This window comes from Mucilaginibacter aureus, from assembly GCF_053514885.1.
In genome coordinates, this window is record NZ_CP170601.1 from 3,399,876 (window position 1) to 3,457,546 (window position 57,671).

53 protein-coding genes (1 of these 53 only partly in view) are annotated in these 57,671 nt (G+C 43.1%); 35 read left to right on the forward strand and 18 right to left on the reverse strand.

Features of this window, described 5'->3' with window-relative positions; genetic code table 11:
• Positions 1 to 6 precede the first annotated feature (6 nt).
• Together ACFGVR_RS14590 and ACFGVR_RS14595 are read left to right on the forward strand one after the other, a co-directional pair.
• The gene (locus ACFGVR_RS14590) at positions 7 to 1,614 is read left to right on the forward strand and encodes a L,D-transpeptidase family protein (RefSeq protein WP_448698047.1); all 1,608 of its coding nucleotides are present in this window, start codon (positions 7 to 9) and stop codon (positions 1,612 to 1,614) included.
• A 149-nt stretch (positions 1,615 to 1,763) separates the two neighbouring features.
• A complete protein-coding gene (locus tag ACFGVR_RS14595) occupies positions 1,764 to 1,961 on the forward strand; it encodes a hypothetical protein (protein WP_448698048.1) in 198 nt (65 codons plus the stop codon).
• 433 nt (positions 1,962 to 2,394) lie between these two features.
• On the opposite strand, the gene ACFGVR_RS14600 is transcribed toward ACFGVR_RS14595, so the two are convergent.
• Positions 2,395 to 2,922 (reverse strand): phage tail protein, encoded by a 528-nt coding sequence (locus ACFGVR_RS14600; RefSeq protein ID WP_448698049.1) that lies wholly within the window; start codon positions 2,920 to 2,922, stop codon positions 2,395 to 2,397.
• A gap of 315 nt (positions 2,923 to 3,237) precedes the next feature.
• Between ACFGVR_RS14600 and ACFGVR_RS14605 the strand changes: the two genes are divergently transcribed.
• Positions 3,238 to 3,813, forward strand: a complete 576-nt coding sequence (locus tag ACFGVR_RS14605; protein WP_448698050.1) for a dihydrofolate reductase family protein — start codon at positions 3,238 to 3,240, stop codon at positions 3,811 to 3,813.
• A 141-nt stretch (positions 3,814 to 3,954) separates the two neighbouring features.
• On the opposite strand, the gene ACFGVR_RS14610 is transcribed toward ACFGVR_RS14605, so the two are convergent.
• Together ACFGVR_RS14610 and ACFGVR_RS14615 are read right to left on the reverse strand one after the other, a co-directional pair.
• Positions 3,955 to 4,707 (reverse strand): ABC transporter ATP-binding protein, encoded by a 753-nt coding sequence (locus tag ACFGVR_RS14610; RefSeq protein WP_448698051.1) that lies wholly within the window; start codon positions 4,705 to 4,707, stop codon positions 3,955 to 3,957.
• Positions 4,704 to 5,435, reverse strand: a complete 732-nt coding sequence (locus ACFGVR_RS14615) for an MlaE family ABC transporter permease (RefSeq protein ID WP_448698052.1) — start codon at positions 5,433 to 5,435, stop codon at positions 4,704 to 4,706. Before ACFGVR_RS14615 ends, ACFGVR_RS14610 begins: the two co-directional genes overlap by 4 nt.
• Positions 5,436 to 5,540: 105 nt before the next feature.
• Between ACFGVR_RS14615 and ACFGVR_RS14620 the strand changes: the two genes are divergently transcribed.
• From ACFGVR_RS14620 to ACFGVR_RS14655, 8 genes are all read left to right on the forward strand, one after another.
• Positions 5,541 to 6,245 (forward strand): SDR family oxidoreductase, encoded by a 705-nt coding sequence (locus tag ACFGVR_RS14620; RefSeq protein WP_448698053.1) that lies wholly within the window; start codon positions 5,541 to 5,543, stop codon positions 6,243 to 6,245.
• A 33-nt stretch (positions 6,246 to 6,278) separates the two neighbouring features.
• Positions 6,279 to 6,800: a PspC domain-containing protein gene (locus ACFGVR_RS14625; RefSeq protein ID WP_448698054.1), complete on the forward strand. Its 522-nt coding sequence runs from the start codon at positions 6,279 to 6,281 to the stop codon at positions 6,798 to 6,800.
• Positions 6,801 to 6,803: 3 nt separating this feature from the next.
• Entirely contained in the window at positions 6,804 to 7,799 is a 996-nt protein-coding gene (locus ACFGVR_RS14630) for a LiaI-LiaF-like domain-containing protein (protein WP_448698055.1), read from the forward strand.
• 55 nt (positions 7,800 to 7,854) lie between these two features.
• Positions 7,855 to 8,463: an RDD family protein gene (locus ACFGVR_RS14635; RefSeq protein WP_448698056.1), complete on the forward strand. Its 609-nt coding sequence runs from the start codon at positions 7,855 to 7,857 to the stop codon at positions 8,461 to 8,463.
• A 129-nt stretch (positions 8,464 to 8,592) separates the two neighbouring features.
• Positions 8,593 to 9,540, forward strand: a complete 948-nt coding sequence (locus ACFGVR_RS14640; RefSeq protein WP_448698057.1) for a GLPGLI family protein — start codon at positions 8,593 to 8,595, stop codon at positions 9,538 to 9,540.
• Between the two features lie 10 nt (positions 9,541 to 9,550).
• Positions 9,551 to 12,211 carry a TonB-dependent receptor gene (locus ACFGVR_RS14645; RefSeq protein WP_448698058.1) on the forward strand — a complete coding sequence of 887 codons (2,661 nt, stop codon included), beginning with the start codon at positions 9,551 to 9,553 and terminating at the stop codon, positions 12,209 to 12,211.
• 51 nt (positions 12,212 to 12,262) lie between these two features.
• On the forward strand, positions 12,263 to 12,559 hold the full coding sequence (locus ACFGVR_RS14650; RefSeq protein WP_448698059.1) for a hypothetical protein: 297 nt from the start codon (positions 12,263 to 12,265) through the stop codon (positions 12,557 to 12,559).
• A 63-nt stretch (positions 12,560 to 12,622) separates the two neighbouring features.
• Positions 12,623 to 13,312: an RDD family protein gene (locus ACFGVR_RS14655; RefSeq protein ID WP_448698060.1), complete on the forward strand. Its 690-nt coding sequence runs from the start codon at positions 12,623 to 12,625 to the stop codon at positions 13,310 to 13,312.
• A 63-nt stretch (positions 13,313 to 13,375) separates the two neighbouring features.
• Here ACFGVR_RS14655 and ACFGVR_RS14660 read toward each other — a convergent pair whose 3' ends face one another.
• The 3 genes from ACFGVR_RS14660 to ACFGVR_RS14670 all read right to left on the reverse strand — a co-directional run bounded on the left by ACFGVR_RS14660 (position 13,376) and on the right by ACFGVR_RS14670 (position 16,759).
• Positions 13,376 to 15,229, reverse strand: coding sequence for an outer membrane beta-barrel protein (locus ACFGVR_RS14660; protein WP_448698061.1), 1,854 nt, complete (start codon positions 15,227 to 15,229; stop codon positions 13,376 to 13,378).
• Positions 15,226 to 15,807: an RNA polymerase sigma factor gene (locus ACFGVR_RS14665; protein ID WP_448698062.1), complete on the reverse strand. Its 582-nt coding sequence runs from the start codon at positions 15,805 to 15,807 to the stop codon at positions 15,226 to 15,228. The genes ACFGVR_RS14660 and ACFGVR_RS14665 overlap by 4 nt, the downstream gene beginning before the upstream one ends.
• A 172-nt stretch (positions 15,808 to 15,979) precedes the next feature.
• Positions 15,980 to 16,759, reverse strand: coding sequence for a hypothetical protein (locus ACFGVR_RS14670; RefSeq protein ID WP_448698063.1), 780 nt, complete (start codon positions 16,757 to 16,759; stop codon positions 15,980 to 15,982).
• A gap of 247 nt (positions 16,760 to 17,006) precedes the next feature.
• Between ACFGVR_RS14670 and ACFGVR_RS14675 the strand changes: the two genes are divergently transcribed.
• From ACFGVR_RS14675 to ispG, 3 genes are all read left to right on the forward strand, one after another.
• Entirely contained in the window at positions 17,007 to 18,497 is a 1,491-nt protein-coding gene (locus tag ACFGVR_RS14675) for an alpha-L-fucosidase (protein WP_448698064.1), read from the forward strand.
• Positions 18,498 to 18,526: 29 nt separating this feature from the next.
• Positions 18,527 to 19,276: a heparin lyase I family protein gene (locus ACFGVR_RS14680; RefSeq protein ID WP_448698065.1), complete on the forward strand. Its 750-nt coding sequence runs from the start codon at positions 18,527 to 18,529 to the stop codon at positions 19,274 to 19,276.
• 82 nt (positions 19,277 to 19,358) lie between these two features.
• Entirely contained in the window at positions 19,359 to 21,392 is a 2,034-nt protein-coding gene (gene ispG, locus ACFGVR_RS14685; protein ID WP_448698066.1) for a (E)-4-hydroxy-3-methylbut-2-enyl-diphosphate synthase, read from the forward strand.
• An 81-nt stretch (positions 21,393 to 21,473) separates the two neighbouring features.
• Here ispG and ACFGVR_RS14690 read toward each other — a convergent pair whose 3' ends face one another.
• Entirely contained in the window at positions 21,474 to 21,773 is a 300-nt protein-coding gene (locus ACFGVR_RS14690) for a hypothetical protein (RefSeq protein ID WP_448698067.1), read from the reverse strand.
• Positions 21,774 to 22,023: 250 nt separating this feature from the next.
• Here ACFGVR_RS14690 and ACFGVR_RS14695 point away from each other — a divergent pair, with 250 nt between their 5' ends.
• Both ACFGVR_RS14695 and ACFGVR_RS14700 read left to right on the forward strand, forming a co-directional pair.
• Entirely contained in the window at positions 22,024 to 23,130 is a 1,107-nt protein-coding gene (locus ACFGVR_RS14695; protein WP_448698068.1) for a sensor histidine kinase, read from the forward strand.
• Positions 23,127 to 23,855 (forward strand): LytR/AlgR family response regulator transcription factor, encoded by a 729-nt coding sequence (locus tag ACFGVR_RS14700; protein ID WP_448698069.1) that lies wholly within the window; start codon positions 23,127 to 23,129, stop codon positions 23,853 to 23,855. The genes ACFGVR_RS14695 and ACFGVR_RS14700 overlap by 4 nt, the downstream gene beginning before the upstream one ends.
• Here the strand turns inward: ACFGVR_RS14700 and ACFGVR_RS14705 are convergent.
• From ACFGVR_RS14705 to ACFGVR_RS14715, 3 genes are read right to left on the reverse strand one after another with little or no spacing between them, the layout of a single operon-like run.
• Positions 23,830 to 24,003, reverse strand: a complete 174-nt coding sequence (locus ACFGVR_RS14705; RefSeq protein ID WP_448698070.1) for a hypothetical protein — start codon at positions 24,001 to 24,003, stop codon at positions 23,830 to 23,832. The two genes, ACFGVR_RS14700 and ACFGVR_RS14705, sit on opposite strands and share 26 nt — an antisense overlap.
• 5 nt (positions 24,004 to 24,008) lie before the next feature.
• Positions 24,009 to 24,341, reverse strand: a complete 333-nt coding sequence (locus tag ACFGVR_RS14710) for a hypothetical protein (RefSeq protein ID WP_448698071.1) — start codon at positions 24,339 to 24,341, stop codon at positions 24,009 to 24,011.
• Positions 24,342 to 24,371: 30 nt separating this feature from the next.
• The gene (locus ACFGVR_RS14715) at positions 24,372 to 25,205 is read right to left on the reverse strand and encodes an alpha/beta hydrolase (RefSeq protein ID WP_448698072.1); all 834 of its coding nucleotides are present in this window, start codon (positions 25,203 to 25,205) and stop codon (positions 24,372 to 24,374) included.
• Positions 25,206 to 25,313: 108 nt separating this feature from the next.
• Here ACFGVR_RS14715 and ACFGVR_RS14720 point away from each other — a divergent pair, with 108 nt between their 5' ends.
• On the forward strand, positions 25,314 to 26,534 hold the full coding sequence (locus ACFGVR_RS14720; protein ID WP_448698073.1) for an MFS transporter: 1,221 nt from the start codon (positions 25,314 to 25,316) through the stop codon (positions 26,532 to 26,534).
• 32 nt (positions 26,535 to 26,566) lie between these two features.
• Here the strand turns inward: ACFGVR_RS14720 and ACFGVR_RS14725 are convergent, their stop codons facing one another.
• The gene (locus tag ACFGVR_RS14725; protein ID WP_448698074.1) at positions 26,567 to 26,935 is read right to left on the reverse strand and encodes a DoxX family protein; all 369 of its coding nucleotides are present in this window, start codon (positions 26,933 to 26,935) and stop codon (positions 26,567 to 26,569) included.
• Between the two features lie 191 nt (positions 26,936 to 27,126).
• Here ACFGVR_RS14725 and hemA point away from each other — a divergent pair, with 191 nt between their 5' ends.
• On the forward strand, positions 27,127 to 28,356 hold the full coding sequence (hemA, locus tag ACFGVR_RS14730) for a glutamyl-tRNA reductase (protein WP_448698075.1): 1,230 nt from the start codon (positions 27,127 to 27,129) through the stop codon (positions 28,354 to 28,356).
• Positions 28,357 to 28,432: 76 nt separating this feature from the next.
• On the forward strand, positions 28,433 to 28,927 hold the full coding sequence (locus tag ACFGVR_RS14735; protein WP_448698076.1) for a hypothetical protein: 495 nt from the start codon (positions 28,433 to 28,435) through the stop codon (positions 28,925 to 28,927).
• Here the strand turns inward: ACFGVR_RS14735 and ACFGVR_RS14740 are convergent.
• Positions 28,924 to 29,535: a hypothetical protein gene (locus ACFGVR_RS14740; RefSeq protein ID WP_448698077.1), complete on the reverse strand. Its 612-nt coding sequence runs from the start codon at positions 29,533 to 29,535 to the stop codon at positions 28,924 to 28,926. The genes ACFGVR_RS14735 and ACFGVR_RS14740 overlap by 4 nt on opposite strands.
• Before the next feature lie 158 nt (positions 29,536 to 29,693).
• On the opposite strand from ACFGVR_RS14740, the gene hemC reads away from it, so the two are divergent.
• The 9 genes from hemC to mgtE all read left to right on the forward strand — a co-directional run bounded on the left by hemC (position 29,694) and on the right by mgtE (position 39,430).
• Positions 29,694 to 31,301: a hydroxymethylbilane synthase gene (gene hemC / locus ACFGVR_RS14745; protein ID WP_448698078.1), complete on the forward strand. Its 1,608-nt coding sequence runs from the start codon at positions 29,694 to 29,696 to the stop codon at positions 31,299 to 31,301.
• Between the two features lie 94 nt (positions 31,302 to 31,395).
• Positions 31,396 to 32,367, forward strand: coding sequence for a porphobilinogen synthase (hemB, locus tag ACFGVR_RS14750; protein ID WP_448698079.1), 972 nt, complete (start codon positions 31,396 to 31,398; stop codon positions 32,365 to 32,367).
• Between the two features lie 117 nt (positions 32,368 to 32,484).
• Positions 32,485 to 33,855 (forward strand): glutamate-1-semialdehyde 2,1-aminomutase, encoded by a 1,371-nt coding sequence (hemL, locus tag ACFGVR_RS14755; RefSeq protein ID WP_448698080.1) that lies wholly within the window; start codon positions 32,485 to 32,487, stop codon positions 33,853 to 33,855.
• A gap of 80 nt (positions 33,856 to 33,935) precedes the next feature.
• Complete coding sequence (locus tag ACFGVR_RS14760; RefSeq protein WP_448698081.1) at positions 33,936 to 34,805, forward strand: sensor histidine kinase; 870 nt, start codon at positions 33,936 to 33,938, stop codon at positions 34,803 to 34,805.
• Between the two features lie 27 nt (positions 34,806 to 34,832).
• Complete coding sequence (locus tag ACFGVR_RS14765; RefSeq protein ID WP_448698082.1) at positions 34,833 to 35,540, forward strand: response regulator transcription factor; 708 nt, start codon at positions 34,833 to 34,835, stop codon at positions 35,538 to 35,540.
• A 3-nt stretch (positions 35,541 to 35,543) separates the two neighbouring features.
• The gene (locus ACFGVR_RS14770) at positions 35,544 to 36,074 is read left to right on the forward strand and encodes a tetratricopeptide repeat protein (protein WP_448698083.1); all 531 of its coding nucleotides are present in this window, start codon (positions 35,544 to 35,546) and stop codon (positions 36,072 to 36,074) included.
• A gap of 20 nt (positions 36,075 to 36,094) precedes the next feature.
• Positions 36,095 to 37,120 (forward strand): uroporphyrinogen decarboxylase, encoded by a 1,026-nt coding sequence (gene hemE, locus ACFGVR_RS14775; protein ID WP_448698084.1) that lies wholly within the window; start codon positions 36,095 to 36,097, stop codon positions 37,118 to 37,120.
• A gap of 114 nt (positions 37,121 to 37,234) precedes the next feature.
• Positions 37,235 to 37,774: a protoporphyrinogen oxidase HemJ gene (gene hemJ / locus ACFGVR_RS14780; RefSeq protein WP_448698085.1), complete on the forward strand. Its 540-nt coding sequence runs from the start codon at positions 37,235 to 37,237 to the stop codon at positions 37,772 to 37,774.
• Positions 37,775 to 38,059: 285 nt separating this feature from the next.
• Entirely contained in the window at positions 38,060 to 39,430 is a 1,371-nt protein-coding gene (gene mgtE / locus ACFGVR_RS14785) for a magnesium transporter (protein WP_448698086.1), read from the forward strand.
• Between the two features lie 51 nt (positions 39,431 to 39,481).
• On the opposite strand, the gene ACFGVR_RS14790 is transcribed toward mgtE, so the two are convergent.
• Entirely contained in the window at positions 39,482 to 40,909 is a 1,428-nt protein-coding gene (locus ACFGVR_RS14790; protein ID WP_448698087.1) for an MBL fold metallo-hydrolase, read from the reverse strand.
• Between the two features lie 7 nt (positions 40,910 to 40,916).
• On the reverse strand, positions 40,917 to 42,902 hold the full coding sequence (locus tag ACFGVR_RS14795; protein WP_448698088.1) for a hypothetical protein: 1,986 nt from the start codon (positions 42,900 to 42,902) through the stop codon (positions 40,917 to 40,919).
• Positions 42,903 to 43,200: 298 nt separating this feature from the next.
• Here ACFGVR_RS14795 and ACFGVR_RS14800 point away from each other — a divergent pair, with 298 nt between their 5' ends.
• A complete protein-coding gene (locus ACFGVR_RS14800) occupies positions 43,201 to 44,544 on the forward strand; it encodes a deoxyguanosinetriphosphate triphosphohydrolase (protein ID WP_448698089.1) in 1,344 nt (447 codons plus the stop codon).
• An 81-nt stretch (positions 44,545 to 44,625) separates the two neighbouring features.
• Here the strand turns inward: ACFGVR_RS14800 and ACFGVR_RS14805 are convergent, their stop codons facing one another.
• The 4 genes from ACFGVR_RS14805 to ACFGVR_RS14820 all read right to left on the reverse strand — a co-directional run bounded on the left by ACFGVR_RS14805 (position 44,626) and on the right by ACFGVR_RS14820 (position 48,805).
• Positions 44,626 to 45,084, reverse strand: coding sequence for a MarR family winged helix-turn-helix transcriptional regulator (locus tag ACFGVR_RS14805; protein WP_448698090.1), 459 nt, complete (start codon positions 45,082 to 45,084; stop codon positions 44,626 to 44,628).
• A 69-nt stretch (positions 45,085 to 45,153) separates the two neighbouring features.
• On the reverse strand, positions 45,154 to 47,727 hold the full coding sequence (locus ACFGVR_RS14810) for a DUF5686 family protein (RefSeq protein WP_448698091.1): 2,574 nt from the start codon (positions 47,725 to 47,727) through the stop codon (positions 45,154 to 45,156).
• 86 nt (positions 47,728 to 47,813) lie between these two features.
• Entirely contained in the window at positions 47,814 to 48,059 is a 246-nt protein-coding gene (locus tag ACFGVR_RS14815) for a hypothetical protein (RefSeq protein WP_448698092.1), read from the reverse strand.
• A 359-nt stretch (positions 48,060 to 48,418) separates the two neighbouring features.
• Complete coding sequence (locus ACFGVR_RS14820) at positions 48,419 to 48,805, reverse strand: winged helix-turn-helix transcriptional regulator (RefSeq protein ID WP_448698093.1); 387 nt, start codon at positions 48,803 to 48,805, stop codon at positions 48,419 to 48,421.
• Between the two features lie 122 nt (positions 48,806 to 48,927).
• Here ACFGVR_RS14820 and ACFGVR_RS14825 point away from each other — a divergent pair, with 122 nt between their 5' ends.
• The 6 genes from ACFGVR_RS14825 to ACFGVR_RS14850 form a co-directional block, all read left to right on the forward strand.
• Positions 48,928 to 49,566 (forward strand): cupin domain-containing protein, encoded by a 639-nt coding sequence (locus ACFGVR_RS14825; protein ID WP_448698094.1) that lies wholly within the window; start codon positions 48,928 to 48,930, stop codon positions 49,564 to 49,566.
• A gap of 1,501 nt (positions 49,567 to 51,067) precedes the next feature.
• Positions 51,068 to 52,774, forward strand: a complete 1,707-nt coding sequence (locus ACFGVR_RS14830; RefSeq protein ID WP_448698095.1) for a carbamoyltransferase N-terminal domain-containing protein — start codon at positions 51,068 to 51,070, stop codon at positions 52,772 to 52,774.
• Positions 52,752 to 53,213 carry a hypothetical protein gene (locus tag ACFGVR_RS14835; RefSeq protein ID WP_448698096.1) on the forward strand — a complete coding sequence of 154 codons (462 nt, stop codon included), beginning with the start codon at positions 52,752 to 52,754 and terminating at the stop codon, positions 53,211 to 53,213. Before ACFGVR_RS14830 ends, ACFGVR_RS14835 begins: the two co-directional genes overlap by 23 nt.
• A gap of 3 nt (positions 53,214 to 53,216) precedes the next feature.
• Positions 53,217 to 54,503, forward strand: a complete 1,287-nt coding sequence (locus ACFGVR_RS14840; RefSeq protein WP_448698097.1) for a hypothetical protein — start codon at positions 53,217 to 53,219, stop codon at positions 54,501 to 54,503.
• A gap of 9 nt (positions 54,504 to 54,512) precedes the next feature.
• Positions 54,513 to 56,309, forward strand: coding sequence for a biosynthetic peptidoglycan transglycosylase (locus tag ACFGVR_RS14845; protein ID WP_448698098.1), 1,797 nt, complete (start codon positions 54,513 to 54,515; stop codon positions 56,307 to 56,309).
• A 230-nt stretch (positions 56,310 to 56,539) separates the two neighbouring features.
• A protein-coding gene (locus tag ACFGVR_RS14850) for a vitamin K epoxide reductase family protein (protein ID WP_448698099.1) crosses the window boundary here: on the forward strand, positions 56,540 to 57,671 show its 5' portion. It continues 425 nt past the right edge of the window; 1,132 of the gene's 1,557 nt are visible here — the first part of the coding sequence; it begins with the start codon at positions 56,540 to 56,542; the stop codon falls past the right edge of the window.

The following is a 57,671-nucleotide window of genomic DNA, read 5'->3' on the forward strand; positions in this document are numbered from 1 at the left end:
GATTACATGGCTAAAATCCTATTTAAGCGTTCTTTCTTGTTTCTGCTCATCATTGTTGCCGTTATATCGGGTTGTAAACATAAACCCGAAATTGCCGGTAAACTATACGAACGCTATCAAAACAAAACCTACGAGGATTTTGATACCGCTGCCTATCATGCCGAATTTAAAAAGCAGTTTGCCGCGTTAAAGCCCCGGTTGCGCCATACCGACGTGATTGAAAAATTCTATACCGAACAGAACAACGAGCCGCATTTTGTAAACCAGTTTTTGGTTAACGGACAGATCAATACACTGGTGCAGTATTTGAGCCGGGCCAACGAGCATGGCCTGGATACCGTGATGTTTCATCCCGGGCAGATCACCGCGCTGCTCAACCAAATACATGCCAACCGTTTTACCAATATTACACAGGTTTACCCGGTGTTTGCTAAACTGGAGATCATAACGGCAAGCGCGTTCCTCAACTATTCGGGGGTGGTGCACTTTGGCGTGGTTAACCCGCATAGCCTGTACCGCAGGTATGATATGGTGCCTAAACGGCCCGATAGCGCTTTCTACCAGTCGGTGTTCAATACACCCGATATGGCGGTTTTTTTGCATGATATCCAGCCGCAAAGCCCGGCATATCTGGCATTGAAAAAAGCATTGGCTGCTATCAATACCAATTATGTGGATAGCGGTAAAATGCAGCGTATGCGCATCATCAAGCTCAATATGGAGCGCCTGCGCTGGCAAAATCCCGAAAAGGAAAGCAAGTACATCTTCGTCAATATCCCATCGTTTACTTTGCAGTGGATCGAAAATGGTAAGCCGGTATTGAGCATGAAGGTTTGCGTAGGCGAACCCAAGGGCCCTAATTACGATGCACAACTTTTGCACTACCTGGAAACCCGGAAACTTGACGATAAGCCTGCAAACCACGAAACCACCATTTTAAACAGCCGGGTAACCACTATACAGCTTAACCCAACCTGGAGTATCCCGAGCAGCATCGCGCAAAGCGAAACCTACTTCAATATCCAAAAGAACCCCGATTACCTGGCCGACAATAACATCCGGGTTTACAGCAAGTATACCGACCGTGAGGTTGACCCCGATACCATAAACTGGAGCCGCATAGCCCGCGATAAAATGCCGTTCAGGTTTCAGCAGGATGCCAGTGATCAGAATGCCCTCGGCAAATTGAAATTCATCTTTGAGAACGAGGCAGGTATTTACCTGCACGATACCAATAACAAGGCCGGTTTTTTAAAACCCTGGCGCGCCATTAGTCATGGTTGTGTGCGGGTGCAGGACCCATTGATGCTGGCACAGCAGCTCATTGGCGATACCACGCGTATGGACGGCATCCGTATGGAGGTTGGCCTTGCGCCGCGCGACTCTGTAAACAAAGCAAAATATGCTAAAATGCAACAGGCGCGCCTGGCACCGGGTTTTCAGCTCAAATCAAAATTTCTGGATGTGCCCAATAAAGGCGTGCAGGTATTTATAGATTATTATACCTGTCTGCCCGATGACAAAGGCGAGCTGCAATTTTACTACGATGCTTACCACATGGACGAAGTACTGGAAAAAGCCATGGGCAAATACTTCGCTAAATCAACCCGGTAATAAACTATTAAAAACAGGGTGTCATGGTGAGTTTGTCGAACCATTGTGCGGTGGCCTTGTTCTCTATCCAGGAATCAAACTTCTTTGCTTCTGTGATTTGTAACAAAATCCGTAAAATTTAGTTTAAATACAGAAAAACATTCGTTACCATGAAAAGCAGAGATTCAAGCCTCCTTTACCTGGCATTAGGTATATACACCTTAATGGTGAACTGGTATTATAACCACAACTTGCTGTACCTGTTACTGAGCTATATTTTCTGGCCGCTATACATTATTTACGAGCTGCTCACCGGCGGATTATCCCATGGTATGTGGAAGACCATCCCGCTTTCATATTTTAAGTAAAGTTAGAACAGTAACACATTTTAGTCTTGTTTCTTCGCTCTTGATTACTGCTTCTGTAAGAGGGGGGTATTTGTCGGTATTTTTTACAAATACTTTTTCAATTCCTTATTTTAAGCCCACAGCAGGGGTTTTTAATTTTTAGCACCCATAAAACAGGGGGGTATAAGGTGGGTATACCCACCTTGTGTTTGCAAATAGATCAAAGAACGTTATTCTTTCTATATTTAATCATTCAAAATTCAGTCATTCAATTATTAACATGGGGGGGAATTGTAAGAATTTTTTCCTGATTCATAACTCCGGCATCCTCTATCTTCCTCAATAAATATACTAAAATTTCTGCAGATAATAAAGCATTACGGATGTTATTTGACAAATACTGTCATAAAAAAAGCCCGTAACTACGGGCCTTTTTTATGCGCTTTTTTGAATATTAGCTTGGCCTTACCGGGAACATTCCGTTCACACAAATAATAAACCCAACTACCAGCAAAGGCTGTATATTGTTATGCGCCTGCGATTGACCGGCGGGGTTTATGGTGTCGGCAGAAAGCATAACATCCGGTTTGGTAGTTCCGGGAGCAAAATTTAAAGTGGTTTTAGTTGACGATGCAATTAAATTTCCCGATGCCGGAGCTACAGTTGCAAGTGCCGAACTGGCGTTAACATTGTGAGTATGGGTCGGGATCTGCGACACCGTTAACGCTACATTCTCTACTCCGGCTATTTGGCCCATATTGTATTGCGAAAGCCCTGTGCCGTGCCCGCGGTGAACAGGTACCCGGCTTCTAAAATCAGGGAGGTTAAAAGTAGTTGTGCCGTTGCCGCCAAAAGTAATACCAAGCAGCGAATATAATGCCTGGTACTGCATGATCTGTAATGACTGCCCGTCGCAGTAAAGCCAGTTTTGGGGTGCGAAATTGCCCGCAAACATGCGGATCTCTCCAATAGTTCCGTCCATTTTTTAAGTTTTTAAAGGTTATGATAATGTGATTAGATATCATCAAATATTAAGATATTTTATCAGATTATTTATTTTTTTGGAGAAAAAATACAATCAACTTTCTGATTAATTGCGAGTTAATTGTATCGTATTGTTATTAAATTGTCTGTTTTAAAGCCTGGGGCGTGGCAAATTGATAGTTGTCGTAAATTACCCGTTATTTGTCGGTTTCCCCCCTTAATTCTATTACCGATATCCCTTAGATTTGTATCATAAATAAAATATTACTCCAAAAAAGCATTAACAAACAAGCTAATTAAACCAACAACCAATATGGGAAAAATTGTATTATTCATGCATACGTCGCTGGATGGCTTTGCTGCCGGTAAAAAAGGCGAAATGAATTGGATCCATGTAGAACAGGAAATTTTTGATTATGTTGAAGAAAGGATCGCTAAAACCAACACGGCATTATATGGCAGGGTTACCTTTGAGATGATGGAAAGCTACTGGCCAACGGCGGCGGAGCAGCCCAACGCATCCAAGCACGATAAGGTACATGCGGCCTGGTATAAGAGTGCGCACAAAGTAGTGTTGTCAAATACGCTTGACCAGGCAGCATTCACCAATACAACAGTGATCGGGAAGAACCTTCCCGCTGCCATTAACAAGTTAAAGCAGGAAACCACAGGAGACATCCTGTTATTCGGAAGCCCTTCCGCGGCGCATACCCTTCTGGCAGAAGACCTGATCGATGAATGCTGGCTTTTCGTTAACCCGGTATTGTTGGGCGAAGGGATTGCAGTGTTTAAAGGTATTAAAACAAGGCAGCTGTTAAAACTTGTTAAAACGCATGTTTTTAGCTCAGGCGTAGTGTGCCTGCAACACGAACTAAAGCGCGAAAGCTAAGCTGTGGTCCGCATTTGTGAGCCACACCAACTAAATATAATTTCAGGCTAAGGTCGGTGTTATCACCGGCCTTAATCGCTAATAGAATTCAACCAAGCCAGGCAAAATCAGCGAAATCAAAAAATCACAACAAATCAGCGGTCAAAGCTTTTCCCTTGCTGCCTGCATAAATTTACTGGCAAACACAAAGTCGTTCAGCTCCTGGTTGTCGGTATGGGCGATCTCTTTATTGGTGCCTTCCCACCATTTTTTACCATCGTGTAAAAAAATAATATGGTCGCCAATACCCATTACCGAGTTCATATCGTGCGTTACGATCACCGTGGTGGTTTGGTATTCCTGGGTTATCTCAGCTATCAGTTCATCTATCAGGATGGATGTTTTAGGGTCGAGGCCCGAGTTTGGCTCATCCACAAATAAATACTTAGGCTGCATGGATATGGCACGTGCAATACCCACCCGTTTTTTCATCCCGCCCGAAAGCTCAGCCGGAAAAAGCTTATTCTTTCCCACAAGGTTAACGCGCTCCAAACAAAAATTGGCCCGGTCAATCTTTTCAGCTTTACTCATGGTGGTAAACAGGTTAAGCGGGAAAATGATATTGTCCTGCACGCTCATAGAGTCGAACAATGCTGAGCTTTGAAAAAGCATCCCTATTTGTTTGCGGATGGGTACGCGCTCCACAAAATGCATTTTGGTAAAGTTCTCGCCATCGTATATCACTTCGCCTTCGGTAGGTTTATGCAGGCCCACAATACACTTCAGCAGGGTGGTTTTACCCGACCCTGAGCCGCCGATAATGAGGTTGTTTTTACCGGCTTTAAACTGAGCATCAATACCACGCAATACCTGGTTATCGCCAAAAGTTTTATGGATGTTTATCGTCTCTATCATAACATTATACGTGATACAACCAGGTCGGCAAATAAGATCATGATACAGCTGTAAACCACACCCTTGGTGGCCGACTGGCCAACTTCAAGCGCCCCTCCCGAGGTGTAAAAACCCTGGTAGGCGCAAATAGAGGTAATGATAAAACCAAAAGCGGTAGCCTTTACCATCGATACCTGTAAAATGATCACCTTAAAGCCATCGGTTAAGCCGGTAATATAATCAGATGGCGATACCTCGCTTGATGCCGCGCAGGCAATATAACCGCCAACCAAACCCAGGCAAATTGATATAATGGTGAGGAAGGGGATGGTAACAACACCCGCTATAATTTTAGGCGATATGAGGTATCCGGGAGCGTTAACCCCCATAATTTCGAGCGCGTCAATCTGTTCGGTTACGCGCATGGTGCCAATTTGCGAGGCAATGCTCGAACCTACCCGGCCGGCCAGTACCAGCGCCGATATGGTAGGGCTAAACTCCAATATGGTCGAATCGCGGGTAATGGTACCCACAATCGTTTTCGGGATCAGGTCGCTTACCAGCTGGAAAGCCGTTTGTATAGTAGCAACTGCACCTATAAACACCGATATAATGGCCACAATACCCAACGAGCCAATTCCCGTCGATACCATTTCGCGCATCACCTCGGCCCAGTAAACGCTGAATTTTTCGGGTTTTTTAAAAGCTAATCGTAATAATAAAATGTAGCGTCCAAGATTATAAAGCATTCCTTATGGTTAGATTGTGGGCTAAAATACACTTTTTCGGCAAATGTTTGACCTATATATAACGTAATATGGGTAACATTGCTTTGTTATGTCTAAATTTAAAATATGAACAACCTCATCATTACCGGCGCTACCAAAGGCATGGGCCGTGCAATTGCCAAAGCTTTCGCCATACAAGGATTAAACATGGCACTTTGTTCGCGCAATTACTCCGAATTGTTACTTTTTCAGGAAGAGCTAAAGCAGCTTAACCCTGATATCAGGGTCATTATCCGGGCAACCGATGTTGGTGTTAAAGAAGAGGTTTTGGCTTTCGCCGGATACGCCGAGCAGGAGCTGGGTTTTATCAGCGTCATCGTTAACAACGTAGGCATCTACGAGCCCTCGAGCATACTGGATGATGAGGAAGATACCTTCGGAAAACTGATCGGTGTTAACCTGATGCCCGCCTATGAGCTTTACCGTTATTTTGGTAAAACCATGATGGCAGCAGGCAAAGGGCACATTTTTACCATTTGCTCGGTAGCAGCCATAAACCCGGTTGTACAAGCCGGAACATATACTGTAACTAAATTCGCACTGCATGGTCTAATTAAGGTAATGCGACTCGAAATGCAGGAATATGGTGTTAAAGTAACCAGTGTTTTGCCGGGATCGACGTTAACGGAATCATGGACTGATACAAGCCTTTCGGCCGACAAGTTTGTATCGCCTGATGATATTGCTTCGGCAATAGTTTGCGCCTATAAAATGTCACCCGGCGCAAATGTTGATGAGATCATGGTCACGCCGGTTTCGGGTCAGTTATAAATTAACTAAATAACAATTAATTAAAACTGAATCATGGAAAACAAATTATACCGCGATGAGAACGCCAAAGTAGTTGGCGGTGTTTGCGCGGGTCTTGCCGATTATTTTAACGTAGATGTAAGCCTTGTACGTGTTGCCTTTGTATTTGCAATGGTAGTGTTAGGCACAGGTGGGATGCTTTATATTATTTTATGGATAGTACTACCTAAAAAGGACTATTTTGCCAACCCTTTGGTTGATTATACCGTACCGCCCCAACCCGGTAATTTGATGTTTGTTAAAAAGAAACCAAGCAGCGCTGCTATTATAGGCGGTACCATATTGATCCTGCTGGGCGCTTATTGCCTGCTCGATCAATTCGACCTGATCCCTTATTTTGAGCTGCACAGGTTTTGGCCGGTGATATTTATCATTATTGGCCTGGTGCTTATTTTTAATCCCGATAAACGGAAACATTTTGAGAGTGCGCCATGGGATAAGAAACAAGACCCGGAGGTTAACTCACCTGCGCCCGAAACCAAAGAAACCAATACCGATAACCCTGAAATAATTTAAGCCATGAGAAGCGATAAACTTGTACCGGGTACTCTCCTGGTGATAATAGGCATTGTATTTTTGCTCAACAACTTTGGGGTGATCGATTTTAGCTGGTGGACCTTTTTCAGTCTGTGGCCCATCTTGCTCATCATTGGCGGCGTTAACCTGGTTTTTGCACATAACCGTTCGGCCTGGGCAATTATTTTAAAAATGGCAGTACTGGTAGGCGGTATGGCGATATTGATAGTTTCTGGTCTTAATCATCACGATAGGGGATGGCCGGCCTGGGTATTTCGCTTTGACCGCAATTATAACAATAACGACAATAACCGCGACGATGATGATATTGATACCGCTAACGGCGAGCGTGCCGTTGTAAAAGTTGACGGTAACAGCATTTACCGCCAGGCGTACAAACCTGGTTTGCAAACGGCTAAACTCAATATTACCGGCGGTGCCACTACTTATAGTTTAAAAGGCGTAACCAACGATCTGTTTGTAGCTACAACCAAAGAGTATAACAATCATTACAGTTTAAAAACACATACCGACAGCACCCATGCCGAGATCGATTTTGATATGAATATGCATAAGCATAGCTCATGGCATTTTGATAACAAACGCGAAAACCGTGCTGATATCGAGCTGAACTCAAATCCCGAGTGGGATATCGACCTGGAATCGGGTGCCTCGAAGGCCGATTTCGACCTGTCGCCCTTTAAGGTTAAAAACTTAACCATACAGGGCGGAGCCTCATCATATACGGTTAAGCTGGGGCAGCCATTGGCAAAAACCAGCGTTGATATTTCAACAGGCATGGCATCGGTAACGTTGTACATTCCAAAAAGCGCGGCTTGCCACGTAACCGTAGATACCGGCTTATCATCAAAAAACCTCGAAGGTTTTAATAAAAGGGATGATGATAGCTATGAAACGCCGGGTTTTGACAAGGCTACAAATAAGATCGAAGTATCATTCGAAGCCGGGATGTCAAACCTGAAGGTGATCCGTTATTAATTAAAATTGATAGATTTAAAGGGAGCAAATATTTGTTCCCTTTTTTTGTTTACACATGGCCGAAGCATATATCCTGGTTGTTAACGGTAAGCCCGAAGGGCCTTACACCATCGCGCAGTTAAAAGCGATGGGTATCCGCTCCGGCGATTTTGTAAAAACCGAAGCCATGGATGATTACAAAGAAGCACACGAGATAGCCGAACTGCGAACGCTGTTCGGTTTTAAGTTCCAGCCGGTAATGCCGCAATACTTTGGCAGTTTTGACCAGCGCCTGCTGGCTGCCGTTATCGACTGGCTGCTGGTATTGGCTGTTATATTGATACCCGTTTGTATCGGTGTACTGATAACCGGCGACCAATTGATCCGGATACTGCTATCCGCCAGTATATTGATCCTCGTTCCTGTCACCAACCTCATATACCATATCGTGATGGAAGGCTCATCGCGGCAAGCAACCTACGGTAAAATGATCTTAAATATCCGCGTATGCGATGCGGATGCCACGCCAATAAGTTATGGCAAAGCCACAGCACGAAACCTGGCCAAAATATTTTCTGTACTGCCTTTTGGCGCAGGCTACCTGTTCAATTTCTTCAACAAAAAACAGCAATGCCTGCACGATATGATTGCCGGAACGCTGGTGATGAAGGACCGGCTGATTTAATCTCTCTGTATCCTTTTGTTAAAATTTGTTAAATCAAACTAAAAGATTAGTTAATAACTAAATGTTTAGTTATGTTTGATCTGTTAATTTAATTTGAACACGAAAAAACTATCAAGCCTCATTACAGATATGAAAGCAAAATTACTTACCCCGATTGTTTTAATGCTCACTGCCTTATCGGCAATAGCACAAAAACCCGATTCAGCACAGGTGATACTGCGCTATAAATTTACCCACGTGCGCGATACCCTGAACCGCGATAAGCCCTATACCGAAAATATGATGCTTGCAGTTGGCCGAACTGCCAGTGTATACAAAAGCTATGATAAACGGCTGCAAATGGAGCAGATGAAAAAGCAGATGGCCGATATGCAAAAATCGGGTACGATGGGGGGGCAGATGAACTTTAAATCGGGTGGCCCGAATGTTACCCCCACCGAGATATTCCAGTTTCCCACCATCAACAAAATGGTACGTAAAGAAAAGCTGATCAACAGTTACCTGATAGATGAGCCGTACCCGGCCATTGCCTGGAAAATAAGCAGCGATACGGCAACCATTTTTAATCTGCATTGCCAAAAAGCAACCGGGCATTTTATGGGCCGCGATTACGTAGCCTGGTTTTGTCCTGATCTGCCGTTCCGCAATGGTCCGTGGAAACTTTGCGGCTTACCGGGTTTAATTGTAGAGGCGCATGATGTTAAAAACGAGGTGATCTTTAAATTTGATGGGGTAGAAGAGATCGTAAAATCGGCGCCCGATGCTAATTCAGTTGAGAATGGGGTATCAGAGCGTGGCGGCCGTGTAATGGTGCTGCTTGGTGGCGATGATAACCAGGATCCTAATGCCATTGCACTTCCGGCCAACGGTATTAAAACCACGCAAAAGGAATATGATAATTTAAGGGAAGCTATGCGGAAAGACCCGCAGGCCTTTATGCAATCGGCGTTGGCAGGCATGGGCGGCGGTGTTAAATTTAACCGTGCAGATGGCGGCGGCCCGCAAATAAGCATAAAAGCAGGTCCCGAAAATAAAACCGTGATCAACAACCCGATTGAGTTGCCCGAAAAAAAGTAAACCCACAGCTATGAAACATATTTTGACCCTCATTTGCTGTGTAATGATCACGGCCGGAGCCCTCGCACAAAAAATTACGGGTAATGTAACCGATAGTGTAGGCAAAGCCGTGCCTTTTGCCAATATTACATTAAAGGCGCCGGGCAATCTCATTATTGCCTTTACATCATGCACCGATAAGGGGGCCTATAACCTGCCGGTGCCTGCCGATGCGCCTAAAGATGGGTTAATGCTCGAAGTAAGCTGCGTTGGTTTTAATAAGGCCAGCAAACCGGTAACAGCTTATACTGCGCCCTATAATTTTACATTAAAGGCCAATAACGGCCAGCTAAAGGCTATCACTGTAAAAAGCGGCAGGCCACATTTAAAAGTAAGCGGCGATACCATCAGCTATAAGGTGTCCGACTTTAGCAACCCGCAGGACAGGGTGATAGGTGATGTGATTAAAAAACTGCCGGGCATGGATGTGGATAAATCGGGTAAGATAAGTTACAATGGTAAGGCTATTTCAAACCTGTATATCGGCGGCGATAACCTGCTGGATGATAAGTATAACATTGCTACCAACAATATCCCCAACGGCGTGGTTGACCAGGTGCAGGTAATGGAAAACCACCAGCCGGTTAAAATGCTTAAGGATAAAGTGGTTAGCGATGATGTTGCCCTTAACCTCACCATAAAAAAAGAAGCCAAACTGCAATTGGTAGGGCAGGAGACCGTTGGCGGCGGTTTGCCCGGAAAGTACTACGAAGACCTTAATGCCATGATGTTTAAAGACAAGTACAAGGCCATTAATTATTTAAAGGGTAATAATACGGGTAACGATGTAGCCTACGACCTGATATCGCATAACTTTTCGGATTACATGAACCGTATTGATAACCAGGTGCCGGGTACGGTACTGTCGTTAGGTACGGCCGGCGACCCCGACCTGCCTCGTAACCGCTACCTGTTTAACCAGGCAGGAATAGTTAATTTAAACAACCTGGTGAACGTAAAAAAGGATATGCAGTTGCGCGCCAATATCTCTTACCTGCACGATACCCAGAAACAGGATTATCAAAAAAACACCAGTATTTTTTTACCTAACGAAACCATCCAGTACAGCGAGTATCAGCATAACCGGCGCCAGCCCGATCTGTTTCACAGCCAGCTGTTGTTAAATATCAATAAGGATAAATATTACCTCAATAACTCGTTGGTGACAGATTATAGCCACAATACCAGTTACAGCGACCTCACCACCAACGGGGTAAACTATAGCCAGGTTTTCAGAGACAATACCTTTAATTTTTCGAACGAGTTTAACCTGATGAACACACTCAGGTCCAACCGCATTATAGAGGTATATTCGTACATCAACCGTTTGGACGAACCCGAAAACCGCATCATAGCACCAAACTTTGAACCGGATATCTTTAACAAAAACGTGCCGTACAGCCAACTGGTGCAAAATGTCAGTATCCCAACCTGGTTCACCAATAACTATGTATCGTTTAAGCTTCCATCCACTAATTTTACGCAATCGTACAAAGCGGGTTTAAGCCTGCAATCACAAACACTGCAATCGGCATTAACTACCGTACAAACTAATGGCAGCGAAAAGTTAGGTTCGGACAGTACCCGCAATAACCTCGACTGGACCCGTCGCAAAATATATGCCCAGGCCGATTATGATGTTCCGGGCCAGATCTTAAAAGTAACTGTCTCCTTACCGCTCACGTTACAAAACCTCAGCTACCGCGATCCGCTGTTCGCCCTGGATAAATCGCTAACCCGTTTGTATTTCAATCCGCGGGTAAACATCAAATATCAAAGTGGGGTTGAAAATTACTTTACCCTGGGTTACAGCCTTCGCAACGATATGGGCACCATACAGGATATTTACGCCGGAGATATCCTGGTTAACTACCGCTCGTTGTACGCCAACAATGCCGATCTGAGCGAACGCAAAACACAAGCTGCAACGCTGGGCTTTAATTATCGCAAGGCGCTAACTTTGTTCTTTTTCGGCGTCAATACTTCATATATCCACACCACATCAAACAATATTTCGTCGAGCATTATTAACAACAATATCCAGCAGCGTATCGTACTGCCGTTTGAAAACTCGGTCAACTCGTACACTATCAGCGGTAACATCAGTAAATATGTGTTTAGCCTGCGCACAACGGTTAGTGCCGGTGCAGGGGTACAGGCATCGCACTCCAACCAGTTTTATAACGGTATTTTATTGCCTTACAACACCATATCAACAGCGCTTAGTGCAGGTTTTGATACCAAGATCAATAACCAGGTAAACCTGAGCTATAAGGCCAGTTATAACCAGGTAACCAGTAAGTCATCGGCGCAAGCCAACAGCGCGGTTTTAAAGCAGTTGCAGCAGCAGGGCTCTGTTAACTATAATCCTTCCGACAGGTTGTTCATCAAATTATCCGGCGACCATTATTTTACCCAGCAAACCCAGGCTAATGATCTGAGCTATGTTTTTGCCGATGCCACCGCCAGGTATAAGTTCAATAAACCTAAGATCGATATTGAGCTAAGTGCCAATAATTTGTTCGATACCAGAACGTACAACGCACTATACCTATCGGCAAATACGTTTACTTCAAATAGTTATACCATACCCGGCAGATATTTCCTGGTGAAACTGTTCTTTAACATCTGACAAAACAAAAAGCACCATCATGCGTTGTTATTATTTACAAATATCAACGCTATGCTTGCACAACACGCCAGCATTAAAATTTATGATGATGTTTCTGGTTCGGGTCGCGAAGTATTGGTAACTCCGCTTTTTTTGCAAAACCAACATGATCCATGGCAACCCAATGAAATATTTGATGTGGCCGAGGCTGCCCGCTTAACCGCCGGTACCTGGGAGCCGCACACTGAACCGGTTTCCCTTTGTAAAATTATTGTTAATGATAAAAAGGAATGGCGCTTTGAGGGAGAAAATAACCTAACTGATGATGAATTGAAAGAAATAGCAGGGTTTGTGCTGGATGGTGAATAAGCAATGATTCAAGTATTAATGTAAAAACTTTTATTTTTGCTTATAGTCCCACTTAGTTAATCAATGAACCGAGAGTATTTTATTTTAAAGCAAGGCCAAAAACTTGGCCCCTTTACCGACGAGGAATTAATGGACAGGCCGTTGGAACCTGACGATATGGTTTTATCGCCTGATGAAACCGATTTTAGACCTGCCCACAGTTTATCCGAGTTCGACGATTATTTTAAAAGCGAAGGCATTTATTATCCCACTATCGAAAATACCCGCGGTTACCGTTTGCGCCTGCCTGCGTTTATTATCGACCTGATCATAATTATTTTTGGCACCTCCATTTTTGGCGCTATTTTTTTTGGAAAATACATGGCGCAGCTTGAAGCCATTTTTCCGATAAATGCTCTTGGCGACCAGGCAAAAATGCACGCTATTTTTGAACACCATTATAACGAATTACTGGTTGTACAGATTGCCTTTATTTTGGTGACGTTTATTTACCACTCGCTATGCGAATCAAGCAGGATGCGTGGCTCGGTAGGTAAATATATTTTTGGTTTGGCCGTTGTTGATGAACTGGGTTATAGCTTAAGTTTCGGGCAGGCCGCAGGGCGTAACCTTGGCAAATTAACTTACGAGCTGTTGTCGTTTGTTATTGGCTTTTTGGCTTACCTGCTATTGATCAGCATCCCTTTTACACTTACGCACCAGGCCCTGCACGATAAAATGGCCAATTGCTTTGTGGTAAAGAAAAATGCATAAAAGTATAAGCAGCCGTTGCAACTTTGCGTCTTAACACCTTTGCGCGATAATTTATGCGTATCGCTACTTTTTAGCCTTGTTTAGCTTAAATCCCACACTAAATAAAAACGAACTGCCATTGGTGGTGTAACTCCCCAGCGACGAGCCAACGGTTACACCTTTTAAGCTGGTAACATATGCGGCGTCGAAAATAAAGCGCCCGGTTTCAAAGCTTACACCGCCCGAAAGGCCCATACTGAGGCTTTGCGTATAGTTGGTAGCGTTAATAGTTTGGATAACGCCTGCGTAATACGCCGAATCTTTTTTTAGCTTACCTGTTTGGAAGGTGCTAACGCCATTTGCCTGTTTAACCGGCAGGCTAAAAACAGGCCCGGCTTTGATACTGATACCCGCAGCAGGCCTGAACACCAGGTTCAGTGGTACATCAATAAAATAGAGCTTACGCGAGTCGCTCATGTCGAGCGTTTGCAGCGTGTCTTTTTTACTTTCGTTTTTATGTGAGTAAGTGCCCGATACATTTTGCGGGTTTAGTCCCCTGATACTTAAGTTCACCCCCCATTTATTGGAAAAATTATAAGTAGCAAATAAACCGAAATACAGATCAACCGGGAAACTGCCGTAAAAATTGGCGTTTTGACTTTTCCCTGTAAAACTCCCCGATGAATTTACACCCGCCAGTATGCCCCAGTCAACTTTTGAGTTTTTGGAGCCTGATGCTGCTTTGTTGTTAGCATTTTTAGCGGGCGGGGTATTACCTGGCTCATCTTTAAATTTATCTGTCAATGACGATGGTAAAGCAGGTGCCTGGTATTGCTCTGCTTTCAGGTTGGCTCGTATTGCTTCTGTTAGCACTGTGTTTTCACCATTGCTGTTTTTTACGGTTGTATTGCCACCCGCACCTAAAACAGGGGCAGTTGGATCCGTGTGCTGCTCAGTACCTGTTTTATCGCGCTGATCCCTTTTGCCCGAAGGGATGTTTCTGCCTTTTTGTGATGTTTGGTTTGTGCGCAATGTATTGTTTGCCGCTAATGTGCCCGGGTATACCGTACGCCCTCTTCCATGTCTTGCAGCGGTATTGTTATTGTGTAAAGCACTAGTACCTGCGCGGTTATGCAAACCTGCACCGCCGCCGGTCCTTGAAGATAAACGCGCAGGCGGCACCACACCGCGACCGGATATTTTACTGGATAATAAACCCGGCCCTGTTTTTTTAATGGTATTGTTATTGACTGAGCTGCCGTGCGTATTTACTACATTACCGTTAAAAACAGGGCTGCCCGAACCTGCTGCAGTTGTATGATTACCAGGCACAACAGGTTTTATTTTATTACTGGCTGTGCCGTTTTGGGTACGATTAATAGTTGTATTGTTATCAACCAACGCAGTGTGCCCGGTTTTGGCGGTTGAGTTAACAGGTTCGCTATTACCCGTATTGGTTACCGTATTATAATTGTTTTTGGCTTTCGCCGATGGCGCGGTTTGAGTTTTATTGGGACTTGATGTAACTGTATTGCTGTTGTTCAGATCAGCCGCAGCTTGTGACGCATCCAAACTATCGGCATCAGCCTGGCTTAAATTAACTGCTTTCGATTGCGCATTGCTGTTGCTATCCTTAATGGTTTTAATTGTTTTTTGTTCGGTACGGCTTTTGGTGGCAATGGTTTTTATCGCGAAATAGGTAAGGGCAGCCACACCAAGGGTAACTAACAATATCGAAAACAGCTTAATACCCGACATACCAGCCGCGCCTGCTGTTCCGCCGTTGCCTGCCGCCGGGTTACCCGTGGTTGGAGCAGGTATAGGCATATGCATATCCAGCATGGCTTGCATATCCAGCCAATCGTGCTGTGCATCATCGCTGATGCGAAGCTGATCGCGTTTCTGGCAAAGCATCAAATGTAATTCCCTGTCTTTCATTTTGCCTTGTTACTCCTTTCCTCCGGCAAATCGCCCTGGTATGTTTCGAGCAATTCTCTTAATTTTCTTTTCGCTTCGGCTAAATGCCAGCGCGATGTACCCTCGCTTATATTGAGTTGTTCGCCAATCTCTTTATGCGTAAAACCATCCATTACCGATAAGTTGAAAACAGTTTGTGTGGCAAATGGCAGCTGGCGGATGTTGAAGAGGATATCCTCGAAATATAGTTTATCCAAAACCGATGGTGGTATTAAAACATCATCATGGTCCTGAATATGAGGTGTAAGCGTACTGAATTTTAATTCTTTACGGCACAAGTCGATAGCCGTATAGATCATGATCTTCCTGATCCAGCCGCCTAACTCGCCTTTTTCAATATCAAAGTTGTTAATGGATTGAAATACCTTTAAAAAGCCGGTATTGAACGCCTCTTTGGCCAGGTCCTTATCGGGAATATAGCTGTAACATACCCGTAACATATCAGCATAAAAAAACTTGTACAAAGCCTCCTGAGCCGTACGGTCGTTATTTTTACATCGAATTACCAGATCTTCAGCCTGCTTTTTAGATAGATTCATTCAAAAAAATGCATTTTTTTGAAATGCCCGAAAACTACTCTTCGCAGGCAAACCGCTAAACGTTGGGTCAAAATAAAAATAATCTTTTCAATCCGGCGAATTTGCTCAATATAACAAAACAGGCCGGTCAACTTTTGGGTGATTGCCGGCCCGTTTGTTATCCCTGAATTAGTTACCTGGTGATGTGCAGAGGCGCGATGGTAACGCCACTGGTATAGACCCAGTTAAAGTTAATATCGGTAGCTGTTATAGTAACACTGCCAGTATAAGTAACACCGTTTAAACCAACGGTTAAAGGATAGGTGCCAGATGCTAAATAAGTATTTTGTATGGTTTGTAAAAACGGAATAGCAGGCGAGGTAATGGTGGTATTCCCGGTTTGGCAATTTATTGTTGCCGGTTTATACATGTCGATAAAATTAATACCGAAGTGGCCGCTGGCATCAAGGCTGTGTGTATAGTTCAATAAGCTGTTACTGCACTGGTAAGTATTAGTGGTTTGGGCGGTAAAGTAAACGTACGCGCTGTCGCTTTTGCTGCTTGGCGAATAGTGGGAGTGCAGCGTGATCTGATCGCCAGCTATTGAAATATGGACAGCTGCTCCGTTTGCAGGCGGCGGAGTGGGGTTATACACCTCGTTTGTTACGGTGATTAAATAAGTGTACGATGCTGCGCCCATTACACTGGCCATTACGGTATAATTACCGGCCTTGTTAAAATTAACAATAGCATGATTGTGAGAGCCGATCATCCAATTGGAGCCCGATGGTGTAACGGTCCACGCTATCGAATCAGTAGCCGAGGCGCCAACCAGTTCAAGCGAGTCGGTTTGACCAATTTTAACAGTGGCGTGAGTAGCATCCAGATGCTCGGTAACATAGCCGGTTTTTGTACAGGCATTAAAAGTAAACAGCAATCCGAAAAAGATGGCGAGGTAAGTTAAAGTTTTCATTTTCAATTTCTTTAGGTGATGGATAATTGTTGATTTTAATACATCATCGTAAAAGAGTCGGCAAACGTTGGGAGGGTTGAGGCTTTTATTTGCTCCCACAAGTTTTTCTTCTGCCGCAGGGCACTGTGGCGAGCCGGCCTTTGTCAATTATGCTGAATACAATGTTATTTAAGCGTACCATCTGAAAGGGGATGGCGTAATATATTTGAGAGATCTAAATACCAGCCAATTATTTAAACCAATAGATATGAAATATAAATACATGTACTGTATCGCCTTGCTTTTGACGGTTAACTTTTCGGTTAGTGCACAAAAAAAGGATAAAGAGACAGTGGCAGCAGAGCATGGAATGATAGGCGCGGGCGACGAAAAGGCCGCTACACATAACATGAACCCCGATGCGCAATGGTATCCCGAAGCAGGGTTTGGTTTATTTATCCATTGGGGCCTGGCCTCTGTTAAAAACCTGGATATTTCATGGCCCATGATCCCCGGAAGGTCGTTGGTTGACAAAAAGCTGGATTCGGCAGAATTGGTTCGGGTTGTTACCCAAAAAGATTATAATTTAAATGGTAAGCCCCCGGTAATTACACCAAACGAATACTGGGCAATGGCCAAAAGCTTTAACCCGCAAAACTATAACCCCGAACTATGGATCAAAGCCGCCAAAGCTGCGGGTTTTAAATATGCGGTGTTAACCACCCGGCATCATGAGGGTTTTGCCATGTGGCCAAGTGCTTACGGAAATTTCAGTACAAAAAACTATATGGATGGCCGCGACCTGGTGAAGCCATTTGTTGACGCCTGCCGCAAATACGGCATGAAAGTGGGGCTGTATTATTCGCCGCCAAACTGGTATTTCGATCGCGATTATATGACGTTTTTATATGGCAGAGTATACACCAACAACCCGGGCCTTCCGCAGGTTGATGGCGATCTTAATCCACGTACAGAAAAAAAATCGCCGGCCGAAATTAAGGAACATCAGGCAGCGTACCTGGCTATGGTTAAGGGGCAGGTTGAAGAATTATTGACCCGATACGGCAAAATAGACCTGTTATGGTTTGACGGAAAAGCGCCGGTGCCCAATGGCGCCAATGCGATAACACAGGAAGAGATCCACCGCCTTCAGCCGGGTATTGTGATGAACCCGCGTATGCATGGTAAAGGCGATTTTATCACGTTCGAACGTAATCCGCCCAAAAGCGACCCACATACCTGGGCCGAGTTTTGCAACACCTGGACCAACAGCTGGGCAAACAGCAACACCATCCCGTTCCGCTCAAACGCGTTTGCATTGGGCGAGTTTGTTGCTGCGCGGGCATGGGGTGTAAACTACCTGCTTGGGGTAGGGCCAACAGCGGATGGTATCTTTCCTGATGCAGTTTATAAAAACATGAAAGTTATAGAAGGCTGGATGAAACTGAACGGGCAAGCAGTTAACCAGGTGCAAAGGCTGCCTGCTGCCGAAACCGCATCAGTACCTGCCACCGCAAGCGCAAATACCAGGTATTTATTTGCGATACCTAAATTTAAAAACAATGGTAAATATGAAGAAGACAGGCTGCCTGCCGAAGATGTGGTGCTTACATTAAATACTACATCGGCACCAAAGTCGGTTAAATTACTGGCCTCTGGCGATGAACTGAACTTCAAATACGCTAATCAGCAAATTTCAGTTAACCTGCCCGCAAATAAAAGAACCAACCTGGTTGATGTGGTTAAAATAGAGTTATGAAAAATGAATCAGCGTCACCATAGTAAAGCATGTCGTTAAAGTTAGTATTGGGTGGTTTAATGGCTACGCTTATGTGCGTTACGCAAATTAGGGGCGATGCCATGTTTTTTTATTATCGTGTAAAAGCATCGGCAGATACTTTGCTTTGGAACGGCGATGCCAGGTTGGGGCAGCATGTATTTAAAGTATTAGAAACCGACAGTATAGGCATCATTTCGGTAGTAACAGATCCGGAAGAAGGCAAGGTTTGGAAATTGTATAAACCCATTAAAAACCATCGCACGGAAGTGCACGCTGCCCGCGATTTTACGGCCGTTGAAGGTGATGATATTTACATAGGTTGGCGCTCCAAACTGGATATACCCGAAAACGCGCCAACTTTTGCTATTTTTCAGTGGAAAGCTTATGGTAATGATATGTATCAGAATTTCCCGGTAGTGCTTAAAACATTGGCAACCGGCGAAATTCAACTACAGTATGCGACACCCCAAAAAGTTCATATAGGGATCTGGGCAACTCCTCTAAAACGTAATGTTTGGAATAATTATGTGCTCCATCTTAAAATATCGCGTAAAGCAGCTATAGGTTTTATTGAGTTTTGGTATAACGGGGTACAGCAGCAGCTTGCCGGCAATTCATTCCGTTATTATGGCTGCACACTGGACGCTGACCGTTGCGACCCGAAATGGGGCGTATACGGGGGAGATGCCTATACCATAACCAATTATGTAACCAAGCTCAAAATCGGTTCAACCTATGCCGATGTGGCGCCGCAATAACTGTTAAAAGCACGTAAAATCAGGCTAAATAAAACTTATTTCCGCTTTACGGGGATAGGCTGTTAATACTTACCTTTGCACTATGGATGCTGAAGCGATAAAAACTTTAAAAGGGCGTTACTGTAATTCGCTAACTACTTATTCGCGTTTTATAACCCGCGAGGTTAATATTGGCGATGTGCCGATGGGTGGCAACAATCCTATCCGCATACAAAGCATGACTACCACCAACACCCTGGATACCATAGGCACGGTGGAGCAAAGCATCCGCATGATTGAGGCCGGCTGCGAGTACGTGCGCATTACCGCGCCCAGTATTAAAGAGGCCCAAAACCTGGCCGATATAAAAAAAGAACTGCGTGCCCGCGGCTATAATACACCGCTGGTTGCCGATATCCACTTTACCCCCAACGCAGCCGAAGTTGCTGCACGTATTGTAGAAAAAGTGCGTGTTAACCCCGGCAATTACGCCGACAAAAAGAAATTTGATCAATTAACTTATACCCCATCCGAATACCAGGCCGAGCTCGATCGCATCTATAAAAAATTTGCGCCGCTGGTAGCCGTTTGTAAAGAGTATGGTACGGCCATGCGTATTGGCACCAACCACGGTTCGTTAAGCGACCGAATCATGAGCCAGTACGGTGATACCCCTCGGGGGATGGTTGAATCGGCAATGGAGTTTATGCGCATGTGCGAGGATATGAATTATTATAACCTCGTTATCAGCATGAAATCGAGCAATCCGCAGGTAATGGTGCAGGCCTACCGTATGCTGGTTGAAAGCATGGTTGCCGAAGGCATGAACTACCCGCTGCATTTAGGCGTTACCGAAGCCGGCGACGGTGAAGACGGGCGCATCAAATCGGCCGTAGGTATCGGTACATTGCTCGAAGATGGCCTGGGCGATACCGTCCGCGTATCCCTAACCGAAGAACCTGAATGTGAGATCCCCGTAGCGCAGGCGCTGGTGAAAAGATATGTGGAGAGAGGTGAAGCACAAGGCGAAAGGCAAACGGCAAAAGGAAAAAGCCTTTCACCTTTCACCTTTGACCTTTCAGCTCACTCACCGTACGAATACAAAAAACGCGAAACATACGAAGCCAACGCCTTCATAGGCGGGCACATGGTACCGCGTGTAGTGGTCGATCTGTCGGCAGCTAATTTAAAAGATCCATCTGTGCTTAATGATGCCGGGTACTTATACAATAACCTGCTTGATAAATACAACATGGCCGAGCAGTCGGTTGATTTTGTTTACCTGGCGGGTGAGCTGCCATCATTCAGCTTTCCTGGTAACCTGAAGCAACTATATAACTACCAAACCTGGCAAAAGTTAGCAAGCAAAACCAACTGCCACCCGGTTTATAGTTTAAGTGAATATGTAAATACCGCAGAACGCGACCATGCGCTTAACCTGGTACGCGTTAAAGCAGGCGATATTGATGGTGATGATTTTGCATCGCTGCCGCTGGATAAAACTTTGCTGTTTGTTTTGGAGACCGATGCTGAGAATGGTATGCAGGATCAGCGCTCTTTCTTTTTCAGGATGGAAGAGTTAGGTTTGAATGTGCCGGTGATCATTAAACGCAGCTATCCGGCCAACGGGTTTGACCTGACCAAAACCGGTGAGATCACCAGCAATGAAGAACCTTACTCAAAACTGCAGCTTTATGCCGCTACCGATATGGGGGCATTACTGGTTGATGGTTTTGGCGACGGCATTTGGATAGACACACCGGCTATCCCGGCAAAAATAATTACCTCAACCGCTTTTGGCATATTGCAGGCAACCCGTTCGCGCATCTCAAAAACCGAATACATATCGTGCCCAAGCTGTGGCCGCACTTTGTTCGACCTGCAGGAAACCACGCAGATGATCCGCAGCCGCACATCGCACCTTAAAGGCTTAAAAATTGGCATTATGGGTTGCATTGTAAATGGCCCCGGCGAAATGGCCGATGCTGATTATGGCTATGTAGGTGCCGGTCCGGATAAAATTACCCTGTATCGCGGTAAAGAGGTAGTGGAGAAAAACGTAAGTGCTGCCAACGCTTTAGATCACCTGATCGATATTATTAAAACCGATGGCAACTGGATAGATCCAGCTGTATAGCCTGCTAATACAATCGGGTTTAAATATAAAAAGCCCCCGGCTACCGGGAGCTTTAACTTAAACGGGTTAAAAAAAATTGACTTACCGAGAAAGTTCCATTGCGAGTATAGGCTCGCTGTGTTTTTTTCCGTCCAGGGCTACCTGGAGGGTGTTATTCAATGCTATGCGGGTATGATTATTATCAACTTTAAGTTTTTTACCCGAAACGGTTTCCTGGTAAATTAACTCGTTGCTTAAATTATAAAACCTGATGGTGCTTTGTTTAGGCGTTTGTTTGGTGCTTTCAATTACCCAGTAACCATTACTGCTCATCGGTACTTTTTGGGCGTTTGCAAAGTGGCTTGCAATAACTAATAACAGTATGAATAGAATCTTCTTCATGATATTTAAATTTGCGTTGTATTTGTTTGACGGATCAAAAATATATCGCCCTAAATACACTTTATAATACTGCCGACACTCGAAATAGTTACAGCGGCAAACAGCATTTTCTTATTAATCAATGCCGTTAGTGAGTTTGTTTGTACTGAAACAGGCTATGGTATGCAGTTGGTGCCCAATAAAATGCCGTTTGTCGACAATTGCTGCTTTACGGGCATCAATTTGCCTGATATAGTGTAATTTAGCTGTAATGAATACCCAGGTGAAATTTATGGGCGTAAAACTGACCAGAATAGCGGCGCATCTGCTGTTCTGGGCAGCGGTGTACCTGTTTTTTGCGTTCATGTATTCGGTTAAAACCACTTTTAGCATCGCAGCGCGCAATGGCATATTTTATATGCCTGTCCACATGGGGTATTTTTATACGGTAGCTTATTGGTTGATGCCCCAATATCTTATTCGCGGGCGTTATGTTGCTTTTGCAGGTTTGATGATCGTGCTGGCCTGCATAGTAGCATTGCTGGGCAGGGTTGTAGATATTTTAATCAGCGACCCTTATATCATCGGGCATGTAAAAAACGTGGACTGGGATTATATTGAAGAAAGCAAATTAGACTTCTGGACACGATTGATCATCCCGTTCAACTTTGCCAACTCGGTTAAGGTTACCAACATGATGGTTTGGGTGGCGCTGGGCGTTAAATTGTTTAAACTTTGGTACGAGCGTAAACAGGCAGCCCTGCAAGCCGAGCTAAAAGCATTAAAAGCACAGGTACACCCGCATTTTTTATTCAATACCCTTAATAATTTATACGCGCTTACGCTGAACAACTCGCCCAAGGCGCCGGGAGTTGTGATAGGCTTGTCGGATATGCTGCGTTATATGCTTTACGAGTGTAATGCCGATAAGGTAAACCTGAAAAAAGAGGTATTGATGCTGCAGCATTATATCGGGCTGGAAAAGATCCGGTACGAAGATCGGCTCGATCTCAATTTTACCATTACGGGCGAGCTTGACGATAAGCTGATAGCCCCGCTTGTACTGCTGCCTTTGGTTGAAAATGCCTTTAAACACGGCACCGGCGAAAAGGTAGGAGCCACCTGGATCAATATTACCCTCGAAGTAGTTGCTAATAAACTGAAGTTTAAAATATCAAACAGTAAACCTGATGTTGACGATGAGGATAAACATCATGGTTTTATTGGTTTGCAGAATATTAAAAAACGGCTGGAGCTGCTTTACCCCGCATCATACCAGTTAAAGATTATGGATGAGGACGAGGTGTTTTTGGCCGTGCTCGAGCTTGAACTGCAAACCGACCCGCAACCCACAGCAAAACCCCTGGTAAGAGCATGAAGACACGCACCCTGATTGTTGATGATGAGCCGCATGCTATTGAGGTTATTGAAAATCACTTGCAAAAATTTGAGCAGTTTGATGTGGTTGGTAAATGTAACGATGCTATACAGGCCTTCCAGCTGCTGCAGCAAAAAAGCGTCGACCTGATATTTTTGGATATTAAAATGCCGGGGATGAAAGGCACCGATTTTTTAAAGAACCTGAAAAATGCGCCTAAAGTTATTTTTACCACCGCCTACAGCGAATACGCCATTGATGCCTTTGAACTCAATGCCGTTGATTATCTGTTAAAGCCTGTTTCTTTCGAGCGTTTTTTTAGGGCCATTGATAAAATATACCAGTTAAACGACCATAAAGGCAACGCGCAATTGGTACACGAGAACCCGGTGGGCGACCGTGAGTCATTTTTGTACCTTAAGGTAGAGCGTAAAACCATCAAAGTAAACGTTAAAGATATTTTATGGATTGAGAGCCTGCGCGATTATGTGAAGGTGGTAATTAAAGACCAGGTATATATTACCAAACAAAAGATCAGTCTGCTTGAAGAAATGCTCCCCGAAAAGGATTTTATCAGGATACACCGATCGTTTATCGTCGCCACTTCAAAAATAACCTCATTTTATTCGGGCAGCATTGAGATCGACCGTCATGAATTACCGATAGGGCGTAATTATAAGCAGGATGTGCAAAAGAAGCTTAAGGCTGATGGGTTCGGGTTTTAATAGATTTTCTTCTATCCTGCAAAAGTTTTTTTACATCTTCATGCATAATAAAATTGCCTGCTTCGATCTCTAAATTGGCAGAGTCTAATTCCTCATCATATCCATCACTTTCGTAATGATCGTCGTTATTGTTAGGAAGTAAATTCATATTCATCAATTTAATGGCGTAAACCCGGCAAACATATCGCTTGCTTCCTTTAGGGTATTTAACGGCACGCAATCACAGCATTCGGCAAAAGCGGCCCATATTTTATGCACCTCAGGGTTGCTGTGTGCCTGTTTAATGGCATCTACACTCAGCCATTCAAAAACTTCGATAATGGTGCCATCGGCAGCCTCGCAGATCACGGGTTTCCGGTCGGTAACCAGGCCGAGCTTGTGCAGGTCGGGTACGTGGCTGGCCACTAAAGCCTTTAAGGCTTCCTGTTTACCTTGTTTGGGTTTATAAGCTACAATCACTACTGATGGTCCGGTTACGCTGTTCATTGCTGATGGATTTGATGAAAGTAAAAATACTTATTGCTGTTTCAAAAACCTCACACTCTCATCGCAAAATATCGCCAGTTCTTCGGGCAGGGTTTCATGCGGGTAGGGGTGGCTGGCGCCAAATACATGGTCGCCGCCGTGAATGACCAGCAGCTGCGCATCAGGCTGCGCAGTTTTTAATTCTTCGGCATGTTTTAAAGGCACGCTCTTATCGGCATCACCATGTACCAGGAGCCAGGGCTGTTTAATGTGCGCTGCCTTTTCGGCGATGTTCAACTTAACCGGGTGATGGTTCAGATCATCGAGCAAGCTGATCTTTAATGGCATTTGCTGTTTGGTGCGGGTATTGTGTATATACATAATGCCCTGTATCTTCCATTGTGCCTCATTGGTTTTGGGCCAAAGGTTGCGAAAGCCTGATATCGAGGCAAAGGTGATCAGCTTTTCAACCCTGCTATCATTGGCCGCCGTAATAATGCTGATGCCGCCGCCCATGCTATGGCCTATTAAACTTACTTTTTTAGCTGCCGGTATGGCCGAGCCGCCGCAGGCAAAATCGATCACGTACTTCAGATCCTGCAGTTCGATGGAAAAAGTATTATCCGCGAAAGCGATCAGGTCGGCAAACTCGGTCGGGTTATCAGTAGTCGTTCCATTATGCGAAAAGTTGAATTTGAGAAAGCGGAAACCGTTTTCGGCGAAATACCTGGCCACCAGGTTATGCGTGCCCCAGTCTTTAAACCCTTTAAAGCCATGTACAAGTATGACCAGTGGCGCGTCAGGGTGAGCGGTATCGAAGGTGAGGTCCATCAGCATATTGCGGCCTTTGGCGCCTGGAATGGTATAGATTTCTTTTTTGATCACGGTTATCTGAAAATATATAGGTAAAGTTACAAAGCTATTTGATTAAACCGCGGTTGATAAATGCGATCAATACTTATATTTACACCTTAAGCAAAACCGAAACATTAAATGACATCCAATTCTTCCGATCATAAATACGTACATCCCATCGCTTTTATGTTCCTTATTTTACCTTACGGCATTGTGTCGGGGTACGTAACGGTGACACTGGGCTTTTTATACTCCAAAGCGGGCATTTCGTTAGATCACGTAGCGGCTTTAGCAGGTGCAAGTATTTTGCCGGCCATTGTTTCGTTTTTATGGGCCCCATTGGTGGATACAACCTTATCAGTAAAACGTTGGTATTTACTGGCGGCTGTAACTGCCGGCCTGGGCATACTGATTACAGGGATATTACCCATTAAAGAAAGCAGCCTGCCATTTTTGATACCCATTGTTATTTTAACGGCATTCGCATCATCGTTTGTAAGCATTACCACCAACAGCATGATGGCTTATGATACGCCCGAAGATATGAAGGGCAGGGCAGGTGGATACCTGCAGGCGGGTAATCTTGGCGGGGCGGGTTTGGGCGGCGGTGTAGGGCTTTTATTGGCCCACCACTTAAATTCGGGCTGGATACCCGGCGCTGTTGTAGGTGCCGTTTGTGCGTTAAGTTGCCTGGGTTTATTTTTTGTGAAAGAACCAAAGGTTACTATCCGTGCCGAAAAACTGGGCCGTTCATTCGTCAACCTGTTAAAAGACTTGTGGGCCATGATCCGTTCGCGGGCAGGTTACCTGGCTTTGTTTTTATGCCTTTTACCAATAGGTACAGGCTCGGCAGCCAACTTATGGGCTGCAGTTGCCAAAAGCTGGAGCGCCGGCGCCGATGTGGTAGCCCTGGCTACAGGTTTGGCCAGCGGCGGCATTACTGCGCTGGGTTGTTTGCTGGGCGGCTGGATATGTGATCGCATCGATCGTAAAATGGCCTATGTGCTGTTTGGCCTGCTGGCAGGCGTTTGTACGGTAAGTATGGCCTTAACACCCCATACCGAGATGATGTATATTGTTTGGACATCAACTTACGCTATCACCACCGGCCTGGCTTACGCAGGCTATACCGCCTTTGTGCTCGAAGCTATTGGCAAAGGTGCCGCCGGTACCAAAGTGAGTGTGTTTACCGCACTCTCCAACTCGCCCATATACGCCATGACGATTATTGAAGGCTGGGCCTATACCAAATGGGGCGCTAACGGTATGCTTTATACCGAAGCCGTTGCCGGTGCTGTGGCCGTCAGCCTTTTCCTTATTGTGCAAGCCGTGGTAAACCGAAAAAAAATCATAGCATAGTCGCCTACGGCTGTAATCTAACAGTCATTTAATTAAGTCCGCGTATACCACCACGCCCACCATATCAGTAATCCCTGTAAAGGTATACGCAGCCAGGCAATAAGCGGTGTGATCTTAAAATTGCCCAGCATCATCGGTGCGTGCACTATCATATCGATATGCACCGGTAAAAAGGCGAGGAGCATCAAAATAATGCCCCAGGCGGCTAACGGCCGGGTTTGGGCGAACATCAGCATCATGCCGAAAGTGATCTCAAAAATGCCCGCTAAGATGTTAAGCAACCCTGGCGCCGGTAAATACGTAGGAATAATGTGTACATAGCCGGCCGGGTTACGGAAATGGTTTATGCCCGAAAGGATGTAGAATATAATGAGAATAACAAGGCTGAGTTTTTTAATCATTTGTACACATGTACGTTATAAAAACAATTTAAGATTAAAAGTTTCGGAATTGTTTTTTAGTTGTAATATTGGCCCCAATATGAGTTTAAACGCCAATTTATAACCATTCTAAATTGAGTTTGTTTGACAAAGGGTTGACATTGCATCCCTGTAAGGATATTACTTTTGTTGCGTCTTTTATACTAACTGGTTTGAAGTATTTAAAAATTATAGCATTCACGCATAAACAGATCGAACTGAAGGAGCTGGGTAAACTGGTTATTTGTCAGGAAAATTTGACAGATAAACTTCAACAGGTTAAAGAGCAATTCCAAATTCCCGAAATATTTTATTTAGCTACCTGTAATCGCGTGGCCTTTGTACTGGCTACACCGCAAGTAATAGATAAAGAATTTACCAAAAAATTTATCGATGCTTTACAGATAGGCATTTGTAACCATTATATGGGCACCTTTCTGGACGGCGTTTCGATATACAGCGAACAGGAAGCTTTGAACCATTTGCTGCGTACATCGTGCTCGTTAGAGAGTTTGATCGTGGGCGAAAAAGAGATCCTCGCACAGATGCGCAAGGCCTACGAATGCTGTAAAGCAGAAGGCCTTACCGGCGATTATCTGCGCATGGTGATGGATAGGGTCGTCAAAACAGCAAAAGAGGTTTATACCGATACACACATATCGCGAAAACCAATTTCGGTAGTATCGTTAGCTTACCGCAAACTGAAAGACCTGAAACTATGGTCGAACGCCCGGATACTCATCATCGGCGCAGGCGAAACAAATCGCAACATCTCCAAATACCTTCAGAAACATAAATTTTCAAACTTCTCGGTTTTTAATCGCACCCTTTCAAAAGCACAAACACTGGCTGTTGACTTAGGCGGCGAAGCGTTTGACCTTGACGAGTTGAAGAGCTATAATAAAGGTTTTGATGTGATCATCACCTGTACATCGGCAACGCAGCCTATCATCACACCCGAGATATACCGTACTTTACTTAACGGCGAAACCGGCAAAAAAACCATCCTCGACCTGGCTATCCCTAACGATACCGACCCGGCAGTTTTAGAACAATTCCCGGTACACTTTATCGAGGTACACTCGTTAAACGAACTGGCTAAAAATAACCTGCAGGAGCGCTACCAGGAATTGGTACATGCCGAACGCATTATTGAAGAGAACATCCGCGAGTTTATCCCGATGCTGAAACAGCGCCGTATTGAGGTGGCTATGCGCGAAGTACCGCAAAAGATCAAAGAAATTCGGCACAAGGCATTAAACTCTGTTTTTGCCAACGAGGTGCAAACAATGGATCAGCAATCGCGCGAGGTGCTCGAAAAGATCATGGATTACATGGAGAAAAAGTACATCAGCGTACCCATGGTAATGGCCAAGGAGATCTTTGTGAACGCCAATAATTGATTCTTGTCTTAACACCTTTCTTACATTCCTTATTTTAAATTATTTTTATTGCGATATAAAGCAGTAGTAATAGTTTATGGATGATCACTCAATTCCTGAAGAAACCAAAATTTACTACTCAGTAACATCTACACTTATTGGGTTGGGTGGGAGTATCGGTGTAATTGTTTTGGGGATTTTTATTGCTGTTGACACGCACGAATATATTGGTAGCACCCTAACCACCATATTCGGCTTTGTATTACTTTGGTTTACCTATAAACGATCTAAAAACAAGGCACCGCAAATAATCATTAATAAACTGGGTATTGAAACCGCTGCAGCCGGCTTTTATCCATGGACAGAGATAGGGAACGAAATAGTTACCCGTGAGATGCGAGATAAGGATGAATTGATTTGTTTAGAATACGATTGCCCAAACGGGCACGAAGAGTTTAACATAGGCGACATGGATATCAAGCCCGATGACCTTGCCGTTTTGTTAGTTACTTATCGCGAGCGGAGCGGCCAGAAATACAAATACGATAAAAACTATTTGGGTCTCAATAAATCTGCCGACTACAACAATTAAGCGTCAGCCAATTCTTCTTCCTCTTCCTGCTGCGCAATATGTTTGGCAACCATCCGCCTGTAAATATCCAGCAGCAGTATAATGATCAGCACGGTAAAAGCCATCGTGTTGGTACTGATGTTTTCGCCATCGGCCGAGCCGGTATAAGTAAATTGCGTATGCGTTTCAAACCAGCGCATAGTATACAGGTAGCCATAATATGCTGATAGTTTAGCCGCTAAAAAACACACCACCACATACCTGGCAATGCCATATTTGGCAGTAGTAAAAAAGTTGTGTTCATCAATATGATGGATATAAAAAACTACCAGGATATAAACCATGATGGTGAATATCTTACTTAAAAGATTTTGATTGTTAAAAACCAGCAGCAGGTAGTCGGCCGTGGAGTTAACGTTCACGCGGATATAGTCAACATCCTGGTGGCGCAGCAAAACGGTGTTGTTTTGCTGGTGGGTTTTAAAATCGACAGATTCCTGCAAGGGCGAGGCCTTTAGTGCCACGTTTGGATAGCGAGTTTTAAGCAGCGTCGCAGTTTGCATACCTATGCTGCAAATCAGATATAACTGGATAAGGTAAACGGCAATTGTTTTAAGGTTAAGCTGCATAATTGGCGGTTATGCTCAATAATAATTAATATTGACAATTAAAGCAAAACAGTGCTGGAGAAAAATAAAATTTTAGGTCAGCAAATCATCACATTGCAACAAAAATTGGACTGAAACATAATTTAAAATTACATTTGCGATAAATAGAAATTATCCCTTTGGACAGAAAACTGGTAATTGGTACACGCGGCAGCGAGCTTGCTTTATGGCAGGCTAATTTTGTTAAGGATGAACTGGCTAAAAACAATATCGAGGCCGAATTAAAGATCATTAAAACACAGGGCGACCGTATACTCAATTTAAGTTTTGATAAACTTGAGGGCAAGGGCTTTTTTACCAAAGAACTGGAAGAAGAGCTATTGGAAGGTACCATTGACCTGGCGGTGCACTCGCACAAAGATCTGCCTACCGAAAACCCGCCGGGGCTGATCATCGCCGCCGTATCTGAGCGCGAGGATCCGTCGGAACTATTGCTGATACTGAAAGATTGTGTTGATGTGCATCAAAAGCTATCGGTAAAATATGGCGGTATTGTAGGTACGTCATCCAATCGCCGTAAGGCACAATTACTGGCCGTGAGGCCCGATCTGGAAATTGAAGACCTGCGCGGTAACGTACCAACCCGCATCAATAAACTGCGTAATGAGCAGTACGATGCCATTATGATAGCCAAAGCAGGCGTATCGCGTTTAGGTTTGGATCTTGACGAATTTTACGTAGAAACCTTATATCCAACCGAACTGATACCTGCGCCTGCACAGGGCGTACTGGCCATACAGATCCGCGAAAGCGATACTGAACTGTTTGAGGCTTTGCAGGTATTGCATCACCCCGATGTTGCCGAAGAACTGGCCGTTGAGCGCCGTATGCTGCAGTTGTTTGGTGGCGGCTGCCACTTACCTTTAGGCTGCTACTGCCGCAGGCACGATGGCCTTTTCCAGGTGTTTACCTCGAAGGCTGATGAAGGCGACGAGTTTCCGGACCGGTTGTTTATAGAAACTGATACTACTGCGGGCCTTCCTGAAAAAATAGCTTCGTATTTTAATAAAGACCGTGAGTTTTTTAAATCGGTTTTTATTTCGCGCGACCTGTCGGAACACAGTTATTTCCGCAGGGCAATTGAAAAACTGGGAGTAATGGTTGAGGCACGATCGCTGATACGTACCGTACCTGTAATTACCACGCTCGATCCGTATATACTGCGAAATGTGGATTGGATATTTTTTACCAGCAAAAATGCGGTAGAATACTTTTTTGAATTAAAGCCAGCATTTTCTAAAAAAGTAAAATTCGGGGTAATGGGCAGCGGGTCAGAAGATACGCTGCGCCGCCACGGCCATTTTGCTGACTATACCGGCGAAGGCATTGATACCGCCGATGTGGCCAGCGATTTTGCACAACTGGCAAACGGTACCACGGTGCTGTTTCCGGGTGCCGAAAATCCGATGCGCAGTATACACCAGGGCCTGTCGACCGATACGAAGATCATCGACCTGCCGGTTTATGAAACAGTGCTTGATGAAGATGCAGAAATGTCATCGGCTGATGTGCTGGTATTTACCAGCCCGTCAAACGTAGATGCTTATTTTGCCGATAATTTGCTGATACCACATCAAAAGATAGTTGCCATTGGCAAATCAACCGGGAAAAAGTTTGACGAAATGGGTGTGAAATACATCCTGCCGTTCTCGCCGGATGAGGTGGGATTGGCAGAAGCGGTGTTTGGGATTGGGCCAGTGACACCCCTGGCAGAAACAAAAGATTGAAGAGAGTCCATAGTCCATGGTCGATAGACCATAGACTTTTTTGATAAATAAAATAAACCATGGTCCATTGACTATCGACCATGGACTTAGAAAGATGTTACAAAGACCACGCAGGAACCGAAAAAGTGAAGTGATACGCCAGATGGTGCAGGAAACGCATATTAGCCCTGCTAATCTGATCTTTCCGCTGTTTATTGTTGAAGGGAAGAATGTGAAGACCGAGGTGGCATCCATGCCGGGTATTTTTCGTCACTCGATAGATAACCTGCTGCGCGAGGTTGAGGCTTGCGCTAACCTGGGGTTAAAATCGTTTGATCTGTTCCCCAACATCGAGGAGTCGTTGAAAGATAAATACGCCACCGAAAGCTGCCGCGATGAAAGTTTGTACCTGCGCGCTATTCGCGAGGTGAAGAAGAACTTTCCTGAAGTATGTGTGATAACCGACGTGGCGATGGACCCATACAGCAGCGACGGCCATGACGGTTTGGTAGAGAATGGTGAAATACTGAATGATGAAACCCTCGAAATATTAGGCAAAATGGCTTTGGCGCACGCGCATGCCGGTGCCGATATCGTTGCCCCGTCGGATATGATGGATGGCAGGGTAGGGTATATTCGTAATGTGCTGGATGATCATCAATTTACCAATGTGTCCATCATGTCGTATTCGGCCAAGTATGCCAGTGCTTTTTATGGGCCATTTAGGGATGCTTTGGATTCGGCACCTAAATTTGGTGATAAAAAAACCTACCAGATGAACCCGGCAAACCAGCGCGAAGCATTGATAGAGGCCAACCTGGACGAGCAGGAGGGAGCCGACTTTTTAATGGTTAAGCCCGCTTTGGCTTACCTGGATGTGATAAAACTATTAAAAGATAATACTGAGCTGCCAATTGCGGCATATAACGTGAGCGGTGAATACGCCATGGTAAAAGCAGCAGTGCAACGCGGCTGGTTAAATGAGCAACGCACAACGATGGAGATTTTAACAAGCATCCGCCGCGCGGGCGCAACGGCGATATTAACGTATCACGCTAAAGAGGTTTTAGAGAAGGGGTGGCTGTAAGAGAGGTAAAAGCTTAAAGGCGAAAGCTGAAAGCGTTTGAATGGTTTGACAATATATATCAATTTAATATGAAAAGGGCCTTTAAGCTTTATGCTTTCAGCCTTTAGCCTAAAAAAGATGTTCGATTCAATAAAGAAAATATTTTCGGGTAACGAGGGCGATCTGCCGGTAAGTACAGTTGGTAAACCCGATATCAGCAGGGAAAAATCTGCCGAGCTGTATGAAAAAGCAAAGAACTATTTCCCGGGTGGGGTAAACTCGCCGGTAAGGGCCTTTAAATCGGTTTATGGTACGCCGCTGTTTATCAAAAAAGGTAATGGCTGCCATATCTGGGATGCCGATGATAACCAGTTTATTGATTTTTGCTGCTCGTGGGGGCCGCTTATTTTGGGTCACAACAACGAGAAAGTCCGCGAAAGCGTTATCGCAACCATGCAGAACGGCATGTCGTTCGGTGCGCCTACAGCTTTGGAGAACGAACTGGCAGAACTGATCCTGAAAAATAATAAGTACGTTGAAAAACTGCGCTTTGTAAGTTCGGGTACCGAGGCCGTAATGTCGGCGATAAGGGTGGCCCGCGGTTATACCAAACGCGACAAAATATTAAAATTTGAGGGTTGCTACCACGGCCATACCGATGCCTTGCTGGTAAAGGCAGGTTCGGGTTTGGTAACCTTTGGCGAAACATCATCGGCAGGTGTGCCAAAAGGTTTTGTTAATGAAACCATTGTGGTATCATTAAACGATCGTGAGGCATTAACCAAAGCCTTTGAAGAATTTAAGGACCAGATAGCCGCGGTTATTATTGAACCGGTACCGGCTAATAACGGTTTGCTTTTGCAGGATAAAGAGTACCTGCAATTTTTGCGCGACATTTGTACTACCAATGGCACGCTGCTGATATTTGACGAAGTGATCTCGGGTTTCCGTATTGGTTTTGAGGGTGCTGCGGGTTATTACCAGATCAAACCTGATATGGTAACCTATGGCAAGATCATCGGTGGAGGTTTGCCTGTGGGCTGCTATGGTGCATCAAAAGAGATCATGGCGCATGTATCGCCTGATGGCGGCGTTTACCAGGGCGGTACCCTGTCGGGTAACCCGGTAGCCATGTCGGCGGGTATAGCGCAATTAACCGAATTGTTGCGTATGGGCTTTTACCGCGACCTGAACGGCAAAACCGAAGACTTTGTACAATCGGTGCAGCGTTTTGCTACGGCACGTAACTATAAGTTCAGGATATTTTCTATCGGCTCTATATTCTGGTTCGCCTTTACCGATCAGGAAGCTATCCGTAGCGCCGAAGAGATCGACCCGGCAAGTATGGAGAAATTTAAGGTACTGCACCGCGAGTTATTGAACCGCGGCGTATACCTTGGCCCGTCGGGATACGAGGTTGGCTTTATTTCGTCGGCACACAACAAAGTAGAATTAGAGAAAGCTAAAAGAGCTATATTTGAAAGTTTAGACGTTGTATTCGGTAAATAAAGCAATGAAAACCATGGTGAGATATAAAAAATAAGCAAGCCTCATCATAGCTTTCATACAGATGAAGAACAAATAGACGCATGAAAAAACCTTTTATAATATTTTACTTATTGATCACCTACGCGCTGGCGCAACTGTTTTGGTGGGGATTGCTGCTTGTGCCGGCAAGGCCGCACAAGCTGGGGATGATCTGTGGTGAATTATCGGTATTTGTATTTATCCTCATTATCGGGGCCATCAGTCTGCATAAATCCATCAACAAAGAGATACAACTGCGCCAAAGGCAAAAAAACTTTTTGCTTTCGGTTACTCACGAGTTGAAATCACCGCTGGCTTCCATCAAGCTTTTTTTGCAAACCATGCAAAAGCGCGACCTGACCCCGGCGCAACGCATCAACTTTATCGACAAGTGTTTACAGGATATTGAACGATTGGATGACCTGGTGGAGAATATGCTGATCGCGACCAAAATAGACGGTCAAAGCTATACTTTCCCGAAAGAAAAAGTTAACCTGTCGTTTCTGGTTGATGGCGTGGTGAATAGGCTGCAGATCAACAAATGCGATAACACCCAGCAGATCATCAACGCCGAAATAGAACCCCAGGTTGAAATTATGGGCGATAAGTTTACACTGACATCGGTAGTAAACAATTTGATCGAAAATGCCGTTAAATATTCTGCCCCTTGCGAAACGGTGGATGTTAAACTTTTCCGGAAGGATGACGAAGTGCATTTAACCGTAGCCGACCAGGGTATTGGCATAGCCGATTCGGAAAAGCCGCACATATTTGATAAATTTTACCGTGTAGGTAACGAAGATACCCGCAATACCAAAGGCACCGGGCTGGGCCTGTTTATTGTAAAACAGGTTTTGGATAAGCACGAGGCCACAATCAATATCCGCGACAACCGCCCCAAAGGAAGTGTCTTTGAAGTTGTTTTCGGATAATAATTTTTAATTTAAACCGACATGGATATGCCTAACAAAAAACGAATTTTACTGGCCGAAGATGAAGAGCATTTATTGGAAGCCATCAAATTAAACCTCGAACTGGAGGGTTATAAAGTTTCGACTGCTACCAATGGTAAAAAGGCGCTTCAGATATTTAAAGAAGAGCGTTTTAACCTGGTTATACTGGATGTAATGATGCCCGAAATTGATGGCTTTGTGGTTGCCGAAACCATCAGGCTCGAAAATTCGGAAGTGCCGATCATGTTCCTCACTGCCAAAAATACCAACGAAGATAAAATTGCCGGCCTGAAAAAAGGTGCAGATGATTACCTGACCAAACCTTTTAACCTGGAAGAGCTGATATTACGCGTAAATAACCTGGTAAAAAGAGGTTTAAAAGGCGACGACCTGAAAGAATTTAACAGTTATAAAATTGGCGATAAAACCATCCATTTCAACTCGTTCGAACTGGTTAACGGCGATGGCAGCATTACTGCTCTGACCAAAAAGGAAACCATGCTGCTTAAGCTGCTGATAGAGCGCCGTAACGATGCCGTATCGCGTGAGCAGATACTGGAAACCGTTTGGAACTATGATGTGTACCCATCAACACGTACCATCGATAACTTTATCCTTACCTTCCGCAAGTATTTTGAACCCGATCCTAAAAACCCGGTTTATTTTCATTCGATACGCGGGGTAGGTTATAAGTTTACCGATAATCAGCATTAATTAATGTTTACAAACCAGGCGCGTTTAGCGGTACTTGGCCTGTTTGCCCTGCTGGCAGCCTTTTTTGTATACCAGCATAGTTATGAGTTGGTGTATGCGGTACTCCTGCTCATCGGTTTTATTGTGTGGGATTACTTTAAAAGTGGAGCCGTGATACAGGCGGCAAAATTTTATCACGCCAAGGATTACGACAAGGCGGAAGCACTGCTGCACCAGGTGTACAAGCCCGATTGGCTGAGCCGTAACCGGCGCGGCTTTTATGAGTTTATGCTGGGCGGCATTTGCCTTAAACGTAATGATTACGATGAGGCCGAGAAACATTACGAGACAGCCGCACAGTTTCCGCTGCGTAATAATAACGACCATGTTGCTGCGCTGGCACATGTAGCCAATATTAATATCCGTAAAGGCAATTATGATAAGGCCGGCACTTACCTGCAACTGGCTACCCGCGATGAAGAAAAGATAAGCAGCAAAATGAAAGAAGTGATACAGAAGCTGCAAAAAGAGTTACAAACCCGCAAAGCAAATTAATAGCTTTGCCGAAATTTTATATGAAGAATTCGTTATTTATTAAAGCCGCATTTTCTGAAAAAACCGAACGCCCGCCCGTGTGGATGATGCGCCAGGCAGGCCGGTTTATGAAAGAGTACTGGGATATTAAAAACAAGTACTCGTTTTTAGAAATGTGCAAAACGCCCGAGCTGGCCGCCGATGTAACTATGTTGCCGGTTGACCTGCTGGGCATTGATGCTGCCATCTTATTCTCAGACATACTGGTAACCGGCGAGGCTATGGGCGGCGACCTGAGCTTTGCTGCCAACGTTGGCCCTAAGTTTGCCAACCCCGTACGCACACAAAAAGATATTGATAACCTGCAGGTTGAAGTTGGCGATAAGCTGCAATATGTTGCCGATGCCATTAAGGTTATCCAACAACGTTTAAACGGAAGTATCCCACTGATCGGTTTTGCAGGTGCGCCCTTTACGGTGATGAGCTATTTGGTTGAAGGCGGATCCTCAAAAGATTTTAAGCTCACCAAGCTGATGTTGCACAATGAGCCCGAAATGGCTCACCAGCTTTTAGCTAAGATAGCTAAAGTAACTGCCGATTATTTGAATTTGCAGATAGCAGCCGGTGTTAACGCTGTGCAGATATTTGACAGCTGGGCACAGGCTTTGGCATGGGACGATTATAAAGAGTTTTCGCACCGGTATATTGCCGAGATCATCAGCAACTTAAACCGTAAGGATATCCCGGTGATATCGTTCTGTAAAGGCAGTTCGGTTTTTGCGCCATTAATGGCCGAAGCCAAACCGGATGTGATCTCGATAGACTGGAACGTTGATCTGCTGGATATTAAAAAGCGTTTACCGCAAGGTATGGCCGTACAAGGCAACCTTGATCCGCATATTTTGTATGCGGATAAAAAAGTGATCAAAGAGCGTATTTACCGTTTGTTCGACAGGATGAAAGGGGAGAATGGTTTCATTTTCAACTTGGGCCACGGCATTATGCCGGATATCCCGTTTGATAACGTGAAGTACGCGGTTGAGGTGATTAAAGAGTACAGATACTAAAAAAAAGGAGCGTCATCCTGAACTTGTTTCAGGATCCCACAGGACAATTATAAAAGGTGCATACTTTGCATGTGGGATGCCGAAATAAATTCGGCATGACCCAATGAGATTAAAATGGAATATTACGACTACATCAAAGCAATTCATATCATCTTCGTAGTAAGTTGGATGGCGGGACTGTTTTATATCGTACGCCTGTTTATTTACCACACCGAAGCTCAGGATAAACCCGAAGAGGAGCGGAGGATACTCTCCGCACAGTTTGAGATCATGGAGCGCAAGCTGATGAATATCATCACCACACCCGCTATGTTACTAACGCTTATCGCGGGTATTACCATGGTGATCATCAATCCGTATCTGCTGCAAATGCCCTGGTTACGGGTAAAGCTTGGTTTTGTAATAGGCCTTATTGGTTACCATCACATCTGCCAAAGCAAAATGAAACAAATGCGTAACGGCATTTACAAATGGACCTCCACTCAACTCCGCATCTGGAACGAGGTTGCTACTATCTTCCTGTTCGCCATTGTATTTTTAGCCGTGCTGAAAGATGCCGTGAATTGGATCTACGGGATGGTAGCTTTGATTCTGTTTACCATGATCATTATGTCGGCTGTTAAGATCTACAAGTACTACAGGGGTAAAAAGTAAGCTCATAAGTATGCATCTGTTTTAAATTAAAATGCGTATATTGTATTAAGCGCGAGGCTTTTATAATTGCGAAATTGATAACCAAGCATCAATAACTATTAAAAAAATACCGACAAATACCCCCCTGTTGGAAATTTTTGTTGCGAAAATGATAATGTAAAGCTCACAAAACCTGACTCAAACATTTTTGGCCTTTGTTATACGTATTCTCTTCCTATCCTGAAAAAATAAACCGACTTTTGCGCACGGTAAACAGCAGGATAAACTATGTAAACAAAAAGGCTTATGGAAGAAATGGTTGAGCAAATTGAATTGTTACTGGAAAATAATGATACTGAGCTACTCCGGGAACACCTGAACAACCTGAATATATCGGATGTTGAAGCACTGATAGACGAACTTCCTGAACATGGCCCCAAGTTTATCGAGATATTGCAACCCAACCGGGCTGTGAACGTATTCCGCATCCTCGATTTTCCGAAACAGGAGCGTATCCTGAAAAAGTTATCCGGCACCAAAATTGCCGAACTGATCACCCTGCTTCCGCCCGACGACCGTACCGCCTTTTTCAGTGAACTGCATGGCGACGCTGTAAAAACACTCATCCTGCATCTTTCGGCCGCCGACCGCAAAGAAGCGTTTACCTTGTTAGGTTATAAAGAAGACAGCGTTGGCCGTTTAATGACGCCCGACTATGTTACCGTTAAAAAAACATGGACGGTTACCCGTGTACTCGAACACCTGCGTAAATACGGTAAGAACTCCGAGACAATTGATGTTTTGTATGTGATCGATAGTAACGGCGTGCTGGTGGATGATATCCGCATCCGCGAGATATTATTGGTAGACCCCGAGACCAAAGTAAGCGCGCTGATGGATAACCGGCTCATTGCCCTTAACGTTAACGACCCACAGGAAGAAGCGATCAACGTGTTCAGGATGAATAACCGTACCGCTTTGCCGGTTACCGACGATGAAAATATTTTGCTGGGTATCGTTACCGTCGACGATATTTTGTGGATAGCGAACGAAGAATATACCGAAGATATCCAAAAGATAGGTGGTACCGAAGCTTTGGATGAGCCTTATATGGATATGCCTTTGCTTAAACTGGTGAAAAAACGCGTAGGCTGGCTCATTATTCTGTTTTTAGGTGAAATGCTTACCGCAACGGCCATGGGCTTTTTTGAGCGCGAAATTGAAAAAGCTGTAGTACTGGCGTTGTTTGTACCGCTCATTATATCAAGCGGGGGCAACAGTGGTTCGCAGGCTTCAACACTCATCATCCAGGCTATGGCACTTGGCGAAGTTACCATAGCCGATTGGTGGCGAATTATGCGGCGCGAGATCATTTCAGGCCTGCTTTTAGGTGTAACACTGGGTGTGATAGGCTTTTTCAGGATCTTTGCCTGGACATTCTTTTCAACTATTTACGGTCCGCATTGGATGCTGGTTGGCCTAACAGTTGGTTTAGCGTTGATAGGCGTAGTGCTTTGGGGCTCATTAGCCGGATCGATGCTCCCCTTGCTGCTCAAAAGGCTTGGCGCCGACCCTGCAACATCATCGGCCCCTTTTGTGGCCACACTGGTTGATGTTACCGGTCTGATCATCTACTTTACCGTAGCGGTAACGGTAATGCAGGGCGTATTGCTGTAGTACAGCAAAGGCCCCGATTTTTATCGGAGCCTGTTAGCTGTTTACTGCGTGTTAACCATGCACCTCGTATTCGATAAAGAAATTTGTTTTATCAACAACGGGCTTAAACGGTAGTTTGGCCCATGCCTGTTTAGCCGCACCATTTGGGTCGCAATCCGTGTCAAAGCCTTTTTCCATTCTTAAAACACGGTTGCCGGTTTTTTCCTTTAATTTTTTATACAAATTTACAGCCGGCATTTTCCATCCGTTCTTTTTAGTAATATTTGGATCTGTTTCATCAACAGGGATCATCGCAACCAGATCCGGATGGTTTATTTTATCATCAAGATACTCTTTTAGCGTGGCGTTATGACTGCAGTGGTGGCCAACCTTATACAAAACCGTATTGTTAAGTAAATAATCTAATGAAAAGCCCGGCTTTACATGGTTGGCATCCCATTTAATGTTTTTCCATGACAGCCAGTTACCGGTTTGTGCATCTCCTACAAACAGTAACACCTTGCCCGATTCTACGAGTTCGAAAGCCATTACCAGGCTGCTGTTATTGGTGTATGAATCCAGGTACAAAGCAAGCTGACCTACCTGGTCCAGCCATTCATCGTCAATTTTTCTCCATTCATTTTCACCTGAATGGTAGCTTTGTTTTAAAAATTCCGAATCAGCTAATTTCTTTCCAAATTTTTTATCAAAAGGGAAGTTCCTTTCGTCAGAGCCAACTACATTGCCGCCGAAGTTACTGAGTGCGGCCAGGTAGCCGTCGGCAAGGTTGCTGATGGCAGTCAGTTTCGTGTCGTAAGTTTCATCCTTAGTTGGATTGATATCAAACAATAACTTTTTGTCCTTCGGAGGGCCAAGCACATATACTTTAACCGAATTTGCCGACAGACCTGGCAAAGTCAATACATTACCTGGCGATAAGTAACTTACGTTTTTACCTGTCTTTTTTAAATTATCCAAACCCGTTTTCGGGATAATCGGTTCACTGGTTTGCTTCGCCTTGTCTGTATCTTCCGCAAGGTAAAAGCCCAATACGTCGTTTATTTTTTCTGCTGCAAGAGAAGAGTGGCTTGTGATATTGTTGTTTGTAAGGCTGCTGCTTATGGCCTGGAGTTGTTTAGTAAGCGCACGCTGTCCAGCTGCTATTTTGGCGGCATCAGCATCTTTAGGATCGTCAAGCCACGACAGCCAAACATTATCGATACCTGTTTGCGTAAAAATATCAGCCGCATGTACATATCCCGAAAGATGATCATTGTGTTGATGTGTGCCCACTACTACATCCAATGGCTTGTTATTTAAATCGTTCTTAATAAAGCGGGCAATGGTTTGTAATCTTTCTTTAGATTGTGTTGAATTGCGAAATGAGCCGCAATCAATTAGTACTGAACTTTCCTGGTTGCCCTCGTTAAATTTTAAAAGGAAACAGTCTCCAAGCTCTCCCACCTGGAACATTTTTATGTTAACTTTAATGTTGCTCATAATAAGTTTAATGAAAATGTAACCTGGCAAAGTTGATCGTATCGAAACCATTATCGTCATCATACATCGAATCAGAAAATGATAAGGCTGCGTCGTTACCGCCCTGCTGGTAGTTTAATTGTTTTAAAAACCTGTCCTGACTGGCAATGTTTTTAGTAATGAGATAGTTTACTTTAAACTCATCGGCCATATTGAAGATAAGGGTACTTCCACCTCTAAACTTCATCTCGTCCATAATTGGTTGCTTTGTATCTTCATCGATTCTACCGGTTTCTAACAAAATAGTGGTAGATTGAGTAATGGTTACCACTATTTGTTCAAGTATCCTGCCTTCACGGCCTGCACGATAAGCTGGTCGTACTTTATGGATTTCGATAGGCATGACATCCGGGTTTTTTTGCCGTAATTTTTTTCGGTTATCATCTTGTTCGGGTGCATCATAGTAAGGAACAGCCGTGGTACTTAAACCAAGTTTGGGGAGTATGCTTTCCAGCTCATCTTTACTTAAAGCCTGTTCCGCAATTCCACATTCATCAGTTTGCGGCTTGCCGAGCAGAAAGTCGTGCAGGGCCGCCTGTATTTTTTTAGATTCGTGATAGATAGCCTCCCGATCGCTTAGGTTGTACAACGTACGTACCCTGCCCCGTAAAAAAGCAGCCACTTTATCTAACGCGAGTTTATCTGATGGTGCAAAATTATCGGGAGTGCACCATTGCAGGCTTTCTTCTGAAAATGTATTCACGTGATCGGGAAATATGCCCCAGTTGCGAAAAGCATCTATCAACGCAATGCGGTAATTATTATCATCAGCCGGAGAAAATTCTATATCGGCTGTAATGAGTGCCCGCAGATATTCGCCAAATGTAATATCAAGCGGCGGGCAATAATCAAGTGCGCGTATGGCTATCTGCATCAGGTGCTGGGCTATTGCGCATACTTCCTGGGCAAGCCTTGTAGCAAGATCGAGCTGCAGAACGCCTTGCGGTAATACGCCCGTACCGTTTGTTGCTATCCGTATCAGATCCTGTGTTTTGTAGTTATATAACTTTATTAAAGCATCAAAAAATGTAGAAACCAATACCGATCCACGGTCATGAGCCTCCGTTTTAGTTTGATAAAGGGAAGGATCGGGCTTACTACGTTTCCACGTGCCATTTTCGTCGCGCCCGCCAATAGCGCTGCGTAAGGCGCCCCTTCCGTGCGAGAGGGCGGTACCCAGCTGGGTGGCCAGTTCACCCAGGTATGTAAATTTATCAAAACTGCCGTCTGATTGCGCAAACTGATTGATCACCAACTCGTTAATGGTAAATCTTTGTAGCAGGGCAATGATATCGGCAAACGCTTCATGAAAGGCAGGGACATCGGGGTTAGTGTTTTCCAGGAACCGGGGGTGTATACTGTCAAGCAACGCATGGGTAACCTCGTGCGAAATAATATCTGGCGAGAGACAGGCAAATACTGCACCATTTGGAAAGTTAGCACCCTGTATTTGTTGCGCCGCCTGAAAATATCCAAATAAGATAGATTTCTTTTCTGTGCTGTAATAAGCATTGGCGTTTCTGAATGCATGAGGATATAAGCGTATCCTTTTTACATACTCTTCTTTGACCTTACCGTTTTCGTAGGTAATGCGCGAATTCCAGATCAGTTTCCTGCCTAACGATTGCTCAAAATATTCGAGTGTTTTCATCGCTATAGTGTATACAAACTGCTGGTGGAATTGCGGATTACCTTCACTGGGTGTTAACCCGTGTTGCGATAATACCTCCCGCGAATCAAGATTCACCGGCTCGTAATAACAATTGCTGGGCGGATCAATGTCGATAACTTCAAAATATTCGCCGGCAGGGCCTGCATTTTCGGGGGCATTCAAATCTTCCCACAATATCCTGTACGTGGTTTGATTAAACTTCATGGTATCCAGTTGGGTAGAAAACCCGGGATCAAGCGTGTATCCCCTTAAATACCGGTAAACTAATTTAGTACTCATCATATTAGTTGTGACAGGTTAAACCATAATTTCGTTTTGTGTAACGTATTTGCGCACCTTCCATGTGATTTTGATTGGCTGTTATTGTGCTTATTACTATTGGATGATAAATATTGTATATAAAATTATAATAATAATTGCGTTAAAATCAGGGTGTTTTCACGGTATTTTTGATTTAATATTTTTTTGGTGTTGGAACCGGATAAGGCTACTTAGCCTGCTCCGATTTGCCGCTACTTTACAATCGGGATGGTTAATGAAGGCGTTCTGCTGTTCGTAAAAGTATTATATCTTTGGCTGTATGGATTGGTATAAATTGCTTTCGGCAAAACGCTGGGGATACGAGCACAGATATATAGCAAACTCAGAAGATGCCCGCTCGGAGTTTCAGCGTGATTATGACCGCATCATTTTTTCATCGCCGTTTCGCAGGTTGCAAAACAAAACCCAGGTGTTTCCTTTGCCGGGAAGTGTTTTTGTGCACAATCGGCTTACGCATAGTTTGGAAGTAGCCAGCGTGGGTAAATCATTGGGCCGCATCCATTACAATAAGCTTAAAAAGATCGATAAAAACATCGACGATAAATACCCGCTGCTAAGCGAGATAGGGGATATCGTAGCCGCCGCTTGTTTAGCTCACGATATGGGTAACCCGGCATTCGGGCATTCGGGCGAATCAGCCATTTCGCATTATTTTACAGATGGCGAAGGCAAGGCTTACCAAGGTAAGGTAACCAAACAGCAATGGCACGACCTTACTGATTTTGAAGGTAATGCCAACGCGCTGCGCATCCTTACGCATCCGTATACAGGTAAAGGCTTCGGTAGTTTTGCGCTCACTTATTCTACCATTGCAGCTATTGCCAAGTATCCCTGTGCATCGCCGGCCGGGCATGATAAAAGTAAGATCTATACTAAAAAATACGGCTTTTTTGAATCGGAGCAGGCCGATTTTGAAAAGATAGCTGTGGAGCTCGGTTTGAATAAGGTTCAGGAAGATCCGTTAGTCTATAAACGCCATCCGCTGGTATACCTGGTTGAAGCTGCTGATGATATCTGTTACAATATTATCGATCTGGAAGATGCACAACGCCTTAAGATATTGAGTTACAAAGAGGCGGAGGAGTTGTTGCTGCCGCTGTGTAACGATGCTAAAATGCCTGAGAGGTTAAGCGCCATTGATGATACCGATGCAAAGGTGAGTTATCTGCGTGCGCGGGCTATCAATACGCTGGTTAAGCAATGTTCGGACCTGTTTTTTAACGAAGAGCAAACTATCCTTAACGGGGATTTCAATGCCTCGCTGATCGACCGTATTGATGAACCTTTCCGTTCGGTAATGAAGGATATTGGTAAAATATCAGGAAAAAAGATCTACAATTACAGCTCGGTGGTACAGATAGAAGTTGCGGGCTATAAAGTGATGAGTGGTTTGCTGGAAGAGTTTATACCGGCATATCTGCAAAACAAAACCAAATATCAGCAAAAGCTGGTTGAACTGATCCCGAAGCAATTTTTAACTGACAGCGCGGATGAATACACCCGCATTCAAACCGTGATCGATTTTGTATCCGGTATGACAGATCTGTACGCAGTAGAGCTATTCAGAAAGATCAAAGGGATATCATTTCCATCTTTGAGTTGATGAGAGAGGCTGATTGAGTTGATAAACCAGAATTAGTAACCTGAACAACTTAATAAACCTAATCAACCCAATCAACAAATATTAATTCAGCTTAACTTTCAATTGCTCTTCGTGGAAGTCGATCATCTTTTGCAGGGCATCCATGGCAATATTGTAATTTTTGGTGCCTAAAACTTTGATGTATTGCTCTTCCATTTCCATCATCTGCGCCTTGATATGGCCCCGTAGCTGCTTGCCGCCAGCGGTAAGGTGTATGGTTGATGAACGGGCATCATCAGCACTTTTTTCAGTGTGTACCAGTTTCTGTTCTTCCAGTTCTTTGATCACCTTGCTGGCCGCCTGTTTGCTTACGTTAAGTTTAGCGGCCAGTTTACTGTTGGATATGCCTTCATCGCCAATGCTGAACAATAAAGGCAAATGCGCGTTGTTGAAACTTTCGCAATCACCATGACAAAGTTTGCTGAAAAGCCAGTCGTCCGACAGTTTCTTCAACACATACAGCATTTTGCACATTACCCTCATTGAATCTCCCGTTGCCATAATTACTTTGTTAATAGATATTTGTTTACTAATATAGTCAACCTGGTTAACAAGTTCGATTAAATATTTTTAAAACTGTATTAATACCCTGGCCCTGATACCCCATTGCGAAACATCAGGATGATCGAGATAATTTAACCGCTTAACTACATCAACCCGCAGTACCTTGAATATGTTTTCAATACCTGCGCTCGCTTCCATATAAGGATCGTGGTTTAATGCATAAGTAGTTGGTACACCATAACCGTTAACCGGGAATTTAAGCAGGTTGCTGGCATTAGCCGGATCGTTTTCCGGACGAACACCACCCCACAACGATTTAAACGAGATCACCTCGCGCAGTTTAAGCTCTTTAAGTACCGGTATTTTGTTGAAGATGAAACCATTGAAGTGATGATCCACATTAACACTGGCATAATGATCGCTCACAAATTCCAGGTAGTTCATCATGTTGTACGAATCCAGTTGCAGCGCATAGCTTTGATTGGCATGAGCAATGTTCATCAACGGGAAAGGTACTTTACCGAACAGGTACCCACCTTCGGCATCAACATCGGTAAATCCTAACTGCGATACATAAAAGCGCTTGTAAATATGGCCCGTAATGTTTTCGTAGCTGTAATCGCCTTTTAAAACATCTTTCAAACCTTGTTGGTAACGTAAGGTAAACACCGGATATTTATCAGGGATAGGTGTACGGTATATCTTACCCTGATAAAATTTTTCGTGCGGCGCATACCTTAACTCCGCCGATAGTTCGGTAGTTTGTAAAGTGTTAACTGTACTGGCGCTTGTAGTTGGTGTTTCAATATTGCTTTGATAAAGCAAGTCGCCTGCCGGGGCCTGGTTCCAGGTTTGCAGCTCAACCTTGTACGAAAAATGGTTAAGGTACTCGTGCACATAATCCAGCCTGAACACATCGTTATATAAATACTTGTTGTTTTCGCCGCGTTTAAAGGCCATCAAAAAGTTATCCTCCTGTACAAACTGCGATTCAAGTCCCGGTATTTTGGTGTCATGCTGAACGCTGGCACGCAGGTAATTTTGCGGGAACGAATAAATAGACTTGTTATTAAGCGAATAGGTGCCGCTTAAAAAGTACTTGAATTGTTCGTCCTTAAAGCCATAAGCGCCGTAAGTTTCCAGGTAATAGCGTTTGCTTAGCTGCGGAGTAGTACGGCCGCCTAACCTTAGCCTTAAACCTTCAACGGGGTTGTAGTTGTAAAAGGTATTAACCGGGCCCATTTCAAACGGGCCAAAGTTTTTGTAACCGGCAATAAACAAGGTAACCAAATCCATAGTGCGCTTAAACGACGGGATGGTTTGCAGGCTATCGATGTTTTTGTAAATATTAGCTATCTGCGGTTTAAGCGTATCCGGGCGGCTGGCTTTCCAAAATTCGTCGCCTTTTTCGGTAGCGTTAAAGGCTATCATTTGCGCAGGGCCGTTATAGGTTTCGGGTGTACGGGGCTGGTTGGCAACAAAGTTATTTTTGATCACCACACGCTCGCCATAAATACCGCCGCCTTTATTTTTGTTCAAACCAAAATCGATCTTCAAATCGCTCTGACTTAAACGATACTTCCCGCCATCGGTTTTTTCAAAGGCCAGGGTGCTTTGCATCTGGCGCACAAAGTTAAGGTTGATGTTTTTGTTTACGCTTAACAAGGCTTTTTGCACAGCATAGTTGCCATCCATGGTAATGTATATCTTACCTTCAAAAAGCATATCAGTTGTGTTGCGTGGCGTAAAGCTCAGCTCGATCAGTTTCGGACTAACATCCTTAATGGTATCAGTAATAAAAAACTTATAAAAGGTAGGAGCGGCATCGGCAATAGGGCTCAGCAACTGGTTATTCAGCAGATCGATGTTATTGTCATAGATCTCGATATCCATATACATGCGATTAAAATAAGCCTGCAAGCCATCGTTATCTACAAAACGTTCATCGTACTTAACCTGTTTGTGTGCCTGTACAACCTGTTTTTGGGTAAAAGGCGATTTACGGAAATAATTATCCGATAACTTCTCTTCCATATAAATGGGCAGCAGGTTCTTTCCGCCTATCGCGTCCGAATCCTGTTCGGTAAATAAAAACTGGTAATTTTTAAATATCTTTTTGTTTTTAAACTTTTCGGATAAGTCGCTCAGCGAAATATTGATCCGCTCATATTGTTGATACTCGGCGTAGTTAAAGCTTTCCAGCCTGTTTTCGTCTTTGTGCTCAATTACTTTACGGATCAGTTCAACCGCTGGATTATTCCGGTTAGTGTATCTTACCTTTTTAGTCGATTTAACGGCTATTTCTTTCAGCATGTGCCTGTCTTCAACAAGGGCAATGTCAACAGTTTGGGTTTGGCCCGGAATGATATTTTTTACTACAGTGGTATAACCGATAAAAGATACTTTGATCTTGTTAAAGCTGCCTGCGCCAACCAGGTGGTAATGGCCGTTGTTATCGGCACTGTTACCAATGGTAGTGCCGTCGAACACAACGGTTACGGCAGGCATGGTTTCGTGGGTGCGGGCGTCGGTAATTACACCCTTAACTACGGTTTGTTGTGCCAGGGCAGTTGATGCCAGCAGCACGAACAACAGCAGGGCTATAGTTTTATTGATAAGGTAGGTATATGTAGTTTTCATGATATTGATATTAACACGCAATTAGATGTAAACCCTTAGTTACAATTACAAAAAATAAGCTTCTCTATTATTTCCTGACTTTTCCATTACTTAATGGTGTTTTTCGCATACGCAACATAGCCGCTCAGCGTCTCTTTTGCAGCCACAACAAACCCGGTTAGCAACAGCAGTAAAAACTCCATTTCCACTTCCGACACCACATTGTCTCTGAATGCTTCCCGCAGAACCGAAAAAATGTAATGTCCTGCCTTGCTCCACGACAGATCAATAACCGGCAAGTGTTTGGCTATAGCCGGAAGTAAGGTTGGGATAGAGGTTATGATCGCTTTCATCTTCTTTGTAAATAACGATACAAAGGTAAACTTAGTTGACTAATATAGTCAACTAAGTTTACTACTTTTACCTCTTGGTGACAAAGTGTTTGTTTTGGGCGTTGAGCCTGAGTAAGCAATGTTGAACGGCCACAGGATTAGCTAACGGAGAGGCTGTAGTTAATTTAGAGTTGGTGCCAGGTTATTTCCGTTGATATAACTTGAATAATCGGGATTGGAATAAAACAATAAAGCCTCTAAATCATAGATTTAAAGGCTTTATATTGCTTAGTATCGCTTTAGTCGTCCTGCCTGTACAAATTTCGAACCTTTTCTGCAAGATTTGAGGAAATTGGCAGCTCTTTGCTTGTAATTATATCTTATTGCATGGCTTCAATGTCATTGATAACGCTAACGGGAGTTGAAAGCATTGATCGATTTGCTTTTTCGCTTTGCAAGTGATGATAGCCCCACTGGATTATTGTTTCTACAACTGGTATAAGGGTTAAACCCTGAGGCGTAAGCCGGTACTCTACTTTTGGCGGAATGCACGCAAATACTTGTTTTTCAACAATACCTGCTTCTTCAAAAAAACGCAGATCTTGCGTTAATACTTTTTCACTTATTCCAAGCAATACTGTCTTCAATTCTACAAATCTTGCAGGTTGCTTCTTCAGGTGCCAGAGGATGCCAATTTGCCACTTTCCGCTTAAATACCGCCTGGCGTGTTGTACAGGACAACCTGTATAGAGTTCTTTTGACGACATGATTATTTTTTATTACCTAAAGGTAAGTTAATTACCTTTAGGTAAGAGCATAGCCTGGTATTTTTTTTAACTGTATTTTGCATCCTGATTTACAGTAAATTAACCGCAGTAATTTTAAAAAAATGAAAAACAATTTTGCCATTTCACGACGTACCCTCGTTCAAAACCTGGTATTGGCTACAGCTGGCATCAGCCTGTCTCAGTTCGCATCGGGTAAGGAAAATGTCCACAAAGAAATGAATCCGTTGTTGCCTTTTTATCTTCCACCTCAAAAACCTTTGCAGCCAGGGCCGGGCGGAATTGACATACGTACATGGATAAGAAGCTCAACCACAAACCTGCAATTTTCCTGTGTGGAAACAGCGGTCGCACCTCGAACAATGGGGCCTGCGCCACATGTGCATAAAGACCTGGATGAGCTTATGTTGGTGCTGGAAGGATCAGCTACAGTTATCGTAGATGGCAAAGTAGAAGAAATTCAAGCTGGCGGTTGGCATTTTAGGCCGCGAAAACTTGAACACACCTTCTGGAATGGTTCTGAAAAACCGCTTCGGTTCATTGATATGTATTTCAATCAAAACTTTGAAGATTTTCTGGAAGAACTTTTTCACCAGATTTTTCCTGATATGATCAAGAAGAACTTAACGCCAAAAGACCCGGAAATAGCGAATCGGTTAAAAAATCTCGATCAACGATTTGGAATAACAACATTCCCGGAGAAAAGACAACCGATCATCAGCAAATATGGCCTAAAGGGATAAAATACGTAAAGAAACAGACATGGAATGTTTTTCTGTTGGATGAACAATCTCCGGTTAGGAGCTCTTGCCCATCATCCTCTAATAAAAAACCCTCTGAACTTTCGATTCAGAGGGTTTTGATACTTGGTATCGCTTGTTGTCGGGATGGCAGGATTCGAACCCAACGCTGTATATATCTAATTTTCAGTAAATTATAATAGCTATTCTTCGCTGTTCACCTTTTTGTTCGTTGAACGTTTTGCTCATCTAAAGGTACGATTTTTTGTTGAAATGCAAATTTGTTTTAAAGAATTTTCTCAATTTTTAGCGACTCCAGGTTCGAGGGGAGCCACACCGAACATCAAAAGCCGTGCGGTCGTAACTTGTAAACGATCATATATCAAAGCGAAATTTAAGCTGACAATTGTTTATAAATGTTGTCGTTTGTTTACGAATTGAACGAATTATTTTTATGGTAAGTAAGCCCACAAAACAAACAACAAACATCTCATAATAAATCACTATAATTGGCTGTAAATCAGTCAAAATAGCTAATTACCGGCATTTTTTCTATTTGCTTTTCTCGTGATACTTTGTTATAAACAAGTCTAACCGTTTCTAAACGTTTGTTCAAACAGGAAGCCATGACTTTAACAGCTACCGATAAAAGAATATGCCATATTTGCCGTTTATTCGTAAGGTTTTGAATTTCAAACTATTGATTTTCGGTTGTCTGTTTGTCTGTGCTGATGCGAATATATCCGCAGTTCATGTTGAATAATTTATTACTGATTTAATTTATATTAGAATAAGACAAGTATAATAAGACAAGTATAAATTAAGCTTGCCGTGTATTTAACTACGATAGGTATATAATAAAAACAATGAGCAATTTTATTAGACAGTCAGTTACCACGCAGGGGGCCTTAAACCAGACGGCGGTTGGTTTATACTTTCACCGTTAGAGGTAAACATAAAAAACAAAATTGAAGCGGCAGGAACTTACTTTAAAAGATTGAGATATAGAACGGAATACTGTTCCAATCATTACACCCTACTATCATACCTGCTACTCAAATTATCAAATAATGATCTTAGTGAAGATTCCTTTTTATAACTTGTGTTTTTCAAATTAATTCTCAATATTTGAAATAACGAAAGTTTAACCTATGCTTATCTATGACAATTTACTTTCCTCAAAATCAAGCCTCTATCGCTATTTAGTGACGTATTGGCATGGCGCGAAGATTCAGATATTATTTCAATAATTGTACGGTGCTAGGGATGTGATTTATTTGCCATGTAGCCTATTGATCAAAGATTTGCAATGACAATGACTAAACTGTTTCTGATCTTCCATGGGTTTTTGATCAACACAGTAAGCGATCATGCGAATTAAAGGACCCGCTTAAGATATTGCCAAGAACAACGAAATGATTGGTTAATTATACGTTGTTAAAAAATTAATATATAATAAGCATTTAAATCAATCAATTAGTTTTCCGATTAAAGGTAATTTCTTATGATTATTTGTGGCCTTAAATTAACGCACGATGCTGGCGTTGCACTTATAGACAATGGCAAATTAATATTTTCCATTGAATTGGAAAAGTTAGATAACAATCCAAGATATTGCACCTTTTCCCGAAAATTTCACATTATTGAATTGTTATTAAATGAGTATGGTTATACTGTAGATGAGGTGGATAGTTTCGCTATTGACGGGTGGAACGACGGCTACGAACATCTGCAGTTTTTCAATCAAAAAATCATCAAATTCAAACTAAACGGCTACGATCCTATCACGGGTGGAAAATCCGTTCTAGACCGCCAGAATTATGAAATAGAAAACTGCCTTTTTTTAAATTACAACTCCTATCAACACATTAGTAGTCACATAGTCGGAAGTTACTGTACAAGTAGCTTTGCGAAACAACAACAGAGCGCATTTATCATGGTTTGGGACGGCGCCATAGGTGCTCAACTTTACTATTTTGACGCCTCGGTCAATAAATTCCTGGCTCTGGGCTGGATTCATTATTTCTACGGTGCCTGTTATGCGGAGTTCGCAAATAAATTTCCGCCCTTCTCCAAATATGATTTGTATGACATGGCGGTACCCGGAAAATTGATGGCCTACATCGGCTCTGGCGTAGTCGACCATATTTTATTGGAGAACTTTAAAAAAATCTACTTGCACTTGAAAAAACAGTATCATTCAAGATTCGATAATGACTGTCGACGTTTCTCCAAGGAATTTCAAGCTTTGGCTTTTGAAGCGAGTAAACACATTTTGAATCCCGAAAACATATTAGCGACTTATCATGAGTTTTTATCCCACACAACTGTAACCGAGCTAACCAGTTTGATTGAGTGCTATCCTCAATTCACCAAGAATTTATGTTACGCCGGTGGGTGTGCACTCAACATCAAATGGAACAGCGCAATAAGGTCCAGTAATTTATTTACAGAAATTTGGATACCTCCCTTCCCCAATGACAGTGGCAGCGCGCTTGGTACAGCATGTTGTGAAATGGTACTTCTTGAAAACAGACTTAACCTACAATGGGATACATATAGTGGCCGAGACTTAGAAAAAAATGTTGTGCTTGACAATAAATGGAATCAAATTTCATGTTCTATGAGTTTCTTGGCTAATGTTATGTACTTGACTAACCAACCAGTGGTGTTTCTAAACGGAAGAGCGGAACTTGGCCCCAGGGCATTAGGCAACAGAAGCATTCTGGCCTCTCCCGTTACAGCGGAAATGAAGGCAAAATTAAATACTATCAAGTTAAGGGAACCTTATAGGCCTGTAGCGCCTATTTGTCTTGAAGAATTTGCCGAAACTTATTTTACCCCAGGGAGCAGTGACCCTCTAATGCTGTTTGACCACGTCGTGAGGGAAGAAAAAAAACACCTTATACCCGCCGTCCTGCACCTTGATGGCACCGCTCGCGTCCAAACTGTCAACGAGCATCAAAATAGGCTACTCTTCCAACTACTCTCAGCTTTTCACGAGATATCAGGAATTCCTTTATTATGTAATACCAGCGCTAACATGAACGGTAAAGGTTTTTTTCCTGACGTGGTAAGTGCCATTAAGTGGGGAAAATGTAATATCATCTGGTCTGACGATGTGCTTTACATAAAAAAATCAAGTACATGCTGCAAACTTATCCTTCAATTGGAAAACACTTTTAAAAATGAGAACCATGCAATCAGGTAAAAAATGGAGACTGGCTAAAAGCATTTTAATACTTTATTCGGAAATCAACGGTGCCGCACCTCATCGGAATCTTAGTTCGGATGGAATGATCGGCGACAGCAATCATGAGCGAACAGAATCAGACCATAACCCTTGGGCATTCGATCTGGTCACCAATCGCGGAGTTGTTACCGCCCTCGATATAACGCATGACCCGCTGAATGGTTGCGACTGTAACGAAATTGCAAATGCACTAGAAAAAAGCATGGACCAACGCTTAAAATATGCGATCTGGAACAATAAGATTTTAAGTTATGGTGATGATAAAGAAATGCAACAACTGATGTGGCGGGAATATAAAGGTGCAAGCCCATATACCGACCATATACACATTTCAGTTGTGAGCGATTTAACAATAAGTGATTTGACATACCCCTGGAATCTTATGAAGACAGAATAGATTATGAAAGAGCGGATAGAAACATTTATCGTAAACCTTCCATCAAGAAAAGACCGAAAATTAAATATCCTGAAAGAATTTAATTTCAAGCCAGCATTCAATATCCACGTTGTTGAGGGGCAACAAAATCCAAACGGTAGCTTAGGTTTATGGAACACGCTGGTTCAAATCGTTGATATCGCCATAAAGCGTAATTTGGAGTATTTTTTGTTTTGTGAAGACGATCACATTTTCACTGAAATGTATGAAAAAACCGATATCTTCTCTTTCATCGAAGTTGCAAAAATAAGAAAAGGCGATTTGCTGCTTGGCGGGGTAAGCTATTTGACAACGGCTATCGAATTGGATGCTAACCTTTTCTGGATAGAAAAGTTTCACGGCCTTAATTTTTGTATATTTTTTAAACAGATCTTTCCAAGCATCAAAAATTATAATTTCAGGGAAAAAGATTCTGCAGATATTGTCTTATCAAAGCTATCGAAAAATAAATTCTTGATCTTTCCGTATATTTCTGTGCAGAAAGAATTTGGGTATTCAGATATCACGCAACGAAACGCAACGCCCGGAAAGGTCACTATGCTATTTCGTCAAAGTGCTGCAACTATAGACTTCTTGTCAAATACTTCAAAGACCTTAACGAACATTTCCCGCCGATGGCAAGAGCCGTTAAATTGGCCCAATATCCCTATCTATGTTTTGAATGATTGCGAGGCAAATCAAGAATCGTATAGAGAAATGATGCGCGAAAATGGCCTTGATTACAGACCATCAAAGATAGATTCAATAAGACCAAAAATGTCTGACTGGAAAAAAATACAATTGATTATAGCCGAATCAAAAACAGAGGATGTTATTATTATATCCAATCTAAATCATCAGTTTACTACGGATTATGACAAAGAATATCTCAAAAGAACCATCAAACAAGCTTTTACGAAAAATATCGATATCATTTCAGGAGGAGATTTTTATAGCAACCATCACATCATCCCCATAAGTGACGAATTGTATTGGGTGAATTCCTTTTCGTCTTCCCAATTTTTAATTGTCCTTAAAAGTGCTTTTTCTAAGATTCTGGCCAGTAAAAACGATTTCAGGGACTTGGCAGAAGCCATTACTGTTACCGATTTGCAGTCGTGCATTGTGTTTCCTTTTATTTCGACGATTAAATCTATGAAAGCCTCACCAACGTCCCTGGATGCCAATCACCAGTACTTTGCGGAGCAATCTTTTAAAAGATCCTCAGAAAGATTTGAAATGATACGTTCGGCCTACTCATTCACTGCCTGATTTCAATTTATGTCGAAGTTATCCTATTTAAAAGATCTGCTCCATATCTTTTATCTTATTATTTCAGCCCTATTCATTAGTAAGTTCCGAAGGGCGAAAACTACAATTTGGTCGGAGAGGAAATTAAATCATCTCCTAAAGAAGCGATTCAACATCCATGTTTACATCCATTCGGTAAAACTCAATTTTCACGGCGAGGTCAGGATTAAACGGGCTACGTTTTTCTTCAAAAATTCGAGACTGTCATTTTATAGAAGTGACTTTACGCTCGGACAAATAGCTTATTTACTTTTTATTCCCAATAAAGGAGCGGCGATCAATAACTTTAAAAAACTAATTGCAAAGGCTTTAGCCTATTCCTTTTCTTCTTCGTCGCAAAACGACATTTTTACAACTTTATCATTTGACAATATTACCACCACTTTTAAACAGTTAAAAACCGCGAAAAAGAAGGTGTCCGCCAAAGTGTGGCAGCAAAAGCTTTTCATCGAAAAAATGGTTTTTAAAAATGAGATGATGCAATTGGCCTGCAGTAGTGCCAAATTTTGTCCTGGCAATTTCAGCATAACGTTCTCTTATGTTTCATGCTTCCTCGCGAAAAATCCGTCAATAACCATATCGAATTCATTTCTGGGAAAATTCCTGATTAACCGCAATTTACGGGTTTGTGAACTAACCATCGACCTTAACGACTTTACCACACCTTCATCAACAAGTGTTTGCACAGCAAAATTCACAGCGAAAAATCTCATAACCCGCGATGCGCTCAATAAGGATTTCAGAATTGATGCTTTTGGCTTCGCTGCAACCCTAGATAGCGAAAGAAATCATTTGGAGTGTAATATTTATATAATGAATTATAGTAAGTGGACATTCCATCTTGATATACAATATTATAGTTCCGGACTTATAACGATGGATTTTAAAGGAGATAAGTTTGTTATTTACGATTTTATCGAAGTCATCGATGATTTAGTTTTCAAAGCATATTATAAAAAAATGTTTTCAGATATCAGCGTGGGTTTTAACGGCAAATTTGTTTTCGATTTTAATAATATCAATCAAGTACTTTTCGACTTTTCGTTCGATGGGAAATTCAATCGAATTGTTATTCCGGAAATCTGTAAGATTCAAAATGACTTCGGCTATATATTAGATTTACCGGATGGTAAGAAAAAACATTCTTTTCTCTCAAAGTCCAGCAAGAATTTCACCCCGATCGAATCCGTTCCGCAAATACTTAGAGACGTGGTCATCCTTAGCGAGGATAAATCATTTTTTGAACATCGAGGTATTAATCGCAATGCGATCGGAAAGGCAATACTTTACAATCTTTTCAAGAGGGCAGTAAAAAAGGGCGGCAGCACAATCACCATGCAGGTGGTCAAAAATATTTTTTTGACTAACGACCGCAAACTTTCCAGAAAAGTCGATGAGCTCATTGTAGCAAATTATATTGAAAACGATTTGTTAATAAGCAAAATGCGAATACTTGAGATTTACATGAACATTATACCGTTTGCGCCAAATGTTTTTGGAATAAAAGAAGGTGCAGCGTTCTATTTCGACAAAGATGTTAACACCCTAACGTTGGTAGAATGTATTGTCTTGTCTTATATCATTCCGCGGCCATTATATTTTATGTCCGCATTGTTGGAAAACTCAAGTCAGCTGAGAACCAATTTGCGGTCGCATATAATTATCACCGCTAACATCCTCAAGCGAAATTCCCATTATCAAATAGATGTCGCGGAGTTAATATCAAAACCTATAAAAATAAAAAAAATAAATCTTAACCTATTGTAAATAATTGAAATAATACTATTTTTGGATATTACTGAACCCTAACACATCTGATTATGACCAACCTACCGAAATACCCTTCCTTTCAACTTCAACTGATGTTTTGCACGCAGTCATCGAGGAATACCTCTCGTAAAACAATTATTTCCAATGAAATTTTTCTAAAGCCAATAGCTTAGAAATTGCTGAAATATTATTCGTAATTAAATTCGTTTATATTTTTTATTTTAACGATGGCTACCGATTATAAGGACGTTTCGCATGTAGTTAAAGAGACTCTACGCCTAATTGGAGTGGATGAAGATTTTCAGTTTCTTATTGGGGAGTTTCAAAAGCATCCCGAGGCGCCAAGTCTCTTATCCGTCTCTGATGTATTAACAGGCATTGGAATTCTGAACGAAGCATTGAGGGTGCCCTCAGAATCGTTGGTTGAATGCAAGTTTCCGTTAATTGCACAAACTAAAAATTATGATCAAAAATTTATTGTGATTTCCAGCATTTCCAATAACACCGTTTATTTTTCTTTTCGGAATAAACAAAGAAATATGCCCATAAGTAAATTTACAGATATTTTTATCGGGGTCGTAATTTCAATTCTTGGCCAAGATAGTATCTCTGAACCCAAGGCGGAGCCGGTTGTAAAGCAATTCAACTGGGCATTCAAGGCCGCTCAGATTTTGCTGGTGATTTCGGGTTTGTCCTTAGCGATAACTTATTCATACAAAAATTTCAATGTTAATTATTTTACTTTACTGATAATCACCCTGATGGGCTTTTTAGTAACGTTGGAACTTGTTTTGAAACCGTTTCGCGTGACAGAGGGATTTTTAGATAAACTTTGCAAGCTAAATGTCCAGCATGACTGCAAGACCACGATAGAATCAAAGTATGCACAACTCACCAATTGGCTCTCTTTAAGCGAGTTAGCATTTTTTTTCTTTAGCGGCTCCCTATTGGTCCTTTTGAGCGACATGGCGATGTCACAGTACATAAGTCTGTTGGAAGCACTATCCATTCTTAGCGTTCCATTTTTGTTTTACTCAGTTTTGATTCAAGGTTTTATAAAGCGTAGTTGGTGTTTAGTATGTTGTTTGCTTGTCGGCATCTTTACACTTGAGGTTGTATTTTTTATAGCGGTTGTCTCACCGGTTTTTACTCTTTCTTGCAAACCTTTATTGATTTTTTGTTTACCGGCTCTTCTCTGGTTGTCGTTAAAACCCTTTTTTCAAAAGGTAAAATTCTATAGAGAATCAATTAAAAATCACAATAAAATCAAGCTTCACAGAGACTCGTTTGAGAATATTTTCTACAACGATTCAACCATGAATTTCAGTGATATCGGCGTAATTATTGGAGATAAGAGTA

Excerpts from the sequence above, each read along its gene's own strand:
- ACFGVR_RS14790 (WP_448698087.1), bottom strand. The coding sequence starts at position 40,909 with ATGAGCAACATTAAAGTTAACATAAAAATGTTCCAGGTGGGAGAGCTT.
- ACFGVR_RS14765 (WP_448698082.1), top strand. The coding sequence starts at position 34,833 with ATGCCTAACAAAAAACGAATTTTACTGGCCGAAGATGAAGAGCATTTA.
- hemE (WP_448698084.1), top strand. The coding sequence starts at position 36,095 with ATGAAGAATTCGTTATTTATTAAAGCCGCATTTTCTGAAAAAACCGAA.
- ACFGVR_RS14660 (WP_448698061.1), bottom strand. The coding sequence starts at position 15,229 with ATGAAAGACAGGGAATTACATTTGATGCTTTGCCAGAAACGCGATCAG.
- ACFGVR_RS14670 (WP_448698063.1), bottom strand. The coding sequence starts at position 16,759 with ATGAAAACTTTAACTTACCTCGCCATCTTTTTCGGATTGCTGTTTACT.
- ACFGVR_RS14820 (WP_448698093.1), bottom strand. The coding sequence starts at position 48,805 with ATGTCGTCAAAAGAACTCTATACAGGTTGTCCTGTACAACACGCCAGG.
- ACFGVR_RS14840 (WP_448698097.1), top strand. The coding sequence starts at position 53,217 with ATGAAAGAGCGGATAGAAACATTTATCGTAAACCTTCCATCAAGAAAA.
- hemL (WP_448698080.1), top strand. The coding sequence starts at position 32,485 with ATGTTCGATTCAATAAAGAAAATATTTTCGGGTAACGAGGGCGATCTG.
- ACFGVR_RS14705 (WP_448698070.1), bottom strand. The coding sequence starts at position 24,003 with ATGAATTTACTTCCTAACAATAACGACGATCATTACGAAAGTGATGGA.
- ACFGVR_RS14810 (WP_448698091.1), bottom strand. The coding sequence starts at position 47,727 with ATGAAAACTACATATACCTACCTTATCAATAAAACTATAGCCCTGCTG.
- ACFGVR_RS14805 (WP_448698090.1), bottom strand. The coding sequence starts at position 45,084 with ATGGCAACGGGAGATTCAATGAGGGTAATGTGCAAAATGCTGTATGTG.
- ispG (WP_448698066.1), top strand. The coding sequence starts at position 19,359 with ATGGATGCTGAAGCGATAAAAACTTTAAAAGGGCGTTACTGTAATTCG.
- ACFGVR_RS14675 (WP_448698064.1), top strand. The coding sequence starts at position 17,007 with ATGAAATATAAATACATGTACTGTATCGCCTTGCTTTTGACGGTTAAC.
- ACFGVR_RS14800 (WP_448698089.1), top strand. The coding sequence starts at position 43,201 with ATGGATTGGTATAAATTGCTTTCGGCAAAACGCTGGGGATACGAGCAC.
- ACFGVR_RS14655 (WP_448698060.1), top strand. The coding sequence starts at position 12,623 with ATGAACCGAGAGTATTTTATTTTAAAGCAAGGCCAAAAACTTGGCCCC.
- ACFGVR_RS14590 (WP_448698047.1), top strand. The coding sequence starts at position 7 with ATGGCTAAAATCCTATTTAAGCGTTCTTTCTTGTTTCTGCTCATCATT.
- ACFGVR_RS14795 (WP_448698088.1), bottom strand. The coding sequence starts at position 42,902 with ATGATGAGTACTAAATTAGTTTACCGGTATTTAAGGGGATACACGCTT.
- ACFGVR_RS14690 (WP_448698067.1), bottom strand. The coding sequence starts at position 21,773 with ATGAAGAAGATTCTATTCATACTGTTATTAGTTATTGCAAGCCACTTT.
- ACFGVR_RS14650 (WP_448698059.1), top strand. The coding sequence starts at position 12,263 with ATGCTTGCACAACACGCCAGCATTAAAATTTATGATGATGTTTCTGGT.
- ACFGVR_RS14595 (WP_448698048.1), top strand. The coding sequence starts at position 1,764 with ATGAAAAGCAGAGATTCAAGCCTCCTTTACCTGGCATTAGGTATATAC.
- ACFGVR_RS14835 (WP_448698096.1), top strand. The coding sequence starts at position 52,752 with ATGAGAACCATGCAATCAGGTAAAAAATGGAGACTGGCTAAAAGCATT.
- ACFGVR_RS14740 (WP_448698077.1), bottom strand. The coding sequence starts at position 29,535 with ATGCAGCTTAACCTTAAAACAATTGCCGTTTACCTTATCCAGTTATAT.
- ACFGVR_RS14625 (WP_448698054.1), top strand. The coding sequence starts at position 6,279 with ATGGAAAACAAATTATACCGCGATGAGAACGCCAAAGTAGTTGGCGGT.
- ACFGVR_RS14680 (WP_448698065.1), top strand. The coding sequence starts at position 18,527 with ATGTCGTTAAAGTTAGTATTGGGTGGTTTAATGGCTACGCTTATGTGC.
- ACFGVR_RS14605 (WP_448698050.1), top strand. The coding sequence starts at position 3,238 with ATGGGAAAAATTGTATTATTCATGCATACGTCGCTGGATGGCTTTGCT.
- ACFGVR_RS14710 (WP_448698071.1), bottom strand. The coding sequence starts at position 24,341 with ATGAACAGCGTAACCGGACCATCAGTAGTGATTGTAGCTTATAAACCC.
- ACFGVR_RS14640 (WP_448698057.1), top strand. The coding sequence starts at position 8,593 with ATGAAAGCAAAATTACTTACCCCGATTGTTTTAATGCTCACTGCCTTA.
- ACFGVR_RS14770 (WP_448698083.1), top strand. The coding sequence starts at position 35,544 with ATGTTTACAAACCAGGCGCGTTTAGCGGTACTTGGCCTGTTTGCCCTG.
- ACFGVR_RS14635 (WP_448698056.1), top strand. The coding sequence starts at position 7,855 with ATGGCCGAAGCATATATCCTGGTTGTTAACGGTAAGCCCGAAGGGCCT.
- ACFGVR_RS14630 (WP_448698055.1), top strand. The coding sequence starts at position 6,804 with ATGAGAAGCGATAAACTTGTACCGGGTACTCTCCTGGTGATAATAGGC.
- hemB (WP_448698079.1), top strand. The coding sequence starts at position 31,396 with ATGTTACAAAGACCACGCAGGAACCGAAAAAGTGAAGTGATACGCCAG.
- ACFGVR_RS14725 (WP_448698074.1), bottom strand. The coding sequence starts at position 26,935 with ATGATTAAAAAACTCAGCCTTGTTATTCTCATTATATTCTACATCCTT.
- ACFGVR_RS14735 (WP_448698076.1), top strand. The coding sequence starts at position 28,433 with ATGGATGATCACTCAATTCCTGAAGAAACCAAAATTTACTACTCAGTA.
- ACFGVR_RS14830 (WP_448698095.1), top strand. The coding sequence starts at position 51,068 with ATGATTATTTGTGGCCTTAAATTAACGCACGATGCTGGCGTTGCACTT.
- ACFGVR_RS14645 (WP_448698058.1), top strand. The coding sequence starts at position 9,551 with ATGAAACATATTTTGACCCTCATTTGCTGTGTAATGATCACGGCCGGA.
- ACFGVR_RS14600 (WP_448698049.1), bottom strand. The coding sequence starts at position 2,922 with ATGGACGGAACTATTGGAGAGATCCGCATGTTTGCGGGCAATTTCGCA.
- ACFGVR_RS14620 (WP_448698053.1), top strand. The coding sequence starts at position 5,541 with ATGAACAACCTCATCATTACCGGCGCTACCAAAGGCATGGGCCGTGCA.
- ACFGVR_RS14825 (WP_448698094.1), top strand. The coding sequence starts at position 48,928 with ATGAAAAACAATTTTGCCATTTCACGACGTACCCTCGTTCAAAACCTG.
- ACFGVR_RS14665 (WP_448698062.1), bottom strand. The coding sequence starts at position 15,807 with ATGAATCTATCTAAAAAGCAGGCTGAAGATCTGGTAATTCGATGTAAA.
- ACFGVR_RS14815 (WP_448698092.1), bottom strand. The coding sequence starts at position 48,059 with ATGAAAGCGATCATAACCTCTATCCCAACCTTACTTCCGGCTATAGCC.
- ACFGVR_RS14695 (WP_448698068.1), top strand. The coding sequence starts at position 22,024 with ATGAATACCCAGGTGAAATTTATGGGCGTAAAACTGACCAGAATAGCG.
- ACFGVR_RS14845 (WP_448698098.1), top strand. The coding sequence starts at position 54,513 with ATGTCGAAGTTATCCTATTTAAAAGATCTGCTCCATATCTTTTATCTT.
- hemJ (WP_448698085.1), top strand. The coding sequence starts at position 37,235 with ATGGAATATTACGACTACATCAAAGCAATTCATATCATCTTCGTAGTA.
- ACFGVR_RS14615 (WP_448698052.1), bottom strand. The coding sequence starts at position 5,435 with ATGCTTTATAATCTTGGACGCTACATTTTATTATTACGATTAGCTTTT.
- ACFGVR_RS14760 (WP_448698081.1), top strand. The coding sequence starts at position 33,936 with ATGAAAAAACCTTTTATAATATTTTACTTATTGATCACCTACGCGCTG.
- ACFGVR_RS14610 (WP_448698051.1), bottom strand. The coding sequence starts at position 4,707 with ATGATAGAGACGATAAACATCCATAAAACTTTTGGCGATAACCAGGTA.
- ACFGVR_RS14720 (WP_448698073.1), top strand. The coding sequence starts at position 25,314 with ATGACATCCAATTCTTCCGATCATAAATACGTACATCCCATCGCTTTT.
- ACFGVR_RS14700 (WP_448698069.1), top strand. The coding sequence starts at position 23,127 with ATGAAGACACGCACCCTGATTGTTGATGATGAGCCGCATGCTATTGAG.
- mgtE (WP_448698086.1), top strand. The coding sequence starts at position 38,060 with ATGGAAGAAATGGTTGAGCAAATTGAATTGTTACTGGAAAATAATGAT.